This is a genomic window from Centipeda artemidis DSM 19719 (assembly GCF_000426665.1).
GTDB classification, from domain to species: domain Bacteria; phylum Bacillota; class Negativicutes; order Selenomonadales; family Selenomonadaceae; genus Centipeda; species Centipeda artemidis.
Genome location: NZ_AUFU01000002.1, coordinates 57,672 through 115,342, shown reverse-complemented (window position 1 = coordinate 115,342; position 57,671 = coordinate 57,672). Strand labels below are relative to the sequence as shown.

Below are 57,671 nucleotides of genomic sequence, written 5' to 3'. Positions count from 1 at the left end.
GCCGCATCTACAGCGATAATGACTACTTCGTCAAGCGCTCGCAGTGGATCTTTGGCGGCGACGGCTGGGCATACGACATCGGCTACGGCGGTCTCGACCATGTGCTCGCATCGGGCGAGGATATCAACGTCATGGTGTTCGACACCGAAGTTTACTCCAATACGGGCGGACAGGCGTCGAAGTCCACGCCTGCGGCCGCCATCGCGGAGTTCGCTGCGACGGGCAAAAAGACGAAGAAGAAGGATCTCGGCATGATGGCGATCTCCTATGGCTACGTCTACGTCGCACAGGTGGATATGGGCGCCGATCAGAATCAGGTGCTCAAGGCGATCAGCGAAGCGGAAGCATACCCCGGCCCCTCCCTCATCATCGCGTATTCGCCGTGCATCAACCACGGCATCCGCAAGGGCATGGGCTGCGCACAGCTCGAGGGCAAGCTCGCCGTTGAGTGCGGCTACTGGGCAAACTATCGCTACAATCCGCAGCTCGTGGATACGGGTAAGAATCCGTTCAGTCTTGACTCCAAGGAGCCGGATTTCTCGAAGTTCCAAGAGTTCCTTATGGGCGAGAACCGCTACATCAGTCTGAAGAGCAGCTTCCCCGAGGCGGCTGAGGCGCTCTTTGAAAAGACGCAGAAGGACGCGGAGACACGTTACAACAGCTACAAGAAACTCGCGGGCAAAGCGTAAATCAAAAGACTTCGTCCGCTGCGCTAAGGAGAGGGGGCACCGTACAGATCTGTACGGCGGCTCCTTTTATCATCTGAAAGCCCTCTGAAAGAAAGTATTCAGAGGGCTTTCAGCGTCTCTCGTTATAATGGGCGCATCTTATAGTCTGTATCAATCGGGGAACAGGGAAGAGGAACGCTTTTGAACATGCAAAGGTGTGCGGCGTTTATTGCCGTTGCCGCTTTGACAGGCTTCGCCGCCCATTATATCTTTTATCAGAACCGCGCCGTGCCGTCTCCGGGCGGAGTGCATCGCGCCGCGGCGATTGCTCGCGCGGACGTGGAGAAAACGCTCTCGGCAGACGATGCCGTGCAGCGCGAAGCAGAGAGTCTGCGCGTACATCGTAAAGAGACGAAGGCAGCGGTCTCGCGCCTCACACCGGACGGACTCGTGCTCGGCGATATTTCCTATGCGGCGCCGGAGACGGATGTCCGCGCGCGCTGCGGCAGCCCCGAGGGGATGGAGACGAAACGGAGCGAGCGGTATCCCGGCAAGGATGTTCGCACCTATGAATATGCGAACGGTCTGACCGTTCACTTTGTAGACGGCACCGTGCGCCGGGTGAAGATTTCATCGCACAGCACGCTTGTCTCTGGGAAGGGCGTGGGGATCGGCACCTCGGTTGACGCGCTGCGTAACATTTATGGAGAGCCCTGTCTTGTTTACGGCGATGACTATATTTACTTCTCTGAGGACGATCCTACCGTGGGCATCGCCTTCGAGATGGAGCACGGCCGCGTCGAGGAGATAAAAATGGGAGACTTAGGGCTATAGAGTGGCAGTGAAATAATGTCGTACCAATACATCGGTACGGCTTTTTTATTGAATTTCATCGATCCTGTGCAGTTGCCATAGAGGAGTCTTTGTCGTATAATTCTATTATATCTCGTTCATAGTATTGCGCTGTCAATTTTGCCGTAATACTATTGTGCACGAGAAAAGCTGTGATACCTTTTGTGCAGGTATCACAGCTCCCGTTATGCATATCCGGAGGAGGTCAGCACTTGATGCCGGAACCTTTGCGGGCGTAGAACACCCACGTGATGATGATGGTAACGACGGTGAATCCGATAAGGTAGTAGAACGCGGGCGCGACATTCTGGTATGTGGCATAGGAGTAGCCGAAGAGTTTCGGAATGAAGAAAGCGCCGTAGGCGGCGATCGCCGCGGTGAAGCCCGTGACGAGTGAAGCATGTACCGGATTCTCAAAGACGAAGGGAATCATGCGGAACGAAGCACCGTTGATGAAGCCCGTCGAGAAGAAGAGGACGAGGAAAGCGCCGAAGAATAGGGCGAAATTATGCATCTCGATGGCGAGAACGGTGACGATGCAGGCGACGAGCATAAGTACGAGTCCGCCAAAGGTGACGATGGAGCCGCTGTTGAGCTTGTCCGCCGCCCAGCCGCCGATGGGGCGTACGCTCGCGCCGATGAAGGGGCCGAGGAACGCGCCGTAGGCGAATGAAATCTCCGGGAACTCACGGTTGAGGAGCAGTGCCAGGGCGGCGGAGTAACCAATGAAGGAACCAAAGCCGCAGGTGTAGATGACTGTAATCAGCCATGTGTGTTTATTGCCAAAGATGGACATCATGCTTCGTGGACTTTGGCGCGGGATGGGCAGATTGTCCATGAAGAGCCACACGAGGACGAGCGTCAGCGCGGTCGGGATTGCCCAGAAATAGCAGACGCTCTGCACATAGACCTCTTTTCCTGCAGCATTGATGAGCGGCGCACCGAAGAGTCCGCCAAAGCCCATGCCGAGCAGGAACGGCGCGGTGAGGTAGATGATAGAGACGCCGAGGTTGCCGATGCCGGCGTTGATGCCGAGCGCAAGTCCCTTCTCTGATTTCGGGAAGAAGAAACCGATATTTGCCATCGACGAGGAGAAGTTCGCGCCCGCAATACCGATCATGGCGACGAGCACGACGAATTCGTCATAGGTCGTCGCGGTGTTGGTGACGGCGTTGCCGAGTCCGATGAGCGGGATCAGCAGGAGTGCGGTGGAAAAGAGCGTCCAGTTGCGGCCGCCGACGATGGCGGGCATATAGGTGTAGACGAGCCGTCCCGTCGCGCCGACGAGACCCGGAAGAGCTGCGAGTGTAAAGATTTCGTTATCAGTAAAGTGGAATCCGATCTGATTGAGCTGTGCGGCAATCGTTGCCCACATCGTCCATGCAACGAAGGCGAGGGTCAGCGCCCACGTCGATGTGTAGAGGTTGCGCTTGGCAATGCGCTCGCCGTAACGCTTCCAAAAATCCGTATCCTCCGGATTCCAATGCGCCAAAATTTCGCTGCGCGAGGTATACGCTTGTGCGCTCAATTTACAACACTCCTTTATGATTTCGCGGGGAAGCGCGGGTGCACCCCCCCTTATTCATAGCTATGAGTATATAACGAAAAACTATATCTGTATGTGATGTTTCTCACAATACTGCCATCTGAATGCGAAGACTTTTTGGAGGAATGGACATGCCGGATGCGTTGGTACAGCCGTTTTATGAAGTACCGGGAAGAATCGTATCACTGCATAAAAACGAATACCTTTTTCACGAGGGCGGCGCGGCGAAGTATTTTTACTTCGTTCACAGCGGTCAAATCCGTATTTCCAAAAGTGCCGATTCGGGGCGTGTCCTCTCGCTCCGGCTCGCGCATCAGGGAAGCGTCATCGGGGAGCTGCCGCTCTATCAAAAGCGCCGTGTCTATATTTTTGATGCCATCGCAAAGACGGCGGCGGAAGTCTACGCGATCGAGTACCCTGTGCTTGAGCACAGCCTCGAGGAGCATCCGCAGCTTGCCGTCAATATGCTCAAGATCATGGCGAAACACATGCGAAAGCAGCATCATAAATTCCGTGACCTGCTCCTCTATGGGAAAAAGGGCGCCGTCTATTCGACGCTGATTCGCATGGCGAACAGTTACGGGCGCGAGGAGGACGGCGGGGTCTTGATTCCATTGGAGATGACGAATCAGGAGCTGGCGGATTATTCGGCGATGTCGCGAGAGAGCCTGAACCGGCTGCTGAGCGAGATGAAGCGCGACGGTATCATCGCTTATCGCGGCAGCTTTATCTTTCTGCGGAATATGGAATATTTGCGCCGGGAGGTGCGCTGTGAGAGCTGCGGCGCAGAGGATTGCATCATTGAATAAAAAAACTTGATAGGTGAGATAGAAAAAATTGATAATAACGCCTTTTTTGTGAGATATGTCACAGGAAAGGCGATTTTTTTTTGTTACACTACAATTAAGGAGTGGTGGATCGGATTTCATCGCTGTCGGTATCCGCAAAACTTTAGGAGGGCTTTGGGGTGCATAGTATTTTTCAGAAGTTCAAGTATCTTGTCCCCACATCGGTATCCGCAGACGGGCATCAGGAGATGCACGAGGGCGGACGGGACTGGGAGAACATGTACCGCGACCGCTGGTCGTTCGACAAGACTGTCCGAACGACGCACGGCGTGAACTGTACCGGCTCGTGCAGCTGGAATGTGCATGTGAAGAACGGCATCGTCGCGTGGGAGAACCAAGCGACGGACTATCCGGAGACCGCGCCGGATATGCCGGATTTTGAGCCGCGCGGCTGTCCGCGCGGGACGACGTTCTCGTGGTATCTGTATAGCCCGCATCGCGTAAAATATCCCTATATGCGCGGCGAACTCGCAGTGCTGTGGCGCGAGGCGCGCGCCAAGCACAAGACGGCGTTCGACGCGTGGAAGAGCATCGCCTCCGATCCTGTGAAGCAGAAGAAATATAAGGAAGCCCGCGGGATGGGCGGCTTTGTGCGCGCAACGTGGGAAGAAGTCTCGGAGCTGATCGCGTCCTCGGTACTCTATACGGCGTACACCTACGGCCCCGACCGCATCTTCGGGTTCTCGGTCATCCCTGCGATGTCCATGCTGAGCTATGCGGCGGGCATTCGCTTCATGCAGCTCATGGGCGGTGTGGGGCTTTCGTTCTACGACTGGTACGCCGATCTGCCGCCTGCGAGTCCGCAGATCTGGGGCGAGCAGACGGATGTGCCGGAGTCGAGCGACTGGTACAACGCGGGCTATCTCATCACATGGGGCTCGAACGTGCCTCTGACGCGGACGCCGGACGCCCATTTCATGGCGGAGGTACGCTATAAAGGGACGAAGGTCGTTTCCATCGCGCCGGACTATGCCGAGTCGTCGATGTTTGCCGACACATGGATCTCGCTGAAGGTCGGCAGCGACTCCGCGATGGCGATGGCGATGGGGCATGTGATCCTGAAGGAATACTATATCGATAAAACGGTGCCGTTCTTTCTCGAGTATACACGCAAGTATACGGATTTCCCGTTTCTCGTGCGCATCGAGGAGCGAAACGGCGGCTACGTTCCCGGGCGTATGCTCAGCTCGCGCGACATGGGGCGCGATGAAAAGCACGCGGACTTCCGCTACTACGTCGTCGACGACAAAACCGGCGAGATCGTCATCCCGAACGGGACGCTTGCCGAGCGTTGGAGCACGCAGGAAAAATGGAATATCAAAGAAGAAAACCGCGACACGGGTGCGGAGATTTGCCCGCGTCTCTCCGTGTGGGACGATCGCACGGATACGGTCAAGGTCGAGCTGCCGTATTTCGGCAACGACCGCGCAAAGCGGACGCTTACGCGCGCGCTCCCCGTACGCCGCGTCAAGACGGCGCACGGGGAGGTGCTCGTGACGACGGTCTACGACCTCACGCTTGCGAACTATGCGATCGACCGCGGTCTCGGCGGCGAGAGCGCCGGCTCCTATGAGGACGACACGCCCTATACGCCCGCGTGGCAAGAGAAGTACACGGGCATCTCGCCTGAACTCGTCATCCATACGGCGCGCGAGCTTGCGGACAACGCGATCAAGACGAACGGCCGCAGCATGATCATCATGGGCGGCGGCATCAACCACTGGTTCCATGCGGATGTCGTGTACCGCACGATCATCAACCTCCTGCTCTTCACGGGCTGTGAGGGACGCAACGGCGGCGGCTGGGCGCATTACGTCGGGCAGGAGAAGTTGCGCCCGAACGAAGGTTGGGCGCGCATCATGTCGGGCTCGGACTGGCAGGGACCGCCGAAGTTGCTCAACTCCACGTCGTTCTATTACTTTGCGACGAATCAGTGGCGCAGCGACGAGATCCAGGCAGACGCACTTGCGGCGCCGAACGAAACGGCGCGCTATACGCATCCCGGCGACTATGCAATCCTCGCGGCGCGTCTTGGCTGGGCGCCCGCCTATCCGACGTTCAACAAGGGCGGTCAGCAGATCGCCGACGAAGCCGCCGCCGCAGGCGGCGAAGGACTTGACGGGGTCAAGGACTACATCGTCAAGAGCCTCAAGGACAAGAGCCTCAAATTCGCATGGGAGGATCCGGACGCTCCCGAGAATTTCCCACGCAACCTCTTTGTCTGGCGCTGTAATCTGCTCGGTTCGTCGGCAAAAGGCAACGATTACTTCCTGAAATATCTCCTCGGCACGGAGAATAGCATTTTCCAAGAGGAAGATGCGAAAGAACACCCGCGGGAAATCAAATGGCGGGAGAAGGAGGAGCTGGCGCAGCCGGGCGGATCGCTCGAGGGCAAGCTCGACCTCCTCGTCGCGCTCGATTTCCGCATGGCGGGCAACGCGCTCTATTCCGACATTGTTCTGCCGACGGCAACGTGGTATGAAAAGACAGATCTTTCCTCTACGGATATGCATCCCTTTGTCCATCCGTTCCAGCCTGCGGTCGATCCGCTCTGGGAGTCGCGAACGGACTGGGACATCTACCGCACGCTTGCGGAGACGGTATCAAAGGTTGCCAAGGAAGCAAACCTCAAGCCCTACACGAACGTTGTGGCAACGCCGCTTGGACATGATAACGAGACCGAGCTGGCACAGCCGGACGGCATCGTGCGCGACTGGAGCAAGGGCGAGTGCGAGCCGATCCCCGGCAAGACGATGCCGAATATCGCGCAGAATATCATCGACTACACGAAGCTCTACGAAAAGTGGATCGCGCTCGGTCCGAACGCCGCAGGCAAGACGGCGAGCCACGGTAACACGTGGGACTCGGCGGAAGACTACGAAGAAGTGCGCGCGCGCAACGGCGTGATCCAGAACAAAGATTATGTTTCCTACGGGATGCCCTCCATCTACGAGGCGCGGCAGGCGATCGAGGCGGTGCTCGGGATGTCGCCGACGACGAACGGGCGCACGGCGGTGCGCGCGTGGGAAGCGGTCGAAAAGCGCACGGGGCTGACGAATCTCGTCCGCCTCGCAAAGGATCGCGAAGAAGATCGCTTTACCTATGATAAAGTCATTGCGCAGCCGCGTCAGACCATCACGGCGCCGACCTTTACGGGCAGCAATCAGAACCGCCGCTATACGCCGTTTACGACCAACGTGGAGGAACTCGTTCCGTTCCGTACGCTGACGGGGCGGCAGCATTTCTACATGGATCACGAGGTCATGCGCGAGTTCGGCGAGGCGCAGGCGATCTACCGCCCGATTCTCGACTTTCGTCCGATGAACAAATCCCTGAACGGGACGCAGAAAGAAATCACGCTGAAATATCTGACGCCGCATAACAAGTGGAGTACGCACAGCATGTACTTCGACGCGCAGCAGATGCTCACGATGTTCCGCGGAGGACAGAGCGTGTGGATGAGCGAGAAGGACGCGGCGGAGATCGGCGTGAAGGACAACGACTGGATCGAACTCTATAACCGCAACGGCGTCGTCGCCTCGCGTGTCGTCGTCTCGCCGCGCATCCCGCAGGGCGCGGTGTTCATGCACCATGCGCAGGATCGCCACATCAACGTCCCGGGGTCGAAGATCTCGGGCACACGCGCAGGAACCCACAACACGCCGACGCATATCCACATGAAGCCCACCCACCTCATCGGCGGCTACGGGCAGCTCAGCTACGGATTTAACTACTACGGCCCGACGGGAAATCAGCGCGACTCGTATGTCGTCGTGCGCCGCATGGAGGAGGTAGATTGGCTTGAAGATTAAAGCGCAGATTGCGATGGTCATGAATCTCGACAAATGCATCGGCTGCCACACTTGCTCCATCCTGTGCAAGAATGTGTGGACGAACCGCCGCGGCGCGGAGTACATGTATTTCAACAACGTCGAGACAAAGCCGGGCATCGGCTATCCCAAAGAATGGGAGAACCAGGAGAAGTGGAAGGGCGGCTGGACGCTGAAGGACGGCAAGCTCTCGCTCGCGACCGGCTCGATGGTCAGCCGTCTTGCCAAGCTGTTCTACCATCCGCAGCAGCCTGAGATGGACGATTACTATGAGCCGTGGACGTACGACTACGAGACGCTCCTCCACTCCAAGCGGAAGAATCATCAGCCCGTCGCGCGCCCGCGCTCGCTCATCACGCAGAAGCGGATGGAGATCAAGTGGGGGCCGAACTGGGAGGACGACCTCGCGGACGGGCAGTCGGCACGCCGCGACATCAACCTGCAAAAAATCGGACAGGAGATCACGCTCGAGTTCCACGACATCTTTATGAAGCATCTCCCGCGTCTCTGCAACCACTGCCTCAACCCTGCGTGCGTTGCAGCGTGCCCTTCGGGTGCGATCTACAAGCGCGATGAGGACGGCGTTGTCCTCATCTCGCAGGACGGCTGTCGCGGATGGCGGCACTGTGTACCGTCCTGCCCGTATAAGAAAATTTACTACAACTGGGAGACGAACAAGGCGGAGAAATGCACGCTGTGCTTCCCGCGTCTTGAGAACGGTCTGCCGACGGTGTGCAGCGACGGCTGCGTCGGGCGGATGCGCTACCTCGGCGTCATCTTCTACGATGCCGACCGCGTGAAGGAAGCCGCGAGCGTCACGGATCCGAAAGAGATTTACAATAAGCTCATGGAGGTCATCTGTGACCCGAACGATCCGCAGGTTGTTACGGCGGCAAAGGAGGCGGGCATTCCGCCGCGCTGGATTCGTGCGGCGCAGGATTCGCCCTCGTACCGCCTCATCAGGGAATGGCGGCTTGCGTTCCCGCTCCATCCGGAGTACCGCACACTCCCGAATATTTGGTATGTCCCGCCCCTTAGCCCCATTGCGCGGCGCGTGGAGGAGGAGGTATTCTTCCCCGGGGCGGCGGAGATGCGCATCCCCGTGGCATACCTCGCGCAGCTCCTCACGGCGGGGGACACGGCGGCGATCGAGCGCGTCCTGCACGTCATGCTCGAACTCCGCGCTGTCATGCGCGCAAAACAGACGGGCGATGCCGTTCCCGAAAGCCTCGCATTCCCGATAGAGACCTATGACGCGATGTACCGCTTGCTCGGCCTTGCCAAACGCAGGGATCGGTTCAACATCCCCGCAGGCGTCGCGGGCGTTGCGGATGAGAAACTGCGCGAACTGCAAGGAACGACAGGCTATGCATGTCCGGGAGGATGCTGCTGATGGAGACGGCAAACCGCATCCAAAAAGAACTGATGCTCACGGCGTATCTTTTCGAATATCCCACCGAGGATTGGTGGACGAATCTGCTCGATTACGCCGAAGCGGCGCGCGAAGTGGAGCGTCCGCAGACGCGCGAAGTACTGACGGAGTTCTTTGAGTATGTGGTGGAGAGCGATCGCCGGGAGTTCGAGGACGCCTATGTGCGTACCTTTGACTTTTCACAGAACACGAATCTTTACCTCACGACGCATAACCGCACGGATTTTGGGAAGCAGTCCGAGGAGATGCTCGCGTATAAGCAGCTCTTCCTTGACAGCGGATTCGATATTGACCGCGAGCTGCCGGACTATCTGCCGGCGATCCTAGAGCTTGCGGCGGCGGTACCCGAGGAGCGTGCCGAGTATATCCTTTCGCAGGTGCGTCCAAAGATGGAGCTCCTGCGGGATCGGCTGATCGAGGCAAAGCTCCCGTATGCGTTTTTGATTGACGTCGTGCTCACCGAAGCCGCAAGTCTCATAGGGAGGTCCGCATCATGAAACAATTCGCATGGGGAGTGCTCCCCTATATTGCGTTCACGTTCCTCATCGTGGGGACAATCGTGCGCTATACGGTGTTCGAACGCAACTGGACAACGAAGTCGAGTCAGTTCCTCTCGAAGAGCGACCTCAAGATCGCGGGGCCCATGTTCCATTTGGGGCTCGTCATGGCGTTCGGCGGTCATGTCATCGGCGTGCTCATCCCGAAATTTATAACGGAGGCGGTGGGCATCAACGAACATCTCTACCACATGATCGCCCTCGGCGGCGGTGCCCCCGCAGGACTGCTGTTCTTCGGCGGCTTTATCCTGCTGCTGATCCGCCGCTTTGGCAAAGACCGCATGGCGGTGAACACCTCGACGATGGACAAGTGGCTCTATCTCTTCCTCTTTGCCGCGATCTTCACCGGCTGCGCATCGACGATGCTCAACGCTGTGCAGGGCGGATTTGACTACCGCGAGACCATCTCGCCGTGGTTCCGCTCCGTACTCATGCTGAACCCGCAGATTGAATACATGGAGAATGTGCCGCTCATGTTCCGCATTCACATGTTCTGTTGGATGGCAGTCGCGATTCTCTTTCCGTTCACACGTCTCGTGCACTGCCTGAGCGCACCGTTTGAGTACCTCGGACGCAGCCCGATCATCTATCGTAAAAAATAAAAAAATTGGTGTCCGCCGCTTCTTTGGAGCGGCGGATATTTTAATTGACAAGCATAGTTTGGTATTCTAAAATCTATGATTAAAGGAGTGTTTCAAAATGATTGAAGCAGGAACAGCGTTCTCGGCACGCCGGGTTCACTTGGCGGATGTGGCAAAGGCGGGGGAGACGGCGACGCGGACGACGATCTACAGCACGGCATCGACGAGCGGTGTCGTTTGGGTATTGAAGCCGGGGCAGGAAATCAAGACACATGGGCATGCGCAGGCGGACGATATATGGATCTGCGTGCAGGGGACGGGCGTATTTTATCCCGCGCCGGGGCAGGAAGAACCGATCGCGAAGGGCGACGTTATCGTCTCGGCGAAAGGCGCATGCCACGGAATGCGCAATACAGGAACGGAGGACTTCGTTTTCGTCGGTATCCTTGCGCCCTTGCCGGTGGATTACTATCCCATCGAGGGATGAGGGGCGCGATGCGTTCGTGTAAACCGACGGGAAATTTCCTCTTTTTTCTTGCAGTTAGCACTTGATTTTTCTTTCAAAAGTTGCTAAAATAACTATCGTTGTCGGGATGTGGCGCAGTTTGGTAGCGCGCATCGTTCGGGACGATGAGGCCGCAGGTTCGAACCCTGTCATCCCGACCATTTATTTTCGGAGTACAAAGACCAGCCGATGGGCGGGTCTTTTTCTGTTTATAGCACAGAGAGAGGAGCGCATTATGACGGCAGCAGAGAGAGCCTGCGCAGAAGAGCTGATAGAGTTTATTGATGCCGCGCCCTCGCCATATCACGCGGCGCAAAATCCCAATCCCGCATGGGAGCGGATCACGAACGACACGATAGAGCGCATTCGCCTGGGCAAAACATTCTATCTGCCGCTCTTTCGAACGGGGGCGGTTGTCGTCTCCGTGGGGGAAAATCCGCGCGGTCTCTTGCGGATGGCGTGTGCGCATACGGATTTCCCCTGTCTGCGCATCAAGCCGAATCCTGTCATGTGCGATGCAGGATACGGAAGGCTCAACGTGGAGACCTACGGCGGACTGATTCGGAATACATGGCTCGATCGCCCGCTCTCCATCGCGGGCGCGGTTACGCTGCGCGGCGCGGGCGCCTTTCATCCGGCGCTGCGCCTTGTGGATTTTCGGCGGCCGCTCGCCGTCATTCCGAACCTCGCGATCCACATGAACCGCAAGGTGAACGAGGGCGTCGAGCTGAAGCCGCAAAAAGACCTCCTGCCGCTGCTGTTCCAATCGGATGGGGCGGGGGATGCGGCGGACGACGGGAAAAAGCTGCACGCGCTCTTGGCGGAGCATCTTAGCGTGCGCGCGGAGGATATCCTCTCCTACGATTTGAACGTCTATCCGGCAGAGCGCGGCTGTTTTGTGGGATCGGGTGAGGAGTTCCTCTCCGCGCCGCGGCTCGACAATCTCTCGTCGGTGAAGGCGTGCTTTGACGCGATCGCGCAGGCGCCGGCGGAGGGCGTCTCCGTCGCCGCGCTCTTTGACAACGAGGAGGTCGGCAGCAGAACAAAGCAGGGCGCGGGTTCTTTGGCGCTGTCCATGATGCTGGAGCGTATTTATTTGGCGCTCGGGTTCTCGCGGGACGAATACCTGCGCGCGGCGCTCGGCGGGTTCTGCATCTCTGCGGACGTCGCCCATGCGCTGCACCCGAATGCGCCCGAAAAGGCGGATCCGACGAATCGTCCGCTGCTGAACCGCGGCGTCGTGCTCAAGGTCGCCGCGAGTCAGTCCTATGCGTGCGATCCCGAGGCGTTCGCGGCGGTGCAGGACATCTGTATGCGTGAGGACATCCCGCATCAGGTATTTACGAATCATTCGGATGCGCCGGGCGGAGCGACGCTCGGCTCGATCCTATCGACACTCCTCCCGATGAAGACCATGGACGTCGGCGTGCCGATTCTCGGGATGCATTCCGCGCGCGAGACGATGGGGATGCGCGATCAATATGCGCTGACACGTCTGCTCACCGCCTTTTTTTCCACATGAGAGGACAGTGCGCGGCGAACGTGTTATAATGGAGCACATTACGACGGGAAGGGAGGCGGTCACATGCGCGCGGTGGTGACGCGGGTCAATGCGGCGGATGTCCGCATCGACGGCGAGGTGCGCGGTCAAATCGACCGCGGGTATTTGATTCTCCTCGGCATTGCGCCGCAGGATACGGAGGCGGACGCGGCGCGTCTCGCGGAGAAGATCGTGCATTTGCGCGTCTTTTCCGATGCGGCGGGCAAGATGAATCTCGCGCTTGCGGACGTCGGCGGCAGCGTGCTCATCGTCTCTCAGTTCACGCTGTATGCCGATCTGAAAAAGCGGCGTCCCGGTTTTTCTCACGCGGCGAAACCGGAGACGGCGATCCCTCTGTATGAGAAATTCATCGCGTGCATGAGGGCGCATGATGTGCCGGTGGAATGCGGTGTGTTCGGCGCGGACATGCGGGTCTCCTCGGTGAACGACGGTCCCGTTACGCTCCTGTTTGATACGGATGAGGTGTGAGATGAGAGAGGATATTCTGAAGAAATACGCGGCTCTTGTCGTCCGCGTCGGCGTCAATTTGCAGCAGGATCAGCCGCTCATGATACGTGCGCCAATCGGATGCGCGGCGTTCGTCCGCGCGCTCTCGGCGGAGGCGTTCGCCGCGGGTGCGTACGACGTCGCCGTGCATTGGAGCGACGAGGAGCTCGAGCGCATTCGCTATCAAAACGCGCCCGTGGAGCGATTTAAGGAGTTCCCCGCGTGGCGCAAACTCTTTTACGACGATCATGCGGGGCACGGCGCGGCGTTCATCTCCATCGCGGCAAGCGATCCGGATATTTTTTCCGATATTGCGCCCGAGAAATTGACGGCGGCGCAGCTCTCAGCGGGAAAAGCCCTCGCCGACTACCGCAATCGATTGATGAGCAATCGCAATACATGGTGTGTCGTCTCGATGCCGACGCCCGCGTGGGCGCGCAAGGTGTTCCCGGAGGCGGCGGAGGAGACTGCCGTCGCGCGGCTTTGGGAGGAGATTCTAAAGGCGGTGCGCATTACGCCGGAGAACGATCCTGTGGCGGTGTGGAAAGAGCGCATCGATACGCTGCAAAAACGCGCGGCGTTTCTCAATCAATGCGATTTTGCAGAACTGCATTATACGAACGGCCTCGGGACGGATCTGCGCGTTGCGCTCCCCGCAGGGCATCTCTGGATGGGCGGCGCGGAGCATTCGGCGGACGGCGTGCTCTTTGCCGCGAACATGCCGACGGAGGAAGTCTACACGCTCCCGCAGCGCGGCGGCGTGAACGGGACGGTGGCGGCGTCAAAGCCGCTCCATTTTAACGGCAACGTGATCTATGATATACGGCTGACCTTCCGCGACGGAAAAGTCGTCGATCATACGGCGTCGCGCGGCGCGGAGCATCTAAAGAAGCTGATCGAGACGGACGAGGGGGCGTCGTTCCTCGGCGAGGTTGCGCTCGTGCCGTATGATTCTCCAATTTCGCGGAGCAATATCCTGTTTTACAACACGCTCTTCGACGAGAACGCTTCCTGTCACCTTGCACTCGGCAAGGCGTATCCGACCTGCATCAGGGGCGGCGAGGATATGACGGAGGACGAACTCCGCCGTGCGGGCGTGAACGACTCCATCGTCCACGAGGACTTTATGATCGGTACGGAGGATCTCTCCGTCGTAGGACGCACGCGCGACGGGCGGACGATCCGCGTGATGGAGCAGGGGAATTTCGCATTCTGATGCAGAGGTATGAGCGATGCAGGATAGTTTCAAACAATACGGCCGTTGTCTCCTTGTCATGTGCGTACTTGTTCTTTTTTGCGCCGCGCCCGCGCAGGCGAAGGGTGGTGTGGAGGACGGCGACTTCTCCTACCGGGGCATATCCTTGGGGGATACGGAGCAAATGCTGCGTGAAAAATGGGGCGCGCCATCTTTTGAAAAGACGGTCTATGTGCGCGGTGTCCGCCTGAGCGCCTGCACCTACGGCGATGTGACCGTCTCCGTTGCGGTGGGGAGCGGACGCGTCGCGGATATTGCGCTCTCCGGGGATCAATACCGCTTGCGGAAAAATGTGCGGCGGGGCGCGACAACCGGCTATATCTTTAAGACGTACGGCAAGGCGTCCCGGCAGATGCTCGACGATAATACCTGCTACGTTTATGCGCATCCGTCGCATCCCCATTGGCATCTCGTGCTGAACCTTGATCCCGAGGGCGGATTCCTCACGGCGGCGCGCATCACGATGCTGCCGCTCAGCGACGAGGAGGCGGATGAGATGGCGCTTGCGAACGATGACGCCGCCGATGTGCTCGATCTCGGCAGCGACTTCATCGCGGCAAAGAACATCGATGTGTCCGCGCTGCCGAAGGAGCAGCCCGTGCGGCTCGGAGGATATGCGAAATGATGCACCATGTGCATATGCGTGTCCTTGGACACCGCGCGATGCGATACATGGGCATCGCGCTCGGCTGTCTCATCGCGAGCTCCGCCATCAACCTCTTCTTGATTCCCGCGCATCTGCTCACGGGCGGCGCAACGGGCATCGCGATGATCGTCTACTACCTCTTCGGACTGCCGATCGGTATACAGACGTTTCTCTACAATATCCCGCTCCTCTTTATGGCGTGGAAACTGATGGGGCGGAGCTATACGGTCGACATCATCATCGGCACGGCGATCTTCTCGGCGTTTCTCGACCTCACGCGCCCGCTGAACGCGTATGCGCCGGTCAGCGATATGATGCTGACGACCGTATACGGCGGCGTGTTTGCGGGACTCGGCTACGGACTCGTGTTCCGCATGAACGGCAGTACGGGCGGATTTGACATCCTCGCCGCCATCGTTCGGAAATACTACGACCTGCATATGGGCGGCGTGCTCTTTGCGATGAACTGTCTCATCATGCTCATCGCGGCGTTCCTGTTCGGCATGGCGCCCGCAATGTTCACGCTCATCTATATGTTCATCAACGCGACGGTCGTCGATAAGATCGTCGCGGGGTTCAACCACCGCAAGGCGGTGCTCATCGTCTCGGACAAATACCGCGAAATCGCGGAGAACATCATCGATGAGATGCACCGCGGCGTCACCTTCCTGCACGGGCAGGGGGCATATACGCGCAGGGAACGCAACGTTGTCTTTGTCGCGGTGGGAACGACGCAGGTGGGAAAACTCAAATTCATCGTTCATAACGTCGATCCTCATGCGTTCGTCATCATCATGTCCGCGAACGAGGTCATGGGGCGCGGTTTCGGGCGCATCAATCAAAACGATGCGTCCGCCTCCGACGAGGACGACGATGAACGCGAACACGAAAGGAAGTGAAGCGTATGGCGGATGCACACACGATCGACGTGACCTATTTGCTCAACAGCGGATTCCTCGTCCGCGTGGACAACGTACTGCTCATCTTTGACGACTTTGACGATCCCGCGGGCGTCGTTCCGCAGGCGATCGAAAAAGGGGGCTATACGAAGGTATATTTCCTGTCGTCGCACGCGCATTTTGATCATTTCAGCCCGCATATCGCACAGTTTGCAGCGGAGGCGACGCGCTACATCCTCAGTAAGGACATCCGGAACGTGCCGGGGGCTGCCCGCATCCCGCGGGACAAGGTTGTCTGGATGCCGATCTACGACGTGTGGCACGACGATACGATCGCCGTCACGTCGTTCTCTTCGACCGACGAGGGGACGTCGTTCCTCGTTGAGACGCGCGGGCGCAGAATCTTCCATGCGGGCGATTTCAACTGGTGGGATTGGATCGGCGATACCGCAGAGAACCGCAAGCTCGCAGAAAACGGATTCCGCAAGCAGATGAAGCGGCTCAAAGGGCTGTCGTTCGACCTCGCGTTCTTCCCTGTGGACGGGCGTCTTGAGACCTCGATGGATCGCGGGGCGAAGGAGTTTTGCGCCGAGACCTATCCGGATGCTCTCGTTACTATGCACTCGGTCGGCTATCCCGTGTGGCAGCCGCCGGCGGATTTCTTCCTGCCGGGGCGGGAGATTCCCGTGTGGTCGCCGCGTATTTCGGGGGAAACACAATCTTTTTGAAATATGTATTGAAATATGAGGGGGCTTTCGGTAGAATGGGGAAGTATTTCTATATCCTTGCACTCTGTCTCGTCGTTGTGATTGGCGGCATATTTTTTGCGGCGCACAGCGGCAGTGCGGGGATGTCGTTCAATATGCTTTTGGATCAGGATAAAGGAAAAGGAGAGAACGGAATCGTGGCAAACCGTATTGCAGTTTTTACGACCAACAAGGGAACTTTTGAGGTCGAACTATTTGAAGATAAAGCGCCGATTACCACAAAGAATTTTATTGATCTCGTAGAGAAAGGCTTCTATGACGGTCTGATCTTTCACCGCGTCATCGACGGCTTTATGATTCAGGGCGGCGATCCGAGCGGCAACGGGACGGGCGGCCCCGGCTATCATATCCCCGACGAGTTCCACCCGGAGCTCAAACACAGCGACGAGGGCGTCCTCTCGATGGCGAACGCAGGCCCCAATACGGGCGGCAGTCAGTTCTTCATCACGCTGGCGCCGACGCCGTGGCTTGACAATCATCACGCCGTTTTCGGCAAGGTCGTCGAGGGCATGGACGTTGTGCGCGAGATCGGGCATACGCCGACGAATTACGGCGACCGCCCCGTGCATGACGTCGTTATCGAAAAAATCACGCTCAAAGACGCGGAATAATGAACTATGCATATCTCCTCGCCTGTGCGGACGATAGTCTGTACGCGGGGTGGACGAACGATCTCCGGCGGCGGCTCGCCGCGCACAACGACGGCACCGGCTCAAAGTATACGAGAGCGCGCCGTCCGGTGAAGTTCGTGTATGCGGAAGCATTTTCAACCAAGGAAGAAGCGCAAAAGAGAGAATACGAAATCAAAAAAATGCGGCGCAGTGAGCGTCTCTCACTCGTCCGCGCAGGAGAGCGTCGTGCCGATATGGCGGCGCTGCTGTCACATATCAACACGGAAGACGCAGAGCAAAGGAGAATTTTGAATGACGGAAAAGAAGGTCATGCTGACGGAGGACGGGTACAATAAACTCGTCGAAAAGCTTAACTATCTGAAAAGTGTCCGCCGCATCGAAGTGGCGGAGAGGCTCAAGGCGGCGATCGCCCTCGGCGATCTGTCCGAGAACTCCGAGTATGACGACGCGAAAAACGAGCAGGCATTTCTCGAGGGAGAAATTCAGGAACTCGAAAATAAAATCCGCAACTCCGACATCATCAAGGCGGGCGACGGAAAATCCGTGACGATCGGAAGCCGCGTCACTGTCAAGGATCTCGAGTTCGATGAGGACGAGACCTTCCTCATCGTCGGCTCGACGGAGGCGGATCCGGACGAGGGCAAGATTTCTAACGAATCGCCGCTCGGCATGGCGCTCCTCGGGCAGAAAATAGGCAAAGTCATCAACGTGAACGCCCCTGCGGGCATGATCCGGTATAAGATCGTCGACATCAAGAAGTGAAAGGAACACCTATGGAAGAAGAGAGAGCGCAGATGGCTGAGGTGCAGGAGCAGGATCTCAATGAGATGATGCGCGTGCGCCGCGAAAAGATGGACGCATTCCGTGAGATGGGCGTCGCGCCGTTCGGACACCGGTTCGAGGTCACGGACTACGCGGCGCAGATCCGCGCGCAGTACGACGGCCTCGGCGAGGACGAGGAGGGGGGCGAGGTGCGCATCGCAGGGCGTCTGATGGCGATCCGCGGGCACGGCAAAGCATCGTTCTCCACGCTCAACGACCGCACGGGGAACATACAGATCTACTTTAAGCAGGACGTCCTCGGCGAGAAAAAGTACAAAGAGGAGTTCAAACGTCTCGACATCGGCGACATCATTGGCATCCGCGGCGTCGTGTTCAAGACGCGGCGCGGCGAAGTCACCGTCCGCGTCGAGGATTTTGACCTGCTCTCCAAGTCCCTGCGCCCGCTGCCGGAAAAATTTCACGGGCTCAAAGACGTCGATACGCGCTACCGACAGCGCTATCTCGATCTCATGGTCAATTACGAGGTGCGCGATACGTTCCGCAAGCGCGCGAAGATCATCCGGTCTATCCGCAGCTATTTGGATGAGCGCGACTTCCTCGAGGTCGAGACGCCCGTGCTCTCGACGATCGCAGGCGGCGCGGCGGCGCGCCCCTTTATCACGCACCACAACGCGCTCGACATCGACCTCTATCTGCGTATCGCGACGGAGCTCAGCCTGAAGCGTCTCATCGTCGGCGGGCTCGACCGCGTCTATGAGATGGGGCGCATCTTCCGCAACGAGGGCATGGACGTCCGGCACAACCCGGAGTTCACCTCCATCGAGATCTATCAGGCGTTCGGCGACTACCGCGACCTCATGGAGATCACGGAGGGGATCGTGCGCCGCACGGCAGAGGATGTGCTCGGTACGACGAAGATCACGTATCAGGGCGTCGAGATCGATCTCGGCACGGTGCGCACCGTCAGCATGAACGACGCGGTATGCGAAGCCACGGGCAGGGATTTCCTCTCCTGCACGACTGTGGACGAGGCGCGCGCCATGGCCAAGGAGATCGGCGTCCCGTTCGAAGAGCGGCACGGCATCGGCGGAATCCTCAACGCCGCTTTTGAGGAAAAGGTGGAAGAGACGCTGATCCAGCCCACCTTTATCACCGGGCATCCGACGGAGATTTCACCGCTCGCGAAGCGCAATCCGGACGATCCGCGCATCACGGATCGCTTTGAATTTTTCGTCTACGGGCGAGAGCTCGCCAACGGATTCACCGAGCTGAACGACCCCATCGATCAGGAACAGCGGTTTATAGATCAGCTCGCTCAGCGCGAAGCGGGCGATGCGGAGGCGCATGTCATGGATCGCGATTATGTGACGGCGCTTGAGTACGGACTGCCGCCGACGGGGGGGCTCGGCATCGGCATCGACCGCCTCGTTATGCTGCTCACGGACAGCCCCTCCATTCGCGACGTGCTCCTCTTCCCGACGATGAAGCCGCTTGCGGAGTGATTTCTACCGACAAATAAAAAAACAAAGAGGGCGGACGCTGTTACGGCGGACGCTCTCTTTTGTTGTGTGCTTTACTTCTCTTTCAAGAATCTTTTTGTTATAATAAAAAACGATAAATCATCCGGTGATTTTCGTATCGTACGGCAAAGGAGCGTGAGCGTTTGCGGCGGAGACTAGAGGATGAGGTGCGCGAGGCGCTGATACGATACGCCTTTGTACCGGTCGCGGTCGTTGCGCTTCTCTGCGTTGCGTGGGGCATATTCAATTGGCAGTGGAGCGTCGTTCGGCGCAACGGAGAGATACGCGACCTCACGGCGCAGATCTTCAGCGAGACCGTCACCGATTACATCGACCGCGTGAGCGATATGACGCGGCTCTCGATCACGGATGCGCATGTCGGCGGGGAAGCGCAGCGCGCGTTTTACAGCGATTTTTACGCGATTGTGAATCGCCGTGCCGATCACCCGTATTTTTACCTCCTCGACGCCGACGGGCAGACCATATTTACGAACTACACGGCGTCCCCGCCGTATTTTCGTACGCCGTGGGGAATCCTGCGGCGGATGCGCACGGAGAGCGCGCCTGTCGTTGAGTTCGTGCGCGCGGGGGAAAAGGAATGGAACCTTGTCGTCGGGCACGCGTTTTGGGAGGACGGACGTGTGACGGGATACGCCGCGCTCGTCCTGCCGCAGGCGGCATTTATGTCGCCGGAGCTGCCGCCCGATACGCACTGGGCAATTGTGGACGCGTACGGCTATGCGCCGTTCTCGACCCTGCCGCAGCTGCGTTCGGAGAACTTTGACAAAATCAGCGCCGAACTGCGCGGTGCGGACGGCATCGTGGATATCAAGGACAGCCTCTTCTATGCAACCCATCGGGATATATTCGGCGGTGCGTTCCGCGTCTACGCCTTCACACCGATTGCCCACGTCCTGTGGCAGTATGTCGTCGGTGCCCTGATCCTGCTCGGCGTACTCATTGTCATGACACCCGCGATATTGATGCGCGTCCGCCGTGAGACGACGGGGAAGACAAAGGCCGCCGAGGAGATTATGAAGGCGTTTCATGAGGTGCGCCGCGGGCGTCTGAATCACCGGCTCGACATCAGGACGGGCAACGAGTTCGAAGAGATCGCAAACTCCTACAACAGAACCGTGGACAGCATCAAAGAGCTGCTGCGGCTCAACGAAGAGCAGACGCGCGCGAAGGTCGTCTCAGAGCTGCGGCAGCTCGAATCGCAGTTCAACCCGCATTTTCTCTTCAATACGCTGGAAAATATCAAATACATGATACGACTTGCTCCCGCAGAGGCGGTCGATATGGTCATGGATTTGTCGGCGCTCCTCAGATACAGCATTGAGCGCGTGACCAATGTTCCTTTGGAAGAGGACTTAGATCATCTCGCGGGATATTTGCGGATTCAGCGCCGCCGTTTTGGCACGCAGCTCTCCTACGAGGAGGAGATCGCGCCCGAAACACTGCCGTGCCGCGTGCCGAAGCTCATCATGCAGCCCGTTGTGGAAAACGCCATCAAATACGGAGCGGATGAAACCGGCGTCATACGGATTCGCGTGCATACGGAAAAAGAGGGGAACCTGCTCGTGATTACCGTTGCGGACAGCGGTTCCGGCATTGCGCCGGAGAAGCTCGCGCGCCTGCAGGAAATGCTCAAAAGCGGAGAGAATACCTCCATCCATACGGGCGTTCACAACGTCCACCGGAGGATTCAGCTCCTCTACGGCGATCAATACGGCCTGCGGATCACATGCCCTGCGGGGTGCGGAACGCGCGTCGAGATGCGCTGTCCGGCACGGATTTAGCAGCGGAGCAAAGGAGGGGGAACGATGCGCAAAGTGCTCATCGTAGAGGATGAGGAGATCATCCGCCGCGGACTCGTCGATACGATCGACTGGAGCGGTATGGGATGCGTCGTTGTCGGTGATGCCGCGGACGGGCGCGCGGGGCTTGAGATGATACGCAGCCTGCATCCCGATATTGTGATGACCGACATTCGGATGCCGCGCATGGACGGCATCGAGATGGCGCGCGCGGCACGCGCCGAGGGAATTCTGGGCGCGCTCGTATTCTTTACCAGTTACAGCGACTTTACCTATGCGCGCGAAGCGATCCGTCTTGACGCCGCGGACTATTTGCTCAAACCGGTCGACGAGCGCGAACTCGCAAAACTCATGGAAAAACTGACGGCGGGCGTACAGGAAGACGACGCTCCCGGCGTCCCGCTTCCCGTCGCGCTTCCCGTCGCGCCCCTGCCGTGGCAGGACTGGCTTGCCGACGAGGGAATGAACCCCTATGTGCGGCAGACCATGCAGCGCATCCGGCAGTCGTTTGCCGAACGGCTCAGCATCGAGCGGCTTGCCGACGAGTTCGGCGTCAGCGCCAGCTACCTCAGCCGCAAATTCAAAGAAGCCGCGCATCAGACCTTCGGCGAAGCTCTTACGCGTCAGCGGCTCTACATGGCGGCGCGGCAGCTCGCCACAGGCATCTACCGAGTCTATGAGGTCGCCGAGCAGAACGGATTCGGCGATTATAAAAACTTTTGCACCGTGTTCAAAAAATATGCGGGCGAATCACCGACCGACTTCATGAAACACTGTAAAAAGCAAGGCTTGGAAATAAAACAGGATGTATCTACCATGATATAAATTCGGAACTATACACTGCCTTGACAATGAAAATCTCATGATGTAATATGTTCTAAAATCGGGTAACAAGTACGGTAAAAGATCATTTTCTAGATGGATATCTTAATATCTGCAGCAATGCGGTGTATAGGTTCAATGTACTGGTCTATGAGTATATTTCGGCAAACTAAAGCATTACCGATACTTTAGGTCAAAATAATAGGGCTGTTCTCCTAAGTCCAATCATGTTGGCGGAACAGTCCTGTTTTGTTATATGGGTTCCATTAAGTTTTGCAAAGACAGCGCCTGATGTCTTTGTTAATTATCCTATTGAAATTACGGCGTGTATTGGTATAATAAGTATTGTGTCATGTAAATTTATAATAAGGAGATTTTTGCCTTATGAAATACGATACGATGAAATACTTTGTATTATAATGGAGTCGTTACTACCCACAAGGAGAGCACGATGGATAAACAGCCGGATAAAAAGGCACCTATGAAGAAGACAGCAAAAGGAAATTCGCGTAAATCAAGTACAGGCTCTATCCTAGGCAAGACAATCCTTGTTATAGGACTCATTTTGTTTGTGATGGTGATCGGTGTCGGCTGCGGTTTTCTCACGGCAAGTTTGAACACAAAACAGAATTTAGCGGAAGATATTGTGCCGCCCGCTTCGTCTCAGATTTATGATATCAACGGCAACGAGATCGCTAATATACATGCGGCAGAAAATCGTATGCCGGTGAGTATCAACGATATTCCGAAGAATCTCCAAAATGCGTTTGTCGCGGTTGAGGATAATCGCTTCTACGACCATGCGGGCATCGATCCACGCGGCATCGTGCGTGCGGTTTGGGCGAATATTCGCGGGCGTACCGTCACGGAGGGCGGCTCTACGATTACGCAGCAGCTTGCTAAAAATGCCTATTTGACGCAGGATCGCACGCTGAAGCGCAAGGTTCAGGAAATGTTTTTGGCGCTTCAGCTGGAGCGTCAATATACGAAGCAGGAAATCCTTGAGCTCTATATGAATCAAATATACTTTGGGCAGGGTGCCTATGGCGTCCAGGCAGCCGCGCGGACGTATTTCGGGAAGGACGTCAAGGATCTGACGCTCAACGAATGCGCCATGCTTGCCGGCATTCCCAAAAGTCCGAATTACTATTCACCACTCAACAATTTAGAAGCGGCAAAGCAGCGCAAAGCTGTTGTCCTCGATCAAATGGCGAAGTACGGTTATATCAGCGACAGTGAGGCAAACGCGGCGAAAAAAGAAGATCTTGCGATCGCTAAAGTTTCCAATGACGGCGTTAGGGCGGCAAGCTATTTCGTAGACTATGTGCTGCAGCTCCTTGTTGAAAAATATGGGGACGACGCCATCTATAAAGACGGGCTAAAGATCTATACGACGATCGATATGGATATGCAGGCGGCTGCCGAGAACGCGATGCAAAACCTGCCGACCTACTTCACCGATGCCAACGGCATCGTGCAGCCACAGGGGGCGTTGGTCGCCATCGATCCCCATACGGGCTACATCAAAGCCATGGTCGGCGGGCGCGGAACAGATCAGTTCAACCGTGCGACACAGGCGGTGCGCCAGCCCGGATCGGCGTTTAAGCCGTTCGTGTTCGCCGCCGCACTTGAAAACAAATATACGCCGGATTCGGTGATTGAGGATAAACCGCTCAAGGTAGGCGGGTGGGAGCCACAGAATTATAACCGCAAATTTTCCGGTAAAGTACGTTTGCGCGATGTTGTGCGTTGGTCACTAAATGTACCAACCGTTCGTATCGCGCAGGATATAGGAATTGATAAAGCCATTTATTATGCGCAGGAAATGGGAATATCGACCTTTGTTCTAGATGGTGCAACGAATGATCGCAACCTAGCGACCGCGCTCGGAGGCATGACGCGCGGCGTTACACCTCTCGAGCTGACCAGTGCGTTCGGGACGTTTGCTAATCGCGGTATTCATGTGGAGCCGGTTGCTGTGCTGCGAGTTGTCTCTCGTACGGGAAAGGTATTGGAAGAGGAAACACGCCAAGAAAAGAGCGTCATCTCTGCGGCGAACGCCGCGACCATGACTAATATGCTCTCGGATGTTATTCGGAGCGGTACCGGTACAGGCGCGAATATCGGCAGACCGGCAGCGGGAAAGACGGGAACGACGAGCGATTATCACGACGCATGGTTTATCGGCTATACGCCGGATCTTGTTGCGGGCGTTTGGATTGGGAACGACAGTGTGAGCGACCTGCACGGCATGGCGGGGGGGACAACTCCTGCTGCGATTTGGCGCGCGTTTATGCTTAAGGCACATGAACGCCTGCCTGTACGCAGCTTTGAGGGGAGTGCATCGTATAAGCCTGCGTCCGAATTAGATGATTTGAATGATGACTCTGAAAAGGACAAAGATAAGGACGACAAGGATACCTCGGATAATAAAGATAAAAATCATGAAAAAACGAGAAAAAAAACAAATAAGGATAGGTCTGCCTCTGAACCACGGTCTCCGAGCAGTGCCCCGTCTGCTTCCGACGAGGTTCCGACGAGGGGCGCCGGGGTAGAAAAGGGCAGAAACTAAAGCGATAGAGGGGTCTATATGCAAAATGCGATCGATATTCTAAAGGAACGAGGTTTTCTTGCACAATGCACGGATGAAGAGGCGCTGCGTAAACTCATGGCGGAAGGACCGGTCACTTTTTACATTGGTTTTGATCCGACTGCGGACAGCCTTCACGCCGGTCATTTTATTGCCCTGATGGCGATGTCGCATCTGCAGAAGGCGGGGCATCGCCCCATTTGTCTTGTGGGCGGCGGCACGGGAACCGTCGGTGATCCGTCCGGACGCACGGATATGCGCAAAGTCATGACCGACGAGACCATTCGCCATAACTGCGAGTGCTTCAAGAAACAAATCGCGCGCTTCATCGACTTTACAGAGGACCGTGCGATTATGGTGGATAATGGAGATTGGCTGCGCAGTCTCAATTATATTGAACTTCTGCGCGATGTCGGCGCACATTTCACTGTCAACCGTATGCTTGCCGCCGAGAGCTATAAGCAGCGCTGGGAAAAGGGGCTGACATTCCTCGAGTTCAACTATATGATCATGCAGGCGTACGACTTCCTCGAACTCAACCGCCGTTACGGCTGCAGGCTGCAAATGGGGGGCGACGATCAGTGGTCGAACATCATTGCGGGCGTCGAGCTTTGCCGCCGCAAGAGCAGTAAAACGGTATTCGGTCTCACGAACAAACTCCTCACAAAGAGTGACGGGACGAAGATGGGAAAAACTGCGGGCGGTGCATTATGGCTTGACGCGGAAAAAACTTCGCCGTATGATTTCTATCAGTATTGGCGCAACATAGACGATGCCGATGTGGAGACTTGTCTGTCCCTGCTCACCTATCTCCCAATGGATGAGGTGCGCCGCTTATCCGCGGCAGAGGGCGCTGAAATCAATCGCTCGAAGGAAATCCTTGCCTACGAAGCAACGAAAATCGTACACGGCGCAGAGGCTGCCGCGCAGGCGCGCAGCACGGCGCAGGCTCTTTTCAGCGGCGGCGCGGCGGAGGATGTCCCGAAAGTTGTCTGCGCCGCGGGCGAAAAACTGGTCGATGTGCTCACGCGCGGCGGCGTATTTGCTTCGAAGGGCGAAGCGCGCCGCTTGATACAACAGGGCGGTGTCACGCTCAACGACCTGCGCGTGTCCGACGAACACTATGTGCTCGGGGATGCCGATTTCTCCAACGGTGAGGCGTTTCTGAAAAAAGGAAAAAAGAAGCACTATAAACTAGTAATTGGTTGATAGAGAAGGAGCTATTTCATGTCAGGACATTCAAAGTGGGCGAATATAAAGCGTAAAAAGGGCGCAAACGACGCCATCCGCGGCAAAATCACGACGAAGATCGGCAGAGAGATCACGATCGCCGTGCGTATGGGCGGCGGTGATCCCACGGGGAATATGCGTCTCAAACTTGCGCTCTCGAAAGCAAAAGCAAACAATATCCCGAAGGATAACATCAACCGTGCCATCCAAAAGGGGCTCGGCGCTACGGAGGGGAGCAATTACGAGGAAGTTGTGTACGAGGGATACGGTCCCGGCGGCACCGCGGTTCTCCTCGATATTCTGACCGACAACCGCAATCGTACAGCAGCGGACGTGCGACATCTCTTCTCGAAGTACGGCGGAAATCTTGGACAGGACGGCTGCGTTGCATGGATGTTTAAGAAAAAAGCCGTGTTTATCGTCGAAAAAGACTCTTTTGACGACGAGGACGCACTGTTGGAACTCGTCTTGGAGGCGGGCGCGGAGGATATGCGCGCAGAGGACGATGTATTCGAGATTGTAGCGGCGCCGGACGCCTTCGAGTCCATCGAAACGGCGCTTGGAGACAAGGGCATTGAAACCGTGTCGGCGGAGGTTACAATGGTGCCGGATACGATGGTCAGCCTCTCGGAAAAAGATGCGGAGAAGATGCAGACGCTCATCGATGCACTGGAAGACAATGACGACGTGCAGAACGTATACAGCAACTATGAGATGGATTAAGGAGAAAAAAGTGCAGACATATCGTCTGCACTTTTTTAGGGACGGAATATGTTGGTTCTTGGAATAGATCCGGGGACGGCGATTTGCGGTTACGGTTTTGTAGAGCAGATAGGCAGCCGCCTCGTTCCGCACGCGTACGGTGCGATTACGACACCGTCTAAAATGCAGCCGGAACGGCGTCTGCTCAAGATTTACACAGAGCTCGAAAACCTCATACAGGAGCATCGCCCGTCCGCCATAGGAATAGAACAGCTATTTTTCAATCGCAACGTAACGACGGCAATCCCCGTGGGGCAGGCACGCGGTATCGCACTCCTTGCGGCGGCAAAGAACGATATCCCGATCGTCGAACACACGCCGCTGCAGGTAAAACAGGCTGTCACCGGATATGGGAAAGCGACCAAAGAACAGGTCATCTATATGGTGACGAAATTGCTCCATCTGCCGGAGCCGCCGTATCCGGATGATACGGCGGATGCGCTTGCCGTTGCGATTTGTACGGCGTATTGTGTGGATAGTATTGCGTGGCGCAATCGTATTTAATGGGAGAGACGTATGATAGGGTTCTTGCGCGGGACTGTCGTGCACAGCGCCGTTGACCATTGTTTGCTCGATGTACATGATGTGGGGTATCGTGTGTTTGTCTCGAGAAAAACCTGCGCACATATTGCTCAGGGGGAAGAGGCACTTCTCTATATCTATACGCATGTGCGTGAGGACGCGATCCTCCTCTACGGGTTCTTCTCGCAGGAGGAATACGATCTTTTTCAGCACCTCATCGGTATCTCCGGCATCGGACCCAAAGGCGCGCAGAGTATTCTTTCTGAGGTGACACCTCACGATTTTTATCGGTTGATTCACAAAAAGGATGTCAAGGGCATTACAAAATTACCGGGCATCGGCAAGAAAACGGCGGAACGCCTTGTCTTAGAGCTTAAGGATAAATTCGGTGCTTATGCCGATACAGGTGTGGATGATACGAGCGCCGTTGTCTCCGATGTCTCGGATTCCATGCTTGTGGAAGCTACGGAAGCTCTGATAAGTTTAGGGTTTCAGCAAAACGAAATTCAAACGGTCTTTCAGGGAAAGACGGACTATCAAAGTACGGAAGAATTGGTGCGATATGCGCTGTCCGTTCTGCAGCGATTCTAACGATATAGGAGGGAGGGGAGAGATCTATGGATATACGCAATGAGGAGGAACTCGTCTCATTCGAAGAACAAAGTACCGACGGTTGGCAATACAGTCTGCGCCCGCGCCGTCTCAGCGAGTACATTGGGCAGGACAAAATAAAGGATAATCTGTCCAAGTTTATTCAAGCCGCATTGTCGCGCGGGGAAGCGCTTGATCACGTTCTTCTCTACGGTCCTCCGGGGCTTGGAAAGACGACGCTCGCCGGCATCATAGCGAACGAGATGGGGGCGAACTTTCGCCAGACCTCGGCACCCGCGATTGAGCGTCAGGGCGATCTTGCCTCTCTGCTGACCAATTTGCAGGATCATGATGTGCTCTTCATCGATGAGATTCATAGACTGTCCCATCATGTTGAGGAAATACTCTACTCGGCGATGGAGGATCATGCCATCGATATTATCATTGGCAAAGGGCCGAGCGCTCGTTCCATCCGGCTGGATCTCGCTCCGTTTACGCTGGTTGGCGCGACGACAAAGACGGGAGCGCTCTCTGCGCCGCTGCGCGATCGGTTTGGAATTCAGGCACGGCTCGAATACTATACGCCGGAGGCGCTTCTCCTCATCATTGAGCGAACGGCGGAGATCCTATCTGTGACGATTGAACACGAGGGTGCGCTTGAGATTGCGCGCCGTTCCAGAGGTACGCCACGTGTGGCAAATCGTATTCTCAAACGCGTGCGCGATATCGCGCAAGTCGCGGGAGAAGACATCATATCTCACAAAACGACGCTTGCTGCGCTCACAGCCCTCGAGGTCGATGAACAGGGACTGGAGAATAAAGATCGCACGATGCTCGAAGTGATGATTACCAAATTTTCAGGGAGACCCGTCGGACTCAAAACGCTTGCCGCCGCGCTGAGCGAGATGCCCGAAACCATCGAAGACGTTTATGAACCGTATCTCATACAGCTCGGCTTTATTGCGCGGACGGCGCGCGGCCGTATCGTCACACGCGGCGGATACGAACACATGAAAATCGCTTATCCGGAAAACGGTTACCGGCAAGGAGAACTGCTCTAACATGAATCTTTTGATGCATATGTGCTGCGGACCCTGCTCCTGTTATCCGCTGAAAAAACTTCGCGAAGAGGGGATCGAGCCGACGGGGTATTTTTTTAATCCCAATATCCACCCCTATACGGAATGGGATCAGCGTCTGCAGAACGCTGAGAAATTTGCGGCGATGTCACATATGGACTTTGTCGCGGATCGCGAATACCGCATACGAGATTTTCTAAAGAAAGCCCTGCCGGCAGAGAATACGAGACTGGGGCGCTGCCGTATGTGCTACACGTGGCGACTGGAGAATGCCGTGCGTTATGCGGCGGAACACGGCTTTGACACGTTTACCTCCACACTGTTTTACAGCATCTATCAGCAGCACGAACTCATGCGCGAAACGGCGCAGCGTTATGCGAACATGTACGGTATTTCCTTCTACTACGAGGATTTCCGCGTCGGCTGGCAGGAAGGAATCGACATCAGCAAAGACATGGGGCTCTACCGTCAATCCTACTGTGGATGTATTTTTAGCGAGGAAGAGCGGTACAGCCGTACGCTGCGCAAGATGCAGCGCAAGGAAAATAAAGAGAAGAAACGTCTCCGCCTTTTGGCACAGGCATAGTTAAAGAAAGCAGGGGAGCGAAATGGCGCAGTGCAAACGTATTTTGATGTTCCTAATTTTTTTTGCGTCGGTGTTCATTCCGCTCCATCGAACGAACGCTTCGCTCCAACCGGAACTCACGGTCGGCATTATGAGTGAACGGCATATCGTTACCGTCACGGGCAGGAATACCGTGCTTTATGTCCATAGGACGCTTGAAGACGATCCGTTTCTCATCGTGCCGATGGGGGAAAAACTTGTCGTTGAGGAAAAAAGCGGCGCTTTTTGGGTCAACGGCACAGAACAAAAATCAGATCGACTGATTGTTCAGCCTTCCGGAAGCGGCTTTGTGGAGGTCGATGGAAGCCCTTATCGCGGATATATCACCTTATTCAAGAAGGCGGGAATGACTGTCGTCAACAACGTTTTGATTGAGGACTATCTATACGGGGTCGTCCCGAAGGAAATGCCCGCCTCGTGGAGGAGCGAGGCACTGCGCGCGCAGAGTGTTGCGGCACGCACCTTTGCGCTCAAAAATAGGGGGCGGCACCGTGCGGACGGCTATGATCTCTGCAATACCCCTGAGTGCCAAGTATACGAGGGGATGAACGCCGAGGCAAAGGCTTCTACCGATGCCGTTGACGCGACGTACGGGGAAGTTTTATTTTATCAAGGGGAAATTGCTGACGCTCTGTTTCATACGGATTCCGGCGGCATGACGGAGTCGAGTGAAAACGTATGGGGAAGTTATGTGCCGTATCTCAGAGCAGTTCCCGAAGCCCGCGCTCAGACACTCCCATGGAATCGATCCATAACATCGGCGCTCTTTGTCCAAAAAATAGAATCAACCGGCAGAAAAATAGGGAACCTCAAGGAGATTAAGCTCTCCCGCCTCCAGATTGGCAATGGGAAAGGAGACCGCAGTCACGCGGGACGTGTGTTGACCATGCGCATCATCGGAGATAAGGGGAACGTCGTCCTTGGCGGCAATAAAATACGCTCCCTATTTGCGCTTCCAAGCACACTGTTCAACGTTCGGACGCAAAAGTTGACGGTAGAATTTAACGGATACGGTTCCGGCCACGGTCTTGGCATGTCTCAGTGGGGCGCCGAGGCATTTGCGGAGCGTGGAAAGAATTACAAAGAGATCCTGCGTTACTATTATACCGGCGTTTCCGTAGAGAAATTATACTGATGAGGCATATATCATATGGATATTTCTGATTTTGACTATGATTTACCCGAGAAGCGTATTGCACAAACACCGCTCGAACCGCGGGATGCGTCGCGCCTCATGGTGCTCGATCCTGCGGAACAGACAATCGAACATCGGCATTTTTATGAACTGGACGTATTATTGCAGCCGGGGGACGTCCTGATATTTAACGATACGCGCGTGATTCCGGCACGGCTGATCGGTGCACGCGATAAAACCGGTGCAAAGGTGGAAGTTCTTTTACTCCGGCAAATCGACAGAGACCGGTGGGAGGCCTTGGTAAAGCCCGGCAAAAAGGCGCGCATAGGAGATCGTATCCGGTTCGGTGAAGAGCTTTCCTGTGGGATCATATCGCATACGGATTTTGGCGGTCGTATTGTAAAATTCATTTATCAAGGAATATTTGAAGAGATTTTAGATCGATTGGGCGAGATGCCGCTCCCGCCGTACATCCGGGAAAAACTTTCCGATGCGGATCGGTATCAAACCATATACAGCCGGGAACGCGGGTCTGCAGCCGCGCCGACGGCAGGGCTTCATTTCACTGAAGAACTTTTAGTACGTCTCAAGGAAAAAGGTGTTATATTCGGTTTTGTTACCCTTCATGTCGGATTGGGGACGTTCCGCCCGGTGCAGGAGCAGACGATTGAAAATCATGTCATGCACCGTGAGTATTATGCCATTCCGGAAGAAACGGCGCAGATCATCCGGCGGGCGAAAGCGGAAGGTCGTCGTATCGTTGCCGTAGGGACAACGTCCATTCGAACGCTCGAATCAGCCGCGGGGGAGACCGGTGAAATTCGCCCGACAAGCGGGTGGACGGATATTTTTATTTATCCGGGTTACCGGTTTAAGGTAGTGGATGCAATCATAACGAACTTTCATCTGCCAAAATCTACGCTGATCATGCTTATCAGCGCGTTTGCCGGGCATTCGTTTATATTAAATGCATATAAAAAAGCCGTTGATGAGGGGTATCGTTTCTTTTCTTTTGGGGATGCGATGCTGATTCAAGGCAGAAAAAAAGCAACGTGATCTAGGATCATGTTGCTTTTGCCATTCTATTCCTGCGGTGTCAGGTCATCTAAATGCTGCAAAATCACTTCCGCCATCATGCGCTTCCCGTCAATATCCGGATGCAGGCCGTCGGTTGAGAGCAGGGGGCTCAGGATCCCGTTTGAGGCATCATAGAAAAACGGCTCCATATCAATATGGTATCGCTGTGCACGAATCCATGTGTTGACGGCATTGAGCTTCAAATGCCACAGAGGATCCGTTTCAGATTGGAATGAAAGCGTAATGCGCTCAGGATTCAGCGGAAGCAGCGTGAGGAAAACGGGGCGAATATCATGGGCGATACACTTTCTTTGTATGGCGTCAAGATCCCGGATAATGTCTTGCGCACTTGTCGTATCCGCGCGCAGGCTATTTGACCCCGTGAGGATCAACAGGTTCTCCGGATGGGCGGGCAGTACGTCCTGCTCAAAGCGTTCCAAGGTTGTATGCGCGGTATCGCCGCTGCGCCCGAGATTCAAGCACTCGAACGGGAGGTAGGTGGTATAGCTGTATTCGAGGAGTGCCGGGGAGTTTGAGATTGCACCGCCGCCGTGTGTGATGCTGTCCCCGAGTGCGGCGGCGTACAGACGATGATTGTGCGGTGCTTCCACTGTAAAAGATGCGATATCCGACCATGTACCGACCGTCTTGCCCTGTGCGTCGAGTCCGCGTACGCGCCAGTAGTAAATCCCGGCGTAGGGGCGCGGATATTCGTCATAGACGGCATTGGCAGATACGGTCTCTGCCGACCATACTTGACTTGGATCCGGTTCGGTGCCGTGGTCATTGACAGGACGTGTTGAGAGCAGTTCTACTTCGTAACGCGTTACGCCGTTGAGCGGAATCCACTGATACACGGGATAAAGCGGCTGCCGGAAGTTCATCACCTGATCAAATGTATTTGGAATGGGGCGATTTGGAAGTTCCTCTTCGCCGCTGAGTACAATCGGCTCCGCCGGTGAAAACTCGCCGATAGGCTCATGTTTGAGCCCCAATGCGCGCACGCGCCAATAGATTGTCCCGTAGGACTGGAACTTGCGCAGATCTGCCTGCATTCCGTTCGTGAAGACGCCCTGTGTACTGCTCAGGTGCTTGGTCTTGGATAATGCAATCCCGCCATCTTTTTCGGGAGGGGCGGAAAGAAATTCGACTTCGTATAAGACGGCGTTTGCCATACTGTGCCATATGAGAAACGGCATGAGACTGGCGGGGGACGATTCGGGGTATTTGCTGATATGAATGGGGAACACGGCTTCGAAATATGGATTTGATTTTGGCGTCGACGGGGAGGTCACCGCGCCAAACATTCCGTAAGCGGTAATACGGTAGTAAAATGGAATCGGTGCAGAAGTGATATGATAGGAGGGCGTTGTTGTGAACTCTGACTTGACCCGCTGGTAGACTGTTTCATTCGATATTTTTCCGGTCATTTTGATGTAGGTGTCCACACGATAATAGCAAGGGTAGGGGATGCGTTCCCACGTGAGTATACTTTCTCCATGCTCCTCACGGATACTTGTCGCTATATCGATTTGTTTGAGGCTTAGGACATCTTTTTTTTCAATGAAGAAAATACACATCATGGAAACGAGGAAAATAATTGCCGTAAAAAAAATATAATGCTTCATAAAACCACCGTATATCAATTTTTTATTCAATCATGAGGTGATACATATGGATAATCGAAGAGGACTTGTCATCGTTCATACAGGCGAAGGAAAGGGGAAAACAACGGCTGCGCTCGGCATGGCGATACGCTCATGGGGAAACGGGATGCGTGTCTTGATCCTGCAGTTCATCAAAGGGAGCTGGACGTATGGTGAGCTAAAGGCAATAGAAACGTTAAGCGCCGCCGACGGCCGCATCGAAATCCGTCAAGGCGGTCTCGGATTCACACGCAAAGGAAATAAAGATGCGGAGGAACACCGTCGTGCCGCAGAAGAGCTCCTGCAAAGCGCGCTGCATGAAATATCGGGCGGCACATGGGACATGATCATCTTGGACGAATTTAACTATGCCTATTCGTTCGGTCTGATCCGTCAAGAGGAATTGGAGCAAATTCTAAGTGCACGCCCGGAGCAGACCCATCTCATCTTTACGGGAAGAAACGCCTCGGAAGAACTGATTGACCGCGCCGATCTTGTCACCGAAATGCATCTCGTGAAGCACCCCTATCAAAAGGGGATCAAGGCTCAGCGCGGCATAGAATTTTAGATCATTATAACATAGGTGTACCACACTATGCCACGATTCATAAATTTCTTTATGATACTTTAGCTATTGAAAAAAAGAGTATAATGCGCTACAATCTCAGTCATGTGTTTATACTTCGTTTATGATGACCGTTGATCGCCATAAACTTTATTTAGAATTAGGAGAGATGATATGAGAAGCGACGTGGTAAAAAAAGGGGCGACACGCTGTGCGCACCGCTCATTATTTCATGCAAACGGGTATGGTGCCGAGGATCTTGGAAAGCCGCTCATCGGCGTATGCAATTCATTTAATGAGATCATTCCGGGGCATTTTCATCTGAATACGATTACGGAAGCCGTAAAGCTGGGCGTGGCAGCTGCGGGCGGCACGCCGATTGAGTTTCCCTCCATCGGTGTCTGCGACGGCATTGCCATGGGGCATACGGGCATGAAGTATTCTCTTGCCAGCCGCGAACTCATCGCGGACTCCATAGAGGCTGTGACGATGGCTTCCGGTTTTGATGGCTTGGTGCTCATCCCCAACTGTGACAAGGTCGTGCCGGGGATGCTCATGGCTGCGGCACGGCTCAATATCCCGGCAATTCTGGTCAGCGGCGGCCCCATGCTCGCGGGACGCTATCGCGGCAGGGATATTAGCGTCAGTCAGGCATTTGAAGCGGCGGGCATGTATGCCGCCGGAAAAATGGACGAGAGCGAAATGACGGAGATCGAAAACAGTGCGTGTCCAAGCTGCGGGTCGTGCTCCGGACTCTTCACTGCAAATACGATGAACTCCTTAACGGAAGTACTCGGCATGGGACTTCCCGGGAATGGCACGATTCCTGCGCCCTACACGGGCGAGCGGCGTCTCCTCGCAAAACATGCGGGCGCTGTCATCCTCGACCTCGTCCGCAAGGGAATCTGCCCGCGCGATATTATGACGCAGGAAGCGTTTGAGAATGCCATTACGGTGGATATGGGCATCGGCGGCTCTTCCAACACCGTGCTGCACCTGACGGCGATCGCCCACGAGGTAGGCATCGAACTGCCTCCGCCGCTCTTTGATGAAATCAGCAGACGGACGCCCTATATCACGAAACTCAGCCCCGCGGGAACGCATCACATGCAGGATCTTAATGAAGCGGGCGGCATCTCCGCCGTTATGCACGAGCTAGCGAAAAAAGATTTGATTCATCTCAACGCGCTGACGGTCACCGGAACGATAGGCGAGCGAATCGAACACGCAAGAGTTCTCGATCCGACGGTAATTCACAGTGTGGATAATCCCTATCGCCCGCAAGGTGGGCTCGCGATTCTGCGGGGGAATCTTGCGCCCGACTGCGCCGTTGTGAAGGCGTCCGCCGTTGCCGACGATATGCTCACCTATCGCGGAACGGCCAAGTGCTTCAGTTCGGAAGAAGAAGGCGTCAACGCCATCATGGCAGGGAAAATTCACGACGGGGACGTTGTCGTCATCCGTTATGAAGGTCCGAAAGGCGGTCCGGGGATGCAGGAGATGCTGAATCCGACGGCAGTCATCACCGGTATGGGGCTCAAGGTAGGTCTGATCACCGACGGACGATTCAGCGGTGCAAGTCAGGGCGCCTGCGTCGGACATATCTCTCCCGAGGCGATGGCGGGAGGTCCCATCGCGCTCATCGAGGATGGGGATATGATCACGATTGATATTCCAAACCGCAAATTGGAGCTGGAGGTCAGCGACGAAGAGCTTACAGCGCGGCGCGCACGCTGGGTAAAGCCGGAGGCGAAGATCAAGACCGGCTATCTCGCACGCTATGCAAAGCTCACATCGTCGGCAAATACCGGCGCCGTGTTAAGCTAGGAATCAATTCCAACTCACGGGAGGTACGCCTCCTGTGGGTTGTTTTTATTGCGTTGATTCGATATAATAACGGTGCATTTTGTAAGATTATATCGTAAGGGGGGATACGGCGGGTGCATATTGTTCTCGTAGAGCCGGAGATCCCGGGGAACACCGGAAATATTGCGCGGTTATGTGCCGGCACGGGCATAGAGCTTCATCTTGTCAGACCACTTGGCTTTTCAACGGACGATAAATATTTGAAACGTGCGGGGTTGGATTATTGGCATTTGGTGACGGTGCATTATCACGACCGCTTTGACGAAGTTTTGGAGATGTACCCAAACCGTACGTTTTACTTTTGTTCAACCAAGGCTTCTCGGACACATTGTGACGTTGCATATCCGCCGGATGCGGTCTTGGTGTTCGGCAAAGAGAGCGCAGGGCTCCCGCATGATTTGCTCGCCGCCCATCGAGACCGAACAATCCGCATCCCTATGGCATCGGGGGCGCGCTCTCTGAATTTATCCAATGCCGTCGCCGTTGTTGCCTATGAAGCACTACGGCAAAATAACTTTTCTGTGCTGCAATGTGTCGGTATCGGATTTTCCGCGGAACCATGAGAAGGGAAGAATGAGATGAACAAGGATTTTATCGATTTCTGTCATAAGACATTTGATCCGTCGCGGCTCTTCATCAACGCACCCATGCGATTCCATACGACCTTTTGCATCGGCGGACCTGCCGATATGCTGTTTTATCCCGCTTCTATCGATGAGGTGCAGAAGATTATCCAAGCGGCAAAATCATATGGCGAGCCGATCACACTCATGGGAAACGGCTCTAATATATTGGTACGTGACGGTGGGATTCGAGGACTGGTCGTCCGGTTCAATCATACGATGGGCAGCATCGTTGTATCCGGCTCAGACATTACTGTGGGCGCAGGAGCGTTGCTGAAAGATGCCGCCGCTTTTGCACAGCGGCAGGGTCTGACTGGAATGGAGTTCGCCGCCGGAATCCCTGGCAGCATCGGCGGCGCAATCTTTATGAATGCGGGCGCCTATGACGGGGAGATGAAATCTATCGTAACCCGAGTGCAAACGGTCTCAGCCGCAGGAGAAATCCGTTCCTATGCAGCGCATGAGTTGGACTTTGATTATCGCCACAGTATATTTCACGAGCGCGAGGAAGCGATTTGTGAAGTGCGGCTGCATTTGATGCCGGGGAATCCTGCCGATATTTTGGAGAAGATGACCGATTTGAACGGGCGGCGCAAGAGCAAGCAGCCGCTTGAATACCCGAGCGCGGGAAGCACGTTCAAGCGTCCCCCCGGATACTTTGCCGGCACGCTCATTGACGAGGCGGGATTAAAGGGATTCACGGTCGGTGGTGCACAGGTATCACGCAAACATGCGGGCTTTATTGTAAATATTGGGGGCGCGACGGCAAACGATGTGCAGCGTCTGATTGCGGTGGTACAGGAACGCGTTTATGCGCGGCATGCGGTGCGCCTTGTGCCCGAACTGCGCATCATTGGGGAGCCGTAACAGTATCACTGTGTATATGATTAGGAGTATGTTTCTTTGTAATGGAATGCTATACAAAACTCATAGAATTTCACGCATTATATCCGCGCATCGTTATGGCACTGGGGATGTTTGACGGCATTCACTTAGGGCATCAACGCATCGTCAAAACGGCGGCGCGCCGCGCACGGGAGATCGGCGGAACGACGCTTGTCTTTTCCTTCTTGAATCACCCGCGTGCCGTGGTAGACCCGCAAAGAAGTCCGCGTCTCATCGGCAGTGATGTTCTGCGGCGAAAGATTTTAAAGCGTCTCGGTGTTGATGTCTTGGTGGAGATCCCGTTTACGCCAAATTTCGCCAAAACGGATGCCACAGATTTTGTTGCACTGCTGCATCAATATTGTGCACCACAATACGTTGTGATCGGAGAAAATTACACATTTGGCAGATTTGGGCGCGGCACACCTGATCTCATGCGTCAAGAGGCGAAGCGTTACGGATTCAGGGCGCTCGTATGCGATCCGGTGATCCGTGACGGAGAGCCTATCAGCAGCACACGCATTCGCGGACTTATTCAACATGGGGATATTGCCAAGGTCAACGAGTATCTTGGGTATCCGTTTTCTATCATAGGGACAGTTGTTCACGGCGAGGCGCGCGGACGCCTGCTTGGCTTTCCAACGGCGAACATCGAACTGCAGGACGAGAACGAGAGCCTGCCAAACGGTGTGTATGCGGTAACCGTTGTGCATGGAACGGATCGGTATGCGGGCGTTGCCAACATCGGAAATAATCCGACCTTCGGCGGCTGCAGGCGGCGCCTTGAGGTTCATATCTTTGATATTTCGAAGGATCTGTACGGAGATCGGCTCACCGTATCGTTTCACGCGCGCATACGAGAGGAGCGGCGATTCTCTTCAGCAGAGGAACTGAAAGCACAGATCGAGCGCGACAAAAAAACGTCTATCAGCGTGATAGCGGAAATTTTTCATTTACAAGAAAATATTTCTATGGTAATATGAACGACGTCATAGAGCCGTGACTCGGATAACGATTAATCCGACGTTTTCTTGGTCATCGGTCAATATTTTAGAGGAGGATTTTATATGCTTACGCAGGGAAAAAAACAGGAAATCATTAAGGAACATGCAATTCATGAGGGTGATACCGGATCGCCGGAGGTGCAGATTGCCGTATTGACGGCGCGCATTCAGTATCTCACCGAACATCTGAAAGAACATAAAAAGGATCATCATTCGCGCCGCGGACTTCTGAAGATGGTCGGACATCGCCGCCGTCTGCTCGGCTATCTTTACAAAACGGACATTGAGCGGTATCGCGCTATCATAACAAAGCTCAATCTGCGTAAGTAACAGCTTATGCGGAGGTGAAAGGGCGGGGATTTCCCCGCTTTTTTGCTATAGGGAAAAGGATTCTAAGATGTTTTGTCGAATGCTTTTGTCATGTAATGCATGTGAGAGACCTAGGAGGATAAATGTATGCAGAGTTTCGAAATTGAACTGGGCGGACGAAATATAATCGTAGAGCACGGAAAAATGGCAAAGCAGGCAAACGGCGCCGCATTGGTGCGTTATGGCGATACGGTCGTACTTGTCACGGCGACCGCATCGAGTGCGCCAAGAGAGGGCGTCGATTTTTTCCCTTTGACCGTGGACTACGAGGAGAAAATGTATGCGGCGGGCAAAATTCCCGGCGGCTTCATTAAGAGAGAAGGTCGTCCCAGCAACGATGCGGTACTCTGCGCACGATTGATTGATCGCCCCATTCGTCCGCTGTTCCCGGAAGGTTTTCGAAACGATGTTCAAATTGTCGCAACGGTGCTCTCTGTCGATCAGGATAATCCGCCGGAGATCGCCGCAATGCTCGGCGCATCCTGCGCGCTGACCGTATCCGATATTCCTTTTATGGGACCGATTGCGGGTGTGCGCGTCGGCTATGTTAACGGTTCGTTCGTGATCAATCCAAAGGAGGAGGAACGCGCCGTCTCGGAGCTGAACCTCACGGTTGCCGGTTCTTATGATGCGGTCATGATGGTCGAGGCGGGCGCAAATGAGCTGTCCGAAGAGATCGTCTTAGACGCTATCCTGTTCGGACATGCCGAGATCCGCCGTTTGGTTGAATTTCAGAAAAATATGCAAAGCGTCTGCGGAAAGGAAAAACAAATTCCGGCGATCTTTGCCGTCTCCGAAGAACTTGAGGAAAAGATCCGCGTTTATGCGGAGGAGCGTCTTGACGCCGCCACCCGCAACGAGGATAAACTCGGACGAGATGCCGATATTGCGGCGATTAAGTCCGAAACGATGGAACACTTTATCGTTGAATATCCGGAGCAGGCAAAAGAGATTTCGCAAATTCTCTACAAGATTGAAAAGAGCATCGTGCGCCATATGATTACGCACGAAAAGATACGTCCGGATGGGCGCGCGCTCAATGAGGTGCGCCCTGTGAGCTGTGAGGTCGGAATTTTACCGCGGACGCACGGCTCCGGGCTTTTTACACGCGGTCAGACACAGGTGCTCACGGTAACGACGCTCGGTTCTATCGGCGACGAGCAGATCATCGACGGTTTGGGACCTGAGACCACGAAACACTACCTGCATCATTATAATTTCCCGGGATACAGCGTCGGTGAAGCGCGCCCTATGCGCAGCCCGGGACGCCGTGAAATCGGACACGGTGCGCTTGCTGAACGCGCCCTGTTCCCGATGATTCCATCCATTGAGGATTTCCCCTATACGATACGTCTTGTTTCAGAGATTTTGGAGTCGAATGGATCGAGTTCGATGGGCAGCGTCTGCGGCAGTACGCTCTCACTGATGTGCGCCGGCGTTCCGATTAAGCGCCCTGTTTCCGGTGTCGCTATGGGGCTCGTCAGGGACGGCGACGATTATTCCATTCTGACGGATATACAAGGCATGGAAGACGCACTCGGCGATATGGACTTTAAGGTTGCGGGAACGGCAAAGGGCATTACGGCGATTCAGATGGATATCAAGATCGCGGGCATCACGAGGGATATTCTCGCCTCCGCTTTGGCACAGGCGAAGGAGGGGCGCGCATTTATCCTTGGCAAGATGCTGGAATGCATTGATAAGCCTGCGGAAGAACTCTCTCCGTACGCGCCGCGCGTGGAGACGATCACTATTGACGTGGACAAGATTCGCGACGTCATCGGCAGCGGCGGCAAGGTCGTTCGTAAAATCATCGACGAGACAGGAGTTGACATCGACATCCATGAGGATGGCAACATATTTATCACCTCTCCGAATACCGAGGCAATGGATCGAGCGCGCAAGATGATCGAGAACATCGTTCGCGACGTTGAAGTTGGGGAGATTTATACCGGCCGCGTGACACGCTTCCTGAAGTTCGGCGCTTTTGTAGAACTTCTCCCCGGGAAAGAGGGGCTTTGCCACATCTCCCAGCTCGCAAAGCATCGCGTAGAGAGCGTGGAGGACGTTGTGCATATCGGCGACGAGCTGCAGGTCAAGGTCATTGAAATTGACGAGAAGGGGCGCATCAACGTCAGCCATAAGGTACTGCTCTCATGATTCAGGTCTATACGGGAAACGGGAAGGGAAAGACGACTGCCGCCATCGGTTTGGCGATTCGCTCGCTCGGCGCAGGACACAAGGTCTATCTGATGCAGTTTATGAAGAGCCTTGCTTACAGCGAGCAGGGGTTGCTGCGTACACTCCCACATATGACACTTGAAACAACGGGAAAACCTTTCTTTATCGCCGAAGACGGTATGATGGATGAAAAAACCAAAGAAGCGTTTGGGGACAGCGTTGTTATCTTTCCGAAAGGACATCCGCCGGCGGATTATGTCGCGCTGCTCTCGGAAGGCCTGCGCCGTGCGGCAGATGCTGCCGCAACTGGGGAGTATCAACTCGTTATCCTAGACGAGATCAATGTCGCACTGGCGTTTGGTGTACTGCAAAAAGAGCAGATGGAGCATTTTTTGGAAATTCTTCCTCCTGAAACCGAACTCGTCTGTACGGGGCGAAATGCCCCACAGTGGCTGCTGGATCGCGCCGACCTCATCACGGAGATGAAGGAAGTGCGGCATTATTATGAGCGGGGAATCCCTGCACGAAAAGGGATTGAGAATTAAAGGAAATAGAAGGAGACCGCATGATGGAATCTATGATTCGCGATATTAAACTAGCGCCGTCCGGACACGCAAAGATCGACTGGGTGAAACGCTTCATGCCGGTGATGGCGGCTGCGGATAAGGAGTATTCTGTTTCAAAGCCCTTCGCAGGCATTAAGATGGTAATTACGCTTCATCTTGAGGCAAAAACCGCTTATATGGCAACGATATTCAAACATGCGGGAGCGGAGGTTGCCGTGACCGGCAGCAACCCCCTATCGACGCAGGATGATGTTGCAGCCGCACTCGTCGAAGAAGGCGTTCACGTATTTGCATGGCATGGATGCACCGATGAGGAATATTCCGTGTTCCTCAATAAGGCGCTCGATATCAAGCCCGACATTGTCATTGACGATGGCGGCGACTTGGTGGATATGCTTCATACTACTCGTCGGGAGCTGCTGCCGACGCTCATCGGCGGTTCTGAGGAGACAACCACCGGAGTGCATCGTCTCTATGCACTCGAGCGGCAGGGCAAGCTCGAATTTCCTATGATTGCGGCAAACGATGCATACTGCAAATACCTGTTTGACAACCGTTACGGAACCGGACAGTCCACCTGGGACGGCATTATGCGGACGACGAATCTTGTCATCGCGGGAAAAACCGTCGTTATCGCCGGTTACGGCTGGTGCGGCAAGGGCGGTGCAATGCGTGCGCGCGGACTCGGCGCTAACGTCATCATTACGGAGGTAGATCCGATCAAGGCAATCGAAGCCGTTTTTGACGGATTCTATGTGATGCCGATGGACGAAGCCGCGAAGGTCGGCGATATTTTCCTGACACTGACCGGAAACAAAGACATTCTTCGCAAACATCATTTTGCCGCGATGAAAGACGGCGCAATGATGGCGAATTCCGGACATTTCGACGTTGAAATCAATATACCGGAGCTCGCCGCAGAATCCGTATCCCATCAAACAGTACGAGACAATATCGAAGAATATGTCCAGCCCGACGGGCGACGTCTCTACTTACTGGCGGAGGGACGCCTCGTGAATCTCGCTGCGGGGGACGGACATCCGGCAGAGATTATGGATCTTTCCTTCGGTGTGCAGTTCTTCTCCGCGCTGCATCTTCTCCGCCATGGGAAAGAGATGAAAAAAGGCGTTCATCTGATGCCCGAGGAGATCAATGTCGAGATCGCCAATATCAAGCTCAATTCGCTTGGTATCTCCATCGACACATTGACCGCGGAACAAAAAGAATATCTCGGATTGGCATAAGGGGGCGCCCCGTGAATATACTGATTAAAGACGTTGCTGCTCTTTTGCCGGACGGGACAACGCCGACGCTCAATATCGCGATTGCGGATGACCGTATTCTTTCGATGGGCGACGTGCCGCATGATTTTCATGCGGACAAAACAATCGACGGGACACGGCACTTTGCAATCCCGGGATTGGTCAATGCGCATACCCACGCCTCAATGACACTCCTCCGCAGCTATGCGGACGATATGAAGCTGATGGACTGGCTTCAGACAATGATTTGGCCAATCGAGGCAAAACTGCATTCCGACGATATTTATTGGGGCGCTATGCTTGCCGCAGTAGAGATGATTCGCAGTGGGACGACGGCGTTTGCGGATATGTACGGTCCCGATATGGATCGTGTCGCCGAGGTGACGGAGGTTTCCGGTCTGCGCGGCGTTCTCGCGAGAGGTCTGATTGGCGTTGCGCCCGATGCGGATAAGAAGCTGGAGGAAAACGCCGCGCTTTATGAGACCTATCATGGAGCCGCGGACGGGCGCATCACCGTGATGTTTGGCCCACATGCCCTATATACCTGCCCGCCGGACTATCTCAAAAAGATTGCACAGCGCGCACAGCAGCTCGGCGCCGAAATACACATACACATGTCCGAGACTGTGGGGGAAGTAGAGTCCTGCCTCAAAGACTATGGAAAGCGCCCCTTTGCACATGTGGAATCCACGGGACTCTTTGAAAACGGGACGATCGCCGCACATTGCGTGCATCTTGATGATGAGGATTTCTCTATCATCAAGAAACACAATATCCGTATCGCCCATAATCCCGGCAGCAATATGAAGCTTGCCAGCGGTATCGCGCCTGTTCCTCGGATGCTAAAAGAAGAGATCTGCGTGGCTCTCGGAACCGACGGCGCTTCCAGCAACAACAACTTGGATATGCTAGACGAGGTACAGTTATCGGCGCTTTTGCATAAAGTGGATACACTCGATCCGCTTGCAGTCCCTGCGCTCACGGCGGTCAAGATGGGAACGGAATACGGGGCGCAGGCACTTTCGTTAAAGGATGTCGGACAACTAGTGCCGGGGCAGAAGGCGGATATTGCCCTCTTTTCCATGCACGGTGCAGAGTGGACACCGTGTTACAATCCGGTCTCACTCCTTGCCTATTCCGGAAAATCCTCATCCGTTGATACGGTGATCGTAAACGGAAAAATTCTCATGGAAAATAGAGAACTCAAGACACTGGATGAAGAGCGTATTTTATACGAAGCACAGCGCACGGCGGATCGCTTGACAAAATAGTGCGCACATGCTCCGATCACATTTGATGAAGAGATATTTCACTTGACTATGCCTCCATCTCAAAAAGATGGAGGCATAGTCAAGTATGGAGGGATTCTCATTGAAAAAACGAAGTCCCGGTCGTCGATCGCCGAAAGCCCGCGGAAGTTCTCCGGCGAACGATTCAGGACGAAAGTATGAATTTGTCGGGCTTATACTTCTCACATTTGCCGTACTCTCAGGCGTTGGGCTTCTCGGTTGGAATGTCGGTTTTGTCGGTATCTTTTTTGCAAATATATTTCGATATTTATTCGGCTGGGGCGCGGCCTTTGCAATTTTGGTCATTGGGCTTGTCAGCATACAGTATATTTTGCATCATCGCAGCTTATTATATACGAAGCGTTTTTTTGGTGTCATAGGCTTATTTATATCAATCCTTGCGGCATGGCATCATTTTGTCATTCCCGTCGGTGAGGAGATACTGCCTCAAAGCCTTGCAGACGGCGGGGGACTGCTCGGTGGGAGCGTGCTCCTCGTGCTGCGGAAATTCTTTGGTGTGGACGGATCTATCATCCTGCTCACGACGATCATTCTAGGCTCCGTTCTTTTATCAACAACGTGGTCGTTCGCTTCCGGCTATATCCACACAAAAGAGCAGGCAAAAAAAGGCGCATCAGCCGCCGGAACAGCCGTTAGTGCGACCTATGAAAAGATGAGTGCCGTCAGCGAAAAAATCGAAGAAAAAGCCGCAAATATCGTCAGCGACGTGCGCGCATCCGTTCCGTATAATCAGGCAAATGACACACTCTTTGCGGAAGCGGACATGCCCGATGAAGTCTTTGGCGCAAATCTGCCGGAAAAGCCTGTTCCGGAAGCAATCGAAACGCTTGACGTGCCGGCTCTTGAAGAGCGGGAACAAAAAGCGGAAATACAAGCACAAGCTCCGTACGAGCCGCTAATCCCCGTTACAGCGGAAGAAGAGGAAGCGGATCATACTGTTCCTTCGATATTTCCCATCCGGTACGCGGAAGATAACGCGCAGTCCGAGGAAGCTATTGATGTCGCTCTGCCGTATGGCCATCAGGAAGATACGACGTCTGCGCCTATGATAGAGATTTCTCATATTGACGAACCTGCGATAGAAATAGAGGAGGATGCTGCACCGTTTCCTCTTGATGCGCCCTCCGAACCTCCTGCCGCTCCTTCGTCGGCAAAGAAGCCGCCGCAAATAAGCAACTCTGTGGAAATGCCTCCCGACCATAAGGAGAATGCCTATGAGCTGCCCAAGGTTACGCATATCTTATCCAAGCATATCAAACAGGAAAATGAATCTTTAGCGCAGGAGATTGAGGAGAATGCGTACATTTTGCACCAGACACTAGAGAACTTCCACGTCAACGCAAAGGTGATCAGCGCCTGTCACGGTCCCGCGGTCACGCGTTATGATCTGGAACCAGCGCCCGGTGTCAAGGTCAGCAAGATCACAAATCTGGCGGAGGATATTGCGCTCCAACTGGCAACATCCTCTGTGCGTATCGAGCCTGTGCCGGGCAAGGCTGCCATCGGCATCGAGATTCCGAATCGCACCTTGGAGAGCGTTCAGCTCAGAGAAGTCTTGGAAAATCCACAATTTCAAGAGGCACAGTCAAAGCTTACCGTCGGGCTAGGGAAGGACATTGGAGGACAGGCGGTCTTTGCCGATATTGGAAAAATGCCGCACCTGCTGGTTGCCGGTGCAACCGGATCGGGAAAATCTGTCTGCATCAATACACTCATCTCAAGCATCCTATTTAAGGCGGCGCCGGATGAAGTAAAATTTATCCTGATCGACCCGAAGATGGTCGAGCTGTCGAACTATAACGGCATCCCTCATCTCATGGTTCCGGTCGTGACCGACCCGAAAAAAGCCTCGTCCGTACTCAACTGGGCGGTACAGGAGATGGAGAAACGGTATACGATTTTTGCCAATCACGGCGTTAGGGACATTAAGACGTTCAACCGCCGATATGCGGAAGAAAAGATACCCTTTATTGTCATCGTCATCGACGAGCTCGCCGATCTCATGATGATTGCGCCGCGTGATGTGGAAGACGCCATCTGCCGCATTCTCCAAAAGGCGCGTGCAGCGGGGATCCACATGATCCTTGCGACACAGCGTCCGTCGGTGAACGTCATCACCGGCATCATTAAGGCGAATTTGCCGTCGAGGATTTCGTTCGCCGTGTCTTCTCAAGTCGACTCACGTACGATCCTAGATCGCGGAGGCGCGGAAACCTTGCTTGGAAAAGGCGATATGCTCTTTTCGCCGCAGGGCGTTTCGAAGCCGCTGCGCGTTCAAGGCGCGTTCATCAGCGATGAAGAAGTCGAGATGCTGCTTGACTTCATCCGCGCACAGGGACAGGAAATTGACGAGAATGAGGAGCTTGTCAGCTTCATCGAAAACGAGACAAAGGAAAACGAGTCGGAAGAGGATGACGAGTTCCTTATGAAACAGGACAAGCTCCTGCCGGAAGCTGTGGAGCTCGTCCTATCGACCGGGCAGGCATCTTCGTCAAGTATTCAAAGACGATTCCGTGTCGGATATTCGCGTGCGGCACGTCTCGTCGATGCGATGGAAGAGCTGCGCATCATAGGTCCGAGCGCCGGCGGGAACAAGCCGCGCGAGATTCTTATGACGCCGGAGCAGGCGCGTGAACTCGTAAAAAGTGTGATGTAAAACAGCGTGTATTTTCTTCAGTTCTATGCTATACTTACGCTCAACCAGTATTTTGCCGTGATGCTTTTAGGAGGGTGTCCAGATTGAAATACATGACCGGTAACGAATTGCGGGAGGCCTATCTCCGGTTCTTCGCAGAAAAAAAAGACCATCTTCGTCTCGCGAGTTATTCGCTGATCCCTGAAGACGATCCGACGCTTCTTTTAATCGGCGCCGGCATGGCGCCCCTCAAGCCCTTCTTCACGGGAAAAATGAAACCGCCGCGCCCACGTATTACGACTTCGCAGCGTTGTGTGCGTACCGGCGATATAGAGAATGTCGGGCGTACGGCGCGTCATCAGACATTCTTTGAAATGCTCGGAAACTTTTCCTTTGGGGATTATTTCAAGAAAGAGGCAATCCCTTGGGCATGGGAGTTCTTAACGGAAGTGATAGAACTCCCAAAGGAAAAGCTCTGGGTCTCTATTTATCCCGACGATAATGAGGCACGTGCCATTTGGCTGGAGCAGCCGGGGCTACTGCCGGATCATATTGTTCCTCTGAACGATAATTTTTGGGAGATCGGCCCCGGTCCCTGTGGTCCTGACTCCGAGATCTATATCGATCTCGGTGAAGGGCGCGGCTGTGGAGAGCCTACCTGCGGCGTCGGCTGCGACTGCGACCGCTTCCTTGAAATTTGGAATTTGGTCTTTACACAATACGATCGCAGCGAGGAGGGAGAATACAACCTCCTTGCGCACAAGAACATTGATACCGGCTGCGGACTGGAGCGGCTTGCGTCCGTTGTGCAAAATAAAGAAACGAACTTCGAGACGGATCTCCTCTATCCGATCATCGCTTACGCGGCGAAGATTTCGGGCATTGCATACGGAAGCGATAAGCGCAAAGATATTTCGCTGAAGGTAATCGCAGATCATGCGCGGTCTATCTCCGTCATGATCATGGACGGTATCCTGCCGTCCAACGAAGGGCGGGGATATGTCCTGCGCCGCACACTGCGCCGTGCAATCCGGCACGGGCGTATGCTTGGTATTACGGATCCGTTTCTTGACGGTGCAGTAGATGCCGTCGTTGAGATTTTCCGCGGCGCGCCTGATTTCAGCGAACTCACGGCAAAGCAAGAATACATCAAACGTGTGATCCGCGTCGAGGAAGAGCGTTTTGCGTCGACCCTTGCGCAGGGCATGGAACTGCTGAATGGCGAGATTGATCGTCTCAAAGAGGAGAACAAGGTCGTTCTGCCGGGAGACATCGGATTCAAACTCTATGATACCTATGGATTCCCGCGTGAACTGACGGAAGAAATTCTCCATGAACACGGCATCACTCTTGACGGCGTGGAGTTCGACAAAGAGATGGAGGCCCAGCGAAGCCGTGCGCGCAGTGCGCGTGCAGAGAATCAAGCAGTTGCCGTGCCGGATTTGTCGAATATCGATACGAGTGCGCTTCGCTCCGATTCGACTGCCAAAGAAGCCGTTGTCGCGGCGATTTGGCGTGACGGCGAGATCGTCGATTCTCTGCGTGACGGTGAGAGCGCGGGCATCATCCTCGATAGAACCCCGTTCTATGCCGAGGGCGGCGGACAAGTCGGAGACGAGGGGGTTCTGCGGAGCGATCTCGGATATATTTCGATCAGCAATGCGAAAAAACTTCCCGACGGGACAATTTATCATATTGCTTACGTGGAAGAAGGAGAAATCCATCGCGGCGACCGCGTGGACATCACGGTAAATCGGGAGCGAAAACTCTCCTCCGCACGCAACCACACGGCGACACATCTTCTGCAGGCAGCACTCCAACGTGTCGTGGGGGAACATGTCAAACAGGCGGGCTCCTTGGTAACGCCGGATCGGCTGCGCTTTGACTTTACCAATTTTGAACCTGTCACGGAACAGCAGATCCGTGATATTGAAGAATTGGTGAACGCAGAGATTTTGCGCTCAGTCGATCTCGATATCTCCATGATGCCGATTGCGGATGCTAAGAATATGGGCGCCATGGCGCTCTTTGGTGAGAAATATGGCGATATTGTCCGTGTGGTTAGCGTTCCGGGGTTCAGCATCGAGCTGTGCGGCGGATCGCATGTCGGCAATACGGGGCAGATTGGACTCTTTAAGATCATCGGAGAATTCGGTGTTGCCGCAGGTGTACGCCGTATCGAGGCGATTACAGGGAAAGCGGCGTTCTCCTATGCCGCGACACTCTACCATACTGTACAGGAAATATCCGCAAAGCTGAAAACAAGACCAGAAGATCTGTCCTATCAAATCGATAAATTCCTTGACGAGAGGAAAGCGATGCAGGAACAGCTTCGTCAATTTGCCGAGTTTAGGGATAAAGCCGATGCACAGAAACTCTTAATGGCCGTTCGTGAGATCGGCGCCTTCCATGTCGTCGTCGGTAAGGCGAATGTTGATTCTATGGACGAATTGCGTACCATCGCCGACCTTGCCTGCGAGAAACTCGATCATGGGATCGTGATTCTTGCTGCGGTCATTGACGATAAGGTTAGCCTCGTTGTTAAGGCGGATAAGAATGCAGTGAGCGCCGGGGCTCATGCCGGACAAATCATCAAAGAAGCCGCGAAGGAAGTGGGCGGCGGCGGCGGCGGTCGCCCGGATATGGCTCAGGCGGGCGGGAAGACCCCCGAAAACATTCCTCAGGCATTTGATGCGGCAATTTCCGTAATCCAGCGGCAGGCAAACAACTAATATGGTTTCTTGAAAGGCTGTCACATATGCTGACGGCCTTTTTTAGAAAGGATTTTAGGATGGATGTCGATATTACAAGCGATATAAAAAAATATACGGGACGCTTCTGCATAGCGCTTTGTATCTTGGCGAGCGGTATCGCGTATATTATGATGCAAACAGATACAAATAATCATACGACACTTATCGCCGAAGGACGTCTTATGTACCGCACGGAAAATATACTTTCCCCAAGCGGCGGTACGGTAGAGGATATGACGGCACAGGAGGGGAGTTTTCTCGAAGAGGGAACGGTTTTGGCGGTTGTTCGAAACCAAATAACCGAGGAAGAGATCTTACGTTTGCAGCAAAATGTAGATTTATCAAAAAGCAATCTTGCACAGCTTCAAAACGGTATTATTGGAAATACGACAAGCAGTGTCCGCAGTACCGAAAACAATCATGAACTCATCGAAGCAGAGACACGAATGGAGCGGATGAAAGCCCTCTATGAAATGGGGGCGATCAGCGCCGCAAAACGCGACGAATCGATTGCAAACTACGAAGTTATCAAAAGTGCGTCATCTTATTCATCGTCCTCGCCGATAAAAATAACCGTCGATCCCAATACTGTCGAAGCAGCTAAGCGACAAGTCCAAGCCGCCGAAGAGACATTAAAGAAAGCAAAAGAGGGGACAGCGGCAAGTGATATTGTTTCTTCGTACGCGGGAACGATAACCAGACTATTCGTTATTCCTGGCGATCACGTACAGACGGGCGAGGTTCTTCTGCAGGTGCGCCTTGCAGAAAATCCATGGATTGAGACAGAGATTATCGGAGAAGAAATAGATAGGATATATCTAGGACAGCCGGTAGAGTATCAATTAGACCGAATGAAACTGAGCGGTACCGTGCAGGAAATTTCGGATGGCGAAACGGAGGGCGGAGGAAAACGCGTCGTTATATCCGTTCCGTCCGATATAACGGAGGTGCACGGGGATACGGAGCATATCAAGCTGCACTTTATTCCGTGACTGCTTTCATGGCGGCGTGTGACGCTTTACTTTTTCTAGGAAGCATTTTATATTGTGACGTAATAAAGCGTTATTGTGCAAAATGATTTTTTAAGAGGGAATAAATATGCCGAACCATAAACTCAGAGATCATCTGACTGATCAGCTATGTGATGCGACCGTTTTATTGAATACACGAGAGGAATGCTATCGGTTCTTTGAGGACATATGTACCATTGCAGAACTCAAGGCGATTGCCCAGCGTCTTGAGGTTGCTCATATGCTGTATGAAGGCGGGACATACGATGAGATTGTTGCGCAGACAGGCGCGAGCACCGCGACAATCAGCCGTGTGAAACGCTGTCTGAACTATGGCGCCGACGGATATGCGCTTGTCCTGAGCAGACTATTTCCACACGAAGAGCAGAAAGAGGAAGCTTATGAGTAGCTGCGACGAGCCTTTCTTATGATACAGCGCATACGACAATTTTATTGGGCAATATGGGGGAAAATGGACATAGGTACCCATACCTTTGTCAGATCTTATCTCACCGATGATGAACAGGAGCTTTTTTATGCGATGCATCCTGCGGATCGGTTTCATTCATTTCATGTGGCGCTTACCGCGAAGGAAATCTATCGAGAAGAGCGACATTTATCCTCGGATGACTATATCTTCCTCATTCGCTGTGCGTTACTGCATGATATAGGGAAAACAAAAGGGACCACGGATGTTTGGGGTAAAGTTCTATCCGTTCTTGCACGCCGATTCTTTCCGTCGACGATACCGTTCTTTGTTTCAAAAAAAGACAAGAGTGGAATCTGCGGAAAGGTTGGAACCGCCTTTTATGTTTCTTATCATCACCCGGAAATTGGTGCGGAGAAACTTCGGATGATAGGGAGGTATAGGGAAGCAATCATTGTAGCGCAGCATCAAAAAAAAGAAGCACCGGAAGATGATCCGGTACTTTCTATTTTGAAGCGGGCAGACGCACGGAACTAACGATCAGTATCCGCGTGTCTTATCGACGACATTCATCATACCGATACGCTGCGGGAATATCTGCAGGTTGCTGCGAAAGATCTTGAGAGAGCGCTCTAGATACATTGGGGAAACGGATGAATAATGCGGCGTAATATATAGATTTGGAACGTCCCATAGCGGAGAATCCTCCGGCAGCGGTTCTACCGCGAAAACATCGAGAGAAGCGCCGCAAATCATCCCGGAGGAAAGAGCTGCCACAAGGTCGTTCTCGTTTACCACGGCGCCTCTTGATACATTGATAAAAAACGCATCTTTCTTCATGAGACGGAATGCATCCTGATTAAACATATTGGTTGTTTCAGGCGTCAACGGCAGTGTGACAATAACATAATCCGCACAGGAGAGCGCCTCGGAAATCTGTGCTATCGGAAGCAGCTGATCGACAAACGGTTCGGTTGTTTCTTTTTGTTTTACGGCGACGACGTGCATCCCCATATTTTTCAGATGTTTTGCAACCTCGCGTCCGATGCTGCCAAGTCCGATAACTGCCGCTGTTTTACCGTAGAGTTCGTCGGGAGAGGTTAAACGCTTCCATTGGTGATTTTTTTGATTTTCCCATGCCTCGATCAGTCGGCGGCTCGACGCGAGCATAGTGCCAAGAATATGCTCTGCCATAGGGATCCCGTGGATACCGCGCGAATTTGTAAGTAAAATATCCGATCGGCAAAAATCCTCGTTGGCCATCAGTTTCTCAACACCCGCGCTAAAGGTATGAATCCATTTTAGCTTTGGCATCTGCTGGAGGAATGTATCGATATCCATTTGGGAATCATATCCCAGCAGTATATCGACATCAGGCATCACAGAAGCAGTTTGTTCCGGACGCCCGCATACGACAGTGCAGCCGGGCGACGCGTGATGCAGAAGATCGATCTGTTCGTCATTCAATCGCACAAACGATAGAAGATGCAGTTCCATATGATAAATCCTTTCCGATATGCAGTAAATTCGTATACCGTTCATTAAATAGTAACTATTCGCTAAAATGACAAAAAATCCTTTTCTAAAGTTCTTCCTTCTTAACTATCCATAATTACCATTATGGATAGTTAAGCGTAAAAATAGAATAAAGATATGTGAATTTTATAACTTATGATTGACAACGCTCCCGTTTAATCCTATAATTTAGATGTTGGGTTATATAATTTTTGATTATGATTTTTAGTCAAGGAGAGTGTTCTTTTATGTCAAAGAATCCTGTAAAAATCACTGAGACTGTGCTCCGCGATGGACATCAGTCACTGCTGGCAACCCGCATGAGAATTTCGGATATGCTTCCGCAGCTTGAGGCGCTTGATGCCATCGGGTACAACTCCCTTGAAGCTTGGGGCGGAGCAACATTTGATTCTTGCCTGCGTTTCCTTGATGAAGATCCGTGGGAACGTTTGGACACTCTGAAGAAGCACCTCAAGACCCCGATCCAGATGCTCTTGCGCGGTCAGAACCTGCTCGGCTATAATCATTATTCCAACGATGTTGTAGAAAAGTTCGTTCAAAAAGCCTCTGCACACGGTATCGGCGTCTTCCGCATCTTCGATGCGCTCAACGACATTCGCAACCTGAAAGTGGCGATTAGCGCCGCGCTCAAATGTCCCGAAAAGCCGCATGTCCAAGGCTGTCTCGTATACACGATCAGCCCTGTGCACACCAACGAAATGTTCGTTGAGCTGGCGGTCGAACTCGAAAAGATGGGATGCCATTCCGTCTGTATCAAGGATATGTCGGGACTTCTGAAGCCATATGTCGCTGAGGATCTTATCACGAAGCTCAAAGCCGCCGTCAAGATTCCCATTGACCTGCATACGCACTGCACGTCCGGATTTGGTCATGCAACGTACATCAAGGCGGTTGAAGCCGGCGTCGACATCATTGATACGGCTCTTGCCCCCTTCTCGAGCGATACGTCGCAGCCGTGCACAGAGACGATGGTTGCTATGCTCGAGGGGACGGAGCGCGACACGGGGCTCGATCGTCAGGCGATGACGCCGATCTCCAAACATTTCCTCAAGGTCAAGCAGGATCTGATCAAGACCTTTAACCTCAAAGGATACTTCGACATCAACCCCAATGTTCTGGACTTCCAGATCCCGGGCGGTATGCTCTCCAACCTTGCAAATCAGCTCAAAGAAGCCGGCATGGAAGACCGCTATCAAGATCTCCTTGATGAGATGCCGCGCGTTCGCAAGGATATCGGTTATCCTCCTCTTGTCACGCCGTCTTCGCAGATCGTCGGCACGATGGCAACGTTTAACGTCATGACAGGCGAGCGCTATAAGATGGTTCCAAACGAGTTTAAGGATCTTGCACGCGGAAAATTCGGCAAGACGCCGGTTGAAATCGATCGTGCATTCCTGACGGACACCTTGAAGATAGATCCCAAGGATATCATCGATGACTGCTCCATCGAGGATGCCAAGGCTAAGACGTTTGCAGAGTTTAAGGAAGAGCTCAAAACAAAAGGCTATCTGAATCCTTCCGATGAGGACGTTCTGTCCTATGCGCTTTTCCCGCAGGTCGCAGAAGAGTTCTTCAAGGCGCACTACAAGCCCATCACGGCGTATGTCAAAGAATAATAACGCTTCCTAGAATCATTCGAGGGGACGGATTGCTTTGCAGTCCGTCTCCTTTTCGTATTCAAGAGAAAAACACTGATTTCCCGATAAACTCGCGCAAAATCGAATTGTTCGGTATCTCGTCCACCGCTGTTATCTCGTTCACATACTGTAAGAATCGGAGAATTAAGGCAGCTTCTGTATATCCGTCCTCCCCTTTTTTTATTTCCTTTAGAAGAGGAATCGCATATTTCTTTAGTACGCCGACCTCATAAATCAGCGCCGAGTTGAAAAGGACATCGGCATCCTCTTGAAACGGGAATATGTATTTTTCTTCCCCAGCCCTGACGTCCGGCCACTGTTTGATGCTCTTGATGGCTTTTGAGCCGCGAAATTGATGGTCTCGTACCAATCGGCGCAAAAATCGTATATCCGTCGTTGGAATCCTATTGTGTGCATCAATATTGAGCTGAGTTAATGCGCTGATATAGATCTTGTATTTATTCTTGCGCGGGATTTCCTTTGTCAGCGCCTCGTTTAGCCCGTGAATCCCCTCTATGATGATCGGCTGATCCGAGCGAATCGATATAGGTTTGCTCTTGCCCCATTCTCTTTTTCCGCTAACGAAATTAAAGTGCGGCAGAACAACTTCTTTTCCGGCAAGAAGATCGACCATATTTTGATTGAAAAGCTCTGTATCGAGGGCTTCCAGACACTCGTAGTCATATTCTCCGCGCTCGTTGCGCGGCGTATCCTCACGATTGAGGAAATAATCGTCTAGGGACAGCATGATCGGATGCAGGCCATTGACACGCAGTTGTATGCGCAGACGCTGTGCAAAAGACGTCTTTCCGGAGGAAGAAGGGCCGGCAATCAAAATGATGCGTGTATCGTCACTATTGGAAGAGATATGATCCGCAATCTGAGCGATCTTCTTTTCCTGCAGCCCTTCCGAAACCCGGATCAGCTCCCCGATCTCATGATTTTTATTGATCCTGTTCAGATCGGAGATGTATCGACAATCTAAAATATCCGCCCATGTTTTCGATTCGGACAGGATAAGCTCGAATTTTGGCTGGTTGATGCGCTTTCGTATTTTACCGTTTGTCATCTCGTCCGGCGTACGGATCAGTACGCCGGTTTTTTCATGGTCAAGCTCGAATTGATTCAGCTCTTTTGTTTCGTGCAGCATCGGACCATATAGGTAGTCTGCATACGATTTACATGTATAGAGGCTAATATACGGCTGTGTCAGCTCCGATATCAAATTCACCTTTCCATAGCGCCCTTCCTTGCGGAAGAGCTCGATCGCTTCTTCTCTCGCAACGGAGCGTTTGCAAAAGGCTATATTCTCGGAAATCATTTGCCGCATGACGGCCTCGATTTCCTTGACAAAATGCACATCAATGCTCTTGTCGGGATGCTGTATCTCGCAAAACAGCCCCTTGTTCACTGTAAATTTTGCAATGACTTCCGCATCTTTATCCAATTCGTTTACGGCAACAATTAAAAGAAACAATACGGAGCGCCGATAGACTCTCCAACCAAGGCGGGAATTTAGTTCTATAAACTTTATATCGTTGCTCTCATGATATAACGACTGCAGATCGTGCACCTCTCCGTCGACAACAGCGGCAACGATGGGGCTAGCGTATTCATGACTATGTTCCCGGGCGATTTCCAGCAGACTTTTTTCCATTCTTACATGCTCCTTTATTTACATATGATAGTAGATAGCGTTTAGTTTTCTGCTCTATGTTTAGATATACAAAAATCCTGCCCATCAGTAGTGCAGGATTTTATTTGTATATGACTAAACTAATGCGGTAACTAGTTTATATGTCAGTGCACCCATAACGGCGGTACAAGGGATAGTTAGAACCCATGCGATAACCATTTGCTGTGCGACACCCCAACGAACTGCATTAATACGCTTGGCAGCGCCGACACCCATGATAGAACCTGAGACGACATGTGTCGTGCTCACCGGTAAATGGAGAAGCGTCGCTCCGAATATGATTATGGATGAATTGAGATCTGCTGCAAAACCTGAGATCGGCTGGAGCTTAAATATTTTTCCGCCGATGGTTTTTATGATGCGCCATCCCCCTGCCGCCGTTCCGCACGCCATTGCCGTCGCCGCCAGTACCTTAACATAAGTCGGTACCTCAAAGACATCGATATAGCCGCCGGACAATAACGCAAGGGTAATAATGCCCATAGACTTCTGCGCATCATTTGAACCGTGAGAAAACGCCATTGTCGCGGCTGATAATATTTGCATCTTCTTGAATTTTCCATTGATGGAAGTCGGTCGAAAATGACCAAAGAAGCGAAAGAGCGCCGACATAATGATGCAGCCGGATACAAGACCGACGAGCGGCGATAGAATGAGAGATAGTATAATTTTGCCAATGCCGTAGAAGTTCAATCCGTCCGAACCGACCGAGGACATGAGAACGGCGCCGATTACCCCGCCGATGAGCGCGTGCGAGCTGCTGGACGGCATAGAGAACCGCCATGTGATAATATTCCATATAATAGAGCCGAAGAGTGCGGCAATCAGGACATGCTCGTCCACATGTCCCGCAGATTTCACAATGTCAGAGCCGATGGTTTTGGCAACGCCCGTGCTATACATTGCCCCGAGGAAATTCAGAACGGCAGCCATGATGATGGCGTGCTGCGGATGAATTGCCCGCGTCGATACAGAAGTGGCGATTGCGTTCGCCGTGTCATGAAAGCCGTTGATAAAATCAAAAATGAGCGCCAACAGGATCACTAAGAAAATCAAAAGCTGCAAATCAGGCATATTTCATTACCACTCCCCGCAGCATGTCGGCAATGAGCTCGCAGTGATCAAGCGTATCCTCCAGTTGCTCTAAGACGTCCTTCCAGCGTATGAGTTCGATTGCATTCGTTTCGTGCTCGAATAAATACGCGACTTCCTGCCGATAGATGGAGTCCCCTTCACTTTCATAGCGTTCTATCTTATGAGACGCATCGAGGATTTGAACTTGATTCTTTCGGATATTATCCAAAAAGGAAAACGCGCGCACAACTTCTTCAGTCGCCACGATAAGCAGCTCCGTCAGTTTGACCGCGCCGGGCATCGGCTCACCGACATGGTACATATGATAGCGCTGTAAAGTTCCCTGCAGCAGGTCTACCCCGTCGTCTAAATTATTTGCAAGGGCATAGATGTCCTCACGGTCAATGGGGGTGATAAACGTAAGGTTCAGCTTATCGATGATACGATCGTTGACGTTATCCGCTTCATGTTCAATGCGGTCAATTTCTTTGACTTTCTCACCGACACAGGTATAGTCCTTCATTACGTCATTAAGAACCAATACCCCAGTGTGAAAAAACTTAGCACTCTCTAGGAAGAGACAGAAAAACTCATCGTCTTTCTGTTTGAAATTGAACATATATCATGACCCTCCCTAAAATATACGAGTTTGGAGTCACACCGCTCGAAAGTCTACGGTGTAATAATATCATTATTTAGGATTGACAGCAAGACAAAATTCAAGTTCCGCGGCATTCGATTTGATATTGAAATTAGGATTTATGATACCGTTGTTATATATGCTAAAAGCCGCATAGAAAGCTCTTCCTCGCTATGAACTTCAATATCCGCTGTAATTTTTGTATCGTCCGGTTTGATGCGGTGTCGATGGTTGAACCACAGTGTATGCCATCCGGCATGACAGGCACCCGGCATATCGAGGGCAAATGCGTCTCCAACGTAGAGGAGACGCTCTGCGGGAAGATCCAGCCGACGCTCCATCTCTCGAAATATACGTACATCGGG

At 53.7% G+C, this 57,671-nt stretch carries 52 protein-coding genes and 1 tRNA gene (2 of these 53 cut by a window edge); 46 read left to right on the top strand and 7 right to left on the bottom strand.

What is annotated here, in order from left to right; all coding sequences use genetic code 11:
• Both nifJ and K341_RS0103215 read left to right on the top strand, forming a co-directional pair.
• On the top strand, positions 1-689 hold the 3' portion of the coding sequence (gene nifJ / locus K341_RS0103220; protein ID WP_026761837.1) for a pyruvate:ferredoxin (flavodoxin) oxidoreductase. Its footprint begins 2,845 nt before the window's first position; the window shows 689 of its 3,534 coding nt (coding positions 2,846-3,534); the start codon falls outside the window, past its left edge; it ends in the stop codon at positions 687-689.
• 180 nt (positions 690-869) lie between these two features.
• Complete coding sequence (locus K341_RS0103215) at positions 870-1,502, top strand: hypothetical protein (RefSeq protein WP_026761836.1); 633 nt, start codon at positions 870-872, stop codon at positions 1,500-1,502.
• A 223-nt stretch (positions 1,503-1,725) separates the two neighbouring features.
• On the opposite strand, the gene K341_RS0103210 is transcribed toward K341_RS0103215, so the two are convergent.
• Positions 1,726-3,048 (bottom strand): MFS transporter, encoded by a 1,323-nt coding sequence (locus tag K341_RS0103210; protein ID WP_026761835.1) that lies wholly within the window; start codon positions 3,046-3,048, stop codon positions 1,726-1,728.
• Between the two features lie 149 nt (positions 3,049-3,197).
• Here K341_RS0103210 and K341_RS0103205 point away from each other — a divergent pair, with 149 nt between their 5' ends.
• The 28 genes from K341_RS0103205 to queA all read left to right on the top strand — a co-directional run bounded on the left by K341_RS0103205 (position 3,198) and on the right by queA (position 31,600).
• Positions 3,198-3,875, top strand: a complete 678-nt coding sequence (locus K341_RS0103205) for a Crp/Fnr family transcriptional regulator (protein WP_081657273.1) — start codon at positions 3,198-3,200, stop codon at positions 3,873-3,875.
• A 158-nt stretch (positions 3,876-4,033) separates the two neighbouring features.
• Positions 4,034-7,726, top strand: coding sequence for a nitrate reductase subunit alpha (locus tag K341_RS0103200; protein WP_026761833.1), 3,693 nt, complete (start codon positions 4,034-4,036; stop codon positions 7,724-7,726).
• Positions 7,716-9,137 (top strand): nitrate reductase subunit beta, encoded by a 1,422-nt coding sequence (narH, locus tag K341_RS0103195; RefSeq protein WP_009438375.1) that lies wholly within the window; start codon positions 7,716-7,718, stop codon positions 9,135-9,137. The genes K341_RS0103200 and narH overlap by 11 nt, the downstream gene beginning before the upstream one ends.
• The gene (gene narJ / locus K341_RS0103190; RefSeq protein ID WP_026761832.1) at positions 9,137-9,673 is read left to right on the top strand and encodes a nitrate reductase molybdenum cofactor assembly chaperone; all 537 of its coding nucleotides are present in this window, start codon (positions 9,137-9,139) and stop codon (positions 9,671-9,673) included. The genes narH and narJ overlap by 1 nt, the downstream gene beginning before the upstream one ends.
• The gene (gene narI / locus K341_RS0103185) at positions 9,670-10,335 is read left to right on the top strand and encodes a respiratory nitrate reductase subunit gamma (RefSeq protein ID WP_026761831.1); all 666 of its coding nucleotides are present in this window, start codon (positions 9,670-9,672) and stop codon (positions 10,333-10,335) included. The genes narJ and narI overlap by 4 nt, the downstream gene beginning before the upstream one ends.
• A 97-nt stretch (positions 10,336-10,432) precedes the next feature.
• The gene (locus K341_RS0103180) at positions 10,433-10,801 is read left to right on the top strand and encodes a cupin domain-containing protein (protein WP_026761830.1); all 369 of its coding nucleotides are present in this window, start codon (positions 10,433-10,435) and stop codon (positions 10,799-10,801) included.
• A gap of 102 nt (positions 10,802-10,903) precedes the next feature.
• Positions 10,904-10,980 (top strand) — tRNA-Pro (locus K341_RS0103175).
• Positions 10,981-11,054: 74 nt separating this feature from the next.
• Positions 11,055-12,341 (top strand): M18 family aminopeptidase, encoded by a 1,287-nt coding sequence (locus tag K341_RS0103170; protein WP_026761829.1) that lies wholly within the window; start codon positions 11,055-11,057, stop codon positions 12,339-12,341.
• 63 nt (positions 12,342-12,404) lie between these two features.
• On the top strand, positions 12,405-12,848 hold the full coding sequence (gene dtd, locus K341_RS0103165) for a D-aminoacyl-tRNA deacylase (protein ID WP_026761828.1): 444 nt from the start codon (positions 12,405-12,407) through the stop codon (positions 12,846-12,848).
• A 1-nt stretch (position 12,849) separates the two neighbouring features.
• The gene (locus K341_RS0103160) at positions 12,850-14,082 is read left to right on the top strand and encodes an aminopeptidase (RefSeq protein ID WP_026761827.1); all 1,233 of its coding nucleotides are present in this window, start codon (positions 12,850-12,852) and stop codon (positions 14,080-14,082) included.
• Between the two features lie 16 nt (positions 14,083-14,098).
• Positions 14,099-14,746, top strand: a complete 648-nt coding sequence (locus K341_RS0103155; RefSeq protein WP_026761826.1) for a hypothetical protein — start codon at positions 14,099-14,101, stop codon at positions 14,744-14,746.
• On the top strand, positions 14,743-15,666 hold the full coding sequence (locus K341_RS0103150; RefSeq protein ID WP_009348720.1) for a YitT family protein: 924 nt from the start codon (positions 14,743-14,745) through the stop codon (positions 15,664-15,666). Before K341_RS0103155 ends, K341_RS0103150 begins: the two co-directional genes overlap by 4 nt.
• A 5-nt stretch (positions 15,667-15,671) precedes the next feature.
• Positions 15,672-16,394, top strand: a complete 723-nt coding sequence (locus tag K341_RS0103145; RefSeq protein WP_037349354.1) for an MBL fold metallo-hydrolase — start codon at positions 15,672-15,674, stop codon at positions 16,392-16,394.
• Positions 16,395-16,429: 35 nt separating this feature from the next.
• On the top strand, positions 16,430-17,044 hold the full coding sequence (locus K341_RS0103140; RefSeq protein ID WP_026761824.1) for a peptidylprolyl isomerase: 615 nt from the start codon (positions 16,430-16,432) through the stop codon (positions 17,042-17,044).
• Positions 17,044-17,400 (top strand): GIY-YIG nuclease family protein, encoded by a 357-nt coding sequence (locus K341_RS0103135; protein WP_026761823.1) that lies wholly within the window; start codon positions 17,044-17,046, stop codon positions 17,398-17,400. Before K341_RS0103140 ends, K341_RS0103135 begins: the two co-directional genes overlap by 1 nt.
• Complete coding sequence (gene greA, locus K341_RS0103130) at positions 17,357-17,827, top strand: transcription elongation factor GreA (RefSeq protein ID WP_026761822.1); 471 nt, start codon at positions 17,357-17,359, stop codon at positions 17,825-17,827. The genes K341_RS0103135 and greA overlap by 44 nt, the downstream gene beginning before the upstream one ends.
• A gap of 11 nt (positions 17,828-17,838) precedes the next feature.
• Positions 17,839-19,350, top strand: coding sequence for a lysine--tRNA ligase (gene lysS, locus K341_RS0103125; protein ID WP_026761821.1), 1,512 nt, complete (start codon positions 17,839-17,841; stop codon positions 19,348-19,350).
• Between the two features lie 161 nt (positions 19,351-19,511).
• Complete coding sequence (locus K341_RS0103120; RefSeq protein ID WP_026761820.1) at positions 19,512-21,170, top strand: sensor histidine kinase; 1,659 nt, start codon at positions 19,512-19,514, stop codon at positions 21,168-21,170.
• Between the two features lie 24 nt (positions 21,171-21,194).
• Positions 21,195-22,013, top strand: coding sequence for a response regulator transcription factor (locus tag K341_RS0103115; protein ID WP_026761819.1), 819 nt, complete (start codon positions 21,195-21,197; stop codon positions 22,011-22,013).
• A gap of 448 nt (positions 22,014-22,461) precedes the next feature.
• Positions 22,462-24,582 carry a transglycosylase domain-containing protein gene (locus K341_RS0103110; RefSeq protein ID WP_026761818.1) on the top strand — a complete coding sequence of 707 codons (2,121 nt, stop codon included), beginning with the start codon at positions 22,462-22,464 and terminating at the stop codon, positions 24,580-24,582.
• A gap of 18 nt (positions 24,583-24,600) precedes the next feature.
• Positions 24,601-25,809 (top strand): tyrosine--tRNA ligase, encoded by a 1,209-nt coding sequence (tyrS, locus tag K341_RS0103105; protein WP_009348737.1) that lies wholly within the window; start codon positions 24,601-24,603, stop codon positions 25,807-25,809.
• A gap of 18 nt (positions 25,810-25,827) precedes the next feature.
• Positions 25,828-26,553 carry a YebC/PmpR family DNA-binding transcriptional regulator gene (locus tag K341_RS0103100; RefSeq protein WP_009348738.1) on the top strand — a complete coding sequence of 242 codons (726 nt, stop codon included), beginning with the start codon at positions 25,828-25,830 and terminating at the stop codon, positions 26,551-26,553.
• Between the two features lie 48 nt (positions 26,554-26,601).
• Positions 26,602-27,096 carry a crossover junction endodeoxyribonuclease RuvC gene (ruvC, locus tag K341_RS0103095; protein ID WP_009438437.1) on the top strand — a complete coding sequence of 165 codons (495 nt, stop codon included), beginning with the start codon at positions 26,602-26,604 and terminating at the stop codon, positions 27,094-27,096.
• Positions 27,097-27,108: 12 nt separating this feature from the next.
• Positions 27,109-27,705: a Holliday junction branch migration protein RuvA gene (gene ruvA / locus K341_RS0103090; RefSeq protein ID WP_026761817.1), complete on the top strand. Its 597-nt coding sequence runs from the start codon at positions 27,109-27,111 to the stop codon at positions 27,703-27,705.
• 26 nt (positions 27,706-27,731) lie between these two features.
• A complete protein-coding gene (gene ruvB / locus K341_RS0103085; RefSeq protein ID WP_026761816.1) occupies positions 27,732-28,766 on the top strand; it encodes a Holliday junction branch migration DNA helicase RuvB in 1,035 nt (344 codons plus the stop codon).
• Position 28,767: 1 nt separating this feature from the next.
• Entirely contained in the window at positions 28,768-29,370 is a 603-nt protein-coding gene (locus K341_RS0103080) for an epoxyqueuosine reductase QueH (protein ID WP_009657181.1), read from the top strand.
• Positions 29,371-29,392: 22 nt separating this feature from the next.
• Entirely contained in the window at positions 29,393-30,544 is a 1,152-nt protein-coding gene (locus K341_RS0103075) for a SpoIID/LytB domain-containing protein (RefSeq protein WP_026761815.1), read from the top strand.
• Between the two features lie 15 nt (positions 30,545-30,559).
• Entirely contained in the window at positions 30,560-31,600 is a 1,041-nt protein-coding gene (gene queA / locus K341_RS0103070) for a tRNA preQ1(34) S-adenosylmethionine ribosyltransferase-isomerase QueA (protein WP_026761814.1), read from the top strand.
• A 26-nt stretch (positions 31,601-31,626) separates the two neighbouring features.
• Here queA and K341_RS0103065 read toward each other — a convergent pair whose 3' ends face one another.
• On the bottom strand, positions 31,627-33,249 hold the full coding sequence (locus K341_RS0103065) for an SGNH/GDSL hydrolase family protein (RefSeq protein WP_009657196.1): 1,623 nt from the start codon (positions 33,247-33,249) through the stop codon (positions 31,627-31,629).
• 46 nt (positions 33,250-33,295) lie between these two features.
• Between K341_RS0103065 and cobO the strand changes: the two genes are divergently transcribed.
• The 15 genes from cobO to K341_RS0102990 all read left to right on the top strand — a co-directional run bounded on the left by cobO (position 33,296) and on the right by K341_RS0102990 (position 51,260).
• Positions 33,296-33,835 carry a cob(I)yrinic acid a,c-diamide adenosyltransferase gene (gene cobO, locus K341_RS0103060; protein ID WP_026761813.1) on the top strand — a complete coding sequence of 180 codons (540 nt, stop codon included), beginning with the start codon at positions 33,296-33,298 and terminating at the stop codon, positions 33,833-33,835.
• Between the two features lie 171 nt (positions 33,836-34,006).
• Positions 34,007-35,659 carry a dihydroxy-acid dehydratase gene (gene ilvD / locus K341_RS0103055; RefSeq protein ID WP_026761812.1) on the top strand — a complete coding sequence of 551 codons (1,653 nt, stop codon included), beginning with the start codon at positions 34,007-34,009 and terminating at the stop codon, positions 35,657-35,659.
• A gap of 113 nt (positions 35,660-35,772) precedes the next feature.
• Positions 35,773-36,261, top strand: coding sequence for a tRNA (cytidine(34)-2'-O)-methyltransferase (locus K341_RS0103050; protein ID WP_026761811.1), 489 nt, complete (start codon positions 35,773-35,775; stop codon positions 36,259-36,261).
• A 15-nt stretch (positions 36,262-36,276) separates the two neighbouring features.
• Complete coding sequence (gene murB / locus K341_RS0103045; protein ID WP_026761810.1) at positions 36,277-37,188, top strand: UDP-N-acetylmuramate dehydrogenase; 912 nt, start codon at positions 36,277-36,279, stop codon at positions 37,186-37,188.
• A gap of 41 nt (positions 37,189-37,229) precedes the next feature.
• Positions 37,230-38,189, top strand: a complete 960-nt coding sequence (locus K341_RS0103040; protein ID WP_026761809.1) for a bifunctional riboflavin kinase/FAD synthetase — start codon at positions 37,230-37,232, stop codon at positions 38,187-38,189.
• An 84-nt stretch (positions 38,190-38,273) separates the two neighbouring features.
• Positions 38,274-38,540, top strand: a complete 267-nt coding sequence (gene rpsO / locus K341_RS0103035; protein WP_026761808.1) for a 30S ribosomal protein S15 — start codon at positions 38,274-38,276, stop codon at positions 38,538-38,540.
• 126 nt (positions 38,541-38,666) lie between these two features.
• Entirely contained in the window at positions 38,667-40,739 is a 2,073-nt protein-coding gene (locus K341_RS0103030; RefSeq protein ID WP_026761807.1) for a polyribonucleotide nucleotidyltransferase, read from the top strand.
• Positions 40,736-41,305: a cob(I)yrinic acid a,c-diamide adenosyltransferase gene (locus tag K341_RS0103025; RefSeq protein ID WP_026761806.1), complete on the top strand. Its 570-nt coding sequence runs from the start codon at positions 40,736-40,738 to the stop codon at positions 41,303-41,305. The genes K341_RS0103030 and K341_RS0103025 overlap by 4 nt, the downstream gene beginning before the upstream one ends.
• Before the next feature lie 23 nt (positions 41,306-41,328).
• Entirely contained in the window at positions 41,329-42,570 is a 1,242-nt protein-coding gene (locus K341_RS0103020) for an adenosylhomocysteinase (protein ID WP_026761805.1), read from the top strand.
• 11 nt (positions 42,571-42,581) lie between these two features.
• Positions 42,582-43,859: an amidohydrolase gene (locus K341_RS0103015; protein WP_026761804.1), complete on the top strand. Its 1,278-nt coding sequence runs from the start codon at positions 42,582-42,584 to the stop codon at positions 43,857-43,859.
• Positions 43,860-43,944: 85 nt separating this feature from the next.
• Entirely contained in the window at positions 43,945-46,554 is a 2,610-nt protein-coding gene (locus K341_RS0103010) for a DNA translocase FtsK (protein ID WP_026761803.1), read from the top strand.
• A gap of 92 nt (positions 46,555-46,646) precedes the next feature.
• On the top strand, positions 46,647-49,265 hold the full coding sequence (alaS, locus tag K341_RS0103005) for an alanine--tRNA ligase (RefSeq protein WP_211221201.1): 2,619 nt from the start codon (positions 46,647-46,649) through the stop codon (positions 49,263-49,265).
• Positions 49,266-49,324: 59 nt separating this feature from the next.
• Positions 49,325-50,278 (top strand): HlyD family secretion protein, encoded by a 954-nt coding sequence (locus tag K341_RS0103000; protein ID WP_026761801.1) that lies wholly within the window; start codon positions 49,325-49,327, stop codon positions 50,276-50,278.
• A gap of 106 nt (positions 50,279-50,384) precedes the next feature.
• Positions 50,385-50,705, top strand: coding sequence for a YerC/YecD family TrpR-related protein (locus tag K341_RS0102995; protein ID WP_009348759.1), 321 nt, complete (start codon positions 50,385-50,387; stop codon positions 50,703-50,705).
• Positions 50,706-50,723: 18 nt separating this feature from the next.
• The gene (locus K341_RS0102990) at positions 50,724-51,260 is read left to right on the top strand and encodes an HDIG domain-containing metalloprotein (protein ID WP_009348760.1); all 537 of its coding nucleotides are present in this window, start codon (positions 50,724-50,726) and stop codon (positions 51,258-51,260) included.
• Between the two features lie 3 nt (positions 51,261-51,263).
• Here K341_RS0102990 and K341_RS0102985 read toward each other — a convergent pair whose 3' ends face one another.
• Positions 51,264-52,220, bottom strand: a complete 957-nt coding sequence (locus K341_RS0102985; RefSeq protein WP_009348761.1) for a D-2-hydroxyacid dehydrogenase — start codon at positions 52,218-52,220, stop codon at positions 51,264-51,266.
• Positions 52,221-52,486: 266 nt separating this feature from the next.
• Here K341_RS0102985 and K341_RS0102980 point away from each other — a divergent pair, with 266 nt between their 5' ends.
• Positions 52,487-53,875, top strand: coding sequence for a pyruvate carboxylase subunit B (locus tag K341_RS0102980; RefSeq protein WP_009348762.1), 1,389 nt, complete (start codon positions 52,487-52,489; stop codon positions 53,873-53,875).
• Positions 53,876-53,936: 61 nt separating this feature from the next.
• Here the strand turns inward: K341_RS0102980 and K341_RS0102975 are convergent, their stop codons facing one another.
• From K341_RS0102975 to K341_RS0102960, 4 genes are all read right to left on the bottom strand, one after another.
• Positions 53,937-55,553: a nucleoside kinase gene (locus tag K341_RS0102975; protein ID WP_026761800.1), complete on the bottom strand. Its 1,617-nt coding sequence runs from the start codon at positions 55,551-55,553 to the stop codon at positions 53,937-53,939.
• 114 nt (positions 55,554-55,667) lie between these two features.
• A complete protein-coding gene (locus K341_RS0102970) occupies positions 55,668-56,666 on the bottom strand; it encodes an inorganic phosphate transporter (RefSeq protein WP_009348764.1) in 999 nt (332 codons plus the stop codon).
• On the bottom strand, positions 56,659-57,285 hold the full coding sequence (locus tag K341_RS0102965; protein WP_026761799.1) for a DUF47 domain-containing protein: 627 nt from the start codon (positions 57,283-57,285) through the stop codon (positions 56,659-56,661). The genes K341_RS0102970 and K341_RS0102965 overlap by 8 nt, the downstream gene beginning before the upstream one ends.
• 140 nt (positions 57,286-57,425) lie before the next feature.
• A protein-coding gene (locus tag K341_RS0102960; RefSeq protein WP_037349346.1) for an HAD family hydrolase crosses the window boundary here: on the bottom strand, positions 57,426-57,671 show its final stretch. Its footprint extends 480 nt past the window's final position; only the last 246 of its 726 coding nucleotides appear in the window; its start codon lies off the right edge, out of view — the gene reads right to left on this strand; its stop codon occupies positions 57,426-57,428.

What these genes read in the sequence shown, in the direction of transcription:
- K341_RS0102995 (WP_009348759.1), top strand. Translation starts at nt 50,385, where the DNA reads ATGCCGAACCATAAACTCAGAGATCATCTGACTGATCAGCTATGTGAT.
- ruvA (WP_026761817.1), top strand. Translation starts at nt 27,109, where the DNA reads ATGATAGGGTTCTTGCGCGGGACTGTCGTGCACAGCGCCGTTGACCAT.
- K341_RS0103135 (WP_026761823.1), top strand. Translation starts at nt 17,044, where the DNA reads ATGAACTATGCATATCTCCTCGCCTGTGCGGACGATAGTCTGTACGCG.
- K341_RS0103100 (WP_009348738.1), top strand. Translation starts at nt 25,828, where the DNA reads ATGTCAGGACATTCAAAGTGGGCGAATATAAAGCGTAAAAAGGGCGCA.
- ruvC (WP_009438437.1), top strand. Translation starts at nt 26,602, where the DNA reads ATGTTGGTTCTTGGAATAGATCCGGGGACGGCGATTTGCGGTTACGGT.
- K341_RS0102975 (WP_026761800.1), bottom strand. Translation starts at nt 55,553, where the DNA reads ATGGAAAAAAGTCTGCTGGAAATCGCCCGGGAACATAGTCATGAATAC.
- K341_RS0102985 (WP_009348761.1), bottom strand. Translation starts at nt 52,220, where the DNA reads ATGGAACTGCATCTTCTATCGTTTGTGCGATTGAATGACGAACAGATC.
- K341_RS0103000 (WP_026761801.1), top strand. Translation starts at nt 49,325, where the DNA reads ATGGATGTCGATATTACAAGCGATATAAAAAAATATACGGGACGCTTC.
- narI (WP_026761831.1), top strand. Translation starts at nt 9,670, where the DNA reads ATGAAACAATTCGCATGGGGAGTGCTCCCCTATATTGCGTTCACGTTC.
- K341_RS0103025 (WP_026761806.1), top strand. Translation starts at nt 40,736, where the DNA reads ATGATTCAGGTCTATACGGGAAACGGGAAGGGAAAGACGACTGCCGCC.
- K341_RS0103145 (WP_037349354.1), top strand. Translation starts at nt 15,672, where the DNA reads ATGGCGGATGCACACACGATCGACGTGACCTATTTGCTCAACAGCGGA.
- K341_RS0103065 (WP_009657196.1), bottom strand. Translation starts at nt 33,249, where the DNA reads ATGAAGCATTATATTTTTTTTACGGCAATTATTTTCCTCGTTTCCATG.
- dtd (WP_026761828.1), top strand. Translation starts at nt 12,405, where the DNA reads ATGCGCGCGGTGGTGACGCGGGTCAATGCGGCGGATGTCCGCATCGAC.
- K341_RS0103115 (WP_026761819.1), top strand. Translation starts at nt 21,195, where the DNA reads ATGCGCAAAGTGCTCATCGTAGAGGATGAGGAGATCATCCGCCGCGGA.
- K341_RS0103140 (WP_026761824.1), top strand. Translation starts at nt 16,430, where the DNA reads ATGGGGAAGTATTTCTATATCCTTGCACTCTGTCTCGTCGTTGTGATT.
- alaS (WP_211221201.1), top strand. Translation starts at nt 46,647, where the DNA reads ATGACCGGTAACGAATTGCGGGAGGCCTATCTCCGGTTCTTCGCAGAA.
- K341_RS0103110 (WP_026761818.1), top strand. Translation starts at nt 22,462, where the DNA reads ATGGATAAACAGCCGGATAAAAAGGCACCTATGAAGAAGACAGCAAAA.
- narJ (WP_026761832.1), top strand. Translation starts at nt 9,137, where the DNA reads ATGGAGACGGCAAACCGCATCCAAAAAGAACTGATGCTCACGGCGTAT.
- K341_RS0103020 (WP_026761805.1), top strand. Translation starts at nt 41,329, where the DNA reads ATGGAATCTATGATTCGCGATATTAAACTAGCGCCGTCCGGACACGCA.
- queA (WP_026761814.1), top strand. Translation starts at nt 30,560, where the DNA reads ATGGATATTTCTGATTTTGACTATGATTTACCCGAGAAGCGTATTGCA.
- K341_RS0103040 (WP_026761809.1), top strand. Translation starts at nt 37,230, where the DNA reads ATGGAATGCTATACAAAACTCATAGAATTTCACGCATTATATCCGCGC.
- cobO (WP_026761813.1), top strand. Translation starts at nt 33,296, where the DNA reads ATGGATAATCGAAGAGGACTTGTCATCGTTCATACAGGCGAAGGAAAG.
- K341_RS0102980 (WP_009348762.1), top strand. Translation starts at nt 52,487, where the DNA reads ATGTCAAAGAATCCTGTAAAAATCACTGAGACTGTGCTCCGCGATGGA.
- K341_RS0103160 (WP_026761827.1), top strand. Translation starts at nt 12,850, where the DNA reads ATGAGAGAGGATATTCTGAAGAAATACGCGGCTCTTGTCGTCCGCGTC.
- K341_RS0103150 (WP_009348720.1), top strand. Translation starts at nt 14,743, where the DNA reads ATGATGCACCATGTGCATATGCGTGTCCTTGGACACCGCGCGATGCGA.
- lysS (WP_026761821.1), top strand. Translation starts at nt 17,839, where the DNA reads ATGGAAGAAGAGAGAGCGCAGATGGCTGAGGTGCAGGAGCAGGATCTC.
- K341_RS0103030 (WP_026761807.1), top strand. Translation starts at nt 38,667, where the DNA reads ATGCAGAGTTTCGAAATTGAACTGGGCGGACGAAATATAATCGTAGAG.
- K341_RS0103205 (WP_081657273.1), top strand. Translation starts at nt 3,198, where the DNA reads ATGCCGGATGCGTTGGTACAGCCGTTTTATGAAGTACCGGGAAGAATC.
- ilvD (WP_026761812.1), top strand. Translation starts at nt 34,007, where the DNA reads ATGAGAAGCGACGTGGTAAAAAAAGGGGCGACACGCTGTGCGCACCGC.
- ruvB (WP_026761816.1), top strand. Translation starts at nt 27,732, where the DNA reads ATGGATATACGCAATGAGGAGGAACTCGTCTCATTCGAAGAACAAAGT.
- K341_RS0103010 (WP_026761803.1), top strand. Translation starts at nt 43,945, where the DNA reads ATGGAGGGATTCTCATTGAAAAAACGAAGTCCCGGTCGTCGATCGCCG.
- K341_RS0103155 (WP_026761826.1), top strand. Translation starts at nt 14,099, where the DNA reads ATGCAGGATAGTTTCAAACAATACGGCCGTTGTCTCCTTGTCATGTGC.
- murB (WP_026761810.1), top strand. Translation starts at nt 36,277, where the DNA reads ATGAACAAGGATTTTATCGATTTCTGTCATAAGACATTTGATCCGTCG.
- greA (WP_026761822.1), top strand. Translation starts at nt 17,357, where the DNA reads ATGACGGAAAAGAAGGTCATGCTGACGGAGGACGGGTACAATAAACTC.
- K341_RS0103180 (WP_026761830.1), top strand. Translation starts at nt 10,433, where the DNA reads ATGATTGAAGCAGGAACAGCGTTCTCGGCACGCCGGGTTCACTTGGCG.
- K341_RS0103080 (WP_009657181.1), top strand. Translation starts at nt 28,768, where the DNA reads ATGAATCTTTTGATGCATATGTGCTGCGGACCCTGCTCCTGTTATCCG.
- rpsO (WP_026761808.1), top strand. Translation starts at nt 38,274, where the DNA reads ATGCTTACGCAGGGAAAAAAACAGGAAATCATTAAGGAACATGCAATT.
- K341_RS0103170 (WP_026761829.1), top strand. Translation starts at nt 11,055, where the DNA reads ATGACGGCAGCAGAGAGAGCCTGCGCAGAAGAGCTGATAGAGTTTATT.
- K341_RS0103075 (WP_026761815.1), top strand. Translation starts at nt 29,393, where the DNA reads ATGGCGCAGTGCAAACGTATTTTGATGTTCCTAATTTTTTTTGCGTCG.
- tyrS (WP_009348737.1), top strand. Translation starts at nt 24,601, where the DNA reads ATGCAAAATGCGATCGATATTCTAAAGGAACGAGGTTTTCTTGCACAA.
- K341_RS0102970 (WP_009348764.1), bottom strand. Translation starts at nt 56,666, where the DNA reads ATGCCTGATTTGCAGCTTTTGATTTTCTTAGTGATCCTGTTGGCGCTC.
- K341_RS0102990 (WP_009348760.1), top strand. Translation starts at nt 50,724, where the DNA reads ATGATACAGCGCATACGACAATTTTATTGGGCAATATGGGGGAAAATG.
- K341_RS0102965 (WP_026761799.1), bottom strand. Translation starts at nt 57,285, where the DNA reads ATGTTCAATTTCAAACAGAAAGACGATGAGTTTTTCTGTCTCTTCCTA.